At 68.7% G+C, this 56218-nt stretch carries 55 protein-coding genes (2 of these 55 running past the window's edge); 22 read left to right on the plus strand and 33 right to left on the minus strand.

All coding sequences use genetic code 11. The annotated features are described in order from the left end of the window. On the minus strand, positions 1-743 hold the 5' portion of the coding sequence (locus DMC61_RS18845; RefSeq protein WP_125690379.1) for an inositol monophosphatase family protein. The gene continues 46 nt to the left of window position 1, outside the view; the window shows 743 of its 789 coding nt (coding positions 1-743); its start codon is at positions 741-743; the stop codon falls past the left edge of the window. A gap of 18 nt (positions 744-761) precedes the next feature. Between DMC61_RS18845 and DMC61_RS18850 the strand changes: the two genes are divergently transcribed. Continuing rightward, on the plus strand, positions 762-1457 hold the full coding sequence (locus tag DMC61_RS18850; protein ID WP_125690380.1) for a creatininase family protein: 696 nt from the start codon (positions 762-764) through the stop codon (positions 1455-1457). On the opposite strand, the gene ribA is transcribed toward DMC61_RS18850, so the two are convergent. Genes ribA through DMC61_RS18875 form a run of 5 tightly spaced genes read right to left on the minus strand, consistent with a single transcriptional unit; the run spans position 1413 to position 6281 of the window. Then, positions 1413-3005 carry a GTP cyclohydrolase II gene (gene ribA, locus DMC61_RS18855; protein ID WP_125690381.1) on the minus strand — a complete coding sequence of 531 codons (1593 nt, stop codon included), beginning with the start codon at positions 3003-3005 and terminating at the stop codon, positions 1413-1415. The genes DMC61_RS18850 and ribA overlap by 45 nt on opposite strands. After that, positions 3002-3820, minus strand: a complete 819-nt coding sequence (locus DMC61_RS18860; RefSeq protein WP_125690382.1) for a class I SAM-dependent methyltransferase — start codon at positions 3818-3820, stop codon at positions 3002-3004. The genes ribA and DMC61_RS18860 overlap by 4 nt, the downstream gene beginning before the upstream one ends. Beyond that, on the minus strand, positions 3817-4884 hold the full coding sequence (locus tag DMC61_RS18865; RefSeq protein WP_125690383.1) for a glycosyltransferase family 4 protein: 1068 nt from the start codon (positions 4882-4884) through the stop codon (positions 3817-3819). Before DMC61_RS18865 ends, DMC61_RS18860 begins: the two co-directional genes overlap by 4 nt. Further along, positions 4881-5279 (minus strand): 6-carboxytetrahydropterin synthase, encoded by a 399-nt coding sequence (locus tag DMC61_RS18870; protein ID WP_125690384.1) that lies wholly within the window; start codon positions 5277-5279, stop codon positions 4881-4883. Before DMC61_RS18870 ends, DMC61_RS18865 begins: the two co-directional genes overlap by 4 nt. Before the next feature lie 21 nt (positions 5280-5300). Next, positions 5301-6281 carry a zinc-binding alcohol dehydrogenase gene (locus DMC61_RS18875; protein WP_125690385.1) on the minus strand — a complete coding sequence of 327 codons (981 nt, stop codon included), beginning with the start codon at positions 6279-6281 and terminating at the stop codon, positions 5301-5303. A 60-nt stretch (positions 6282-6341) separates the two neighbouring features. Between DMC61_RS18875 and DMC61_RS18880 the strand changes: the two genes are divergently transcribed. Continuing rightward, positions 6342-7037, plus strand: a complete 696-nt coding sequence (locus DMC61_RS18880) for a CDP-alcohol phosphatidyltransferase family protein (RefSeq protein WP_125690386.1) — start codon at positions 6342-6344, stop codon at positions 7035-7037. On the opposite strand, the gene DMC61_RS18885 is transcribed toward DMC61_RS18880, so the two are convergent. The 4 genes from DMC61_RS18885 to DMC61_RS18900 form a co-directional block, all read right to left on the minus strand. Then, on the minus strand, positions 7038-7400 hold the full coding sequence (locus tag DMC61_RS18885) for a tautomerase family protein (RefSeq protein WP_125690387.1): 363 nt from the start codon (positions 7398-7400) through the stop codon (positions 7038-7040). A gap of 1 nt (position 7401) precedes the next feature. Continuing rightward, positions 7402-7965: a TetR/AcrR family transcriptional regulator gene (locus DMC61_RS18890; RefSeq protein WP_125690388.1), complete on the minus strand. Its 564-nt coding sequence runs from the start codon at positions 7963-7965 to the stop codon at positions 7402-7404. Positions 7966-8187: 222 nt separating this feature from the next. Continuing rightward, on the minus strand, positions 8188-8754 hold the full coding sequence (locus DMC61_RS18895) for a hypothetical protein (RefSeq protein WP_125690389.1): 567 nt from the start codon (positions 8752-8754) through the stop codon (positions 8188-8190). Positions 8755-8853: 99 nt separating this feature from the next. Beyond that, the gene (locus DMC61_RS18900) at positions 8854-11430 is read right to left on the minus strand and encodes an EAL domain-containing protein (RefSeq protein ID WP_125690390.1); all 2577 of its coding nucleotides are present in this window, start codon (positions 11428-11430) and stop codon (positions 8854-8856) included. A 134-nt stretch (positions 11431-11564) separates the two neighbouring features. Between DMC61_RS18900 and DMC61_RS18905 the strand changes: the two genes are divergently transcribed. The 3 genes from DMC61_RS18905 (at position 11565) to DMC61_RS18915 (ending at position 14145) form a co-directional block, all read left to right on the plus strand. Next, on the plus strand, positions 11565-12716 hold the full coding sequence (locus DMC61_RS18905) for a beta-ketoacyl synthase N-terminal-like domain-containing protein (RefSeq protein ID WP_125690391.1): 1152 nt from the start codon (positions 11565-11567) through the stop codon (positions 12714-12716). A gap of 81 nt (positions 12717-12797) precedes the next feature. Next, a complete protein-coding gene (locus DMC61_RS18910) occupies positions 12798-13463 on the plus strand; it encodes a DUF998 domain-containing protein (protein ID WP_125690392.1) in 666 nt (221 codons plus the stop codon). Positions 13464-13518: 55 nt separating this feature from the next. Then, positions 13519-14145: an AAA family ATPase gene (locus tag DMC61_RS18915; protein WP_125690393.1), complete on the plus strand. Its 627-nt coding sequence runs from the start codon at positions 13519-13521 to the stop codon at positions 14143-14145. Between the two features lie 146 nt (positions 14146-14291). On the opposite strand, the gene DMC61_RS18920 is transcribed toward DMC61_RS18915, so the two are convergent. The 4 genes from DMC61_RS18920 to DMC61_RS18935 all read right to left on the minus strand — a co-directional run bounded on the left by DMC61_RS18920 (position 14292) and on the right by DMC61_RS18935 (position 19877). After that, complete coding sequence (locus DMC61_RS18920) at positions 14292-15446, minus strand: 4-hydroxybenzoate 3-monooxygenase (RefSeq protein ID WP_125690394.1); 1155 nt, start codon at positions 15444-15446, stop codon at positions 14292-14294. Positions 15447-15518: 72 nt separating this feature from the next. Continuing rightward, the gene (locus DMC61_RS18925; RefSeq protein WP_125690395.1) at positions 15519-16460 is read right to left on the minus strand and encodes a DNA polymerase domain-containing protein; all 942 of its coding nucleotides are present in this window, start codon (positions 16458-16460) and stop codon (positions 15519-15521) included. A 77-nt stretch (positions 16461-16537) separates the two neighbouring features. Next, positions 16538-17053 (minus strand): lytic polysaccharide monooxygenase auxiliary activity family 9 protein, encoded by a 516-nt coding sequence (locus DMC61_RS18930; protein WP_016331699.1) that lies wholly within the window; start codon positions 17051-17053, stop codon positions 16538-16540. 211 nt (positions 17054-17264) lie between these two features. Beyond that, positions 17265-19877, minus strand: a complete 2613-nt coding sequence (locus DMC61_RS18935; RefSeq protein WP_125690396.1) for a CHAT domain-containing protein — start codon at positions 19875-19877, stop codon at positions 17265-17267. A 632-nt stretch (positions 19878-20509) separates the two neighbouring features. Between DMC61_RS18935 and DMC61_RS18940 the strand changes: the two genes are divergently transcribed. Both DMC61_RS18940 and DMC61_RS18945 read left to right on the plus strand, forming a co-directional pair. After that, a complete protein-coding gene (locus tag DMC61_RS18940; protein ID WP_125690397.1) occupies positions 20510-21121 on the plus strand; it encodes a hypothetical protein in 612 nt (203 codons plus the stop codon). Then, the gene (locus DMC61_RS18945; RefSeq protein WP_125690398.1) at positions 21060-21467 is read left to right on the plus strand and encodes a hypothetical protein; all 408 of its coding nucleotides are present in this window, start codon (positions 21060-21062) and stop codon (positions 21465-21467) included. The genes DMC61_RS18940 and DMC61_RS18945 overlap by 62 nt, the downstream gene beginning before the upstream one ends. Positions 21468-21506: 39 nt before the next feature. Here the strand turns inward: DMC61_RS18945 and DMC61_RS18950 are convergent, their stop codons facing one another. Further along, complete coding sequence (locus DMC61_RS18950) at positions 21507-21965, minus strand: membrane protein (protein ID WP_037346056.1); 459 nt, start codon at positions 21963-21965, stop codon at positions 21507-21509. A gap of 156 nt (positions 21966-22121) precedes the next feature. On the opposite strand from DMC61_RS18950, the gene DMC61_RS18955 reads away from it, so the two are divergent. Both DMC61_RS18955 and DMC61_RS18960 read left to right on the plus strand, forming a co-directional pair. After that, positions 22122-23018 carry an ABC transporter ATP-binding protein gene (locus DMC61_RS18955; protein WP_125690399.1) on the plus strand — a complete coding sequence of 299 codons (897 nt, stop codon included), beginning with the start codon at positions 22122-22124 and terminating at the stop codon, positions 23016-23018. Beyond that, on the plus strand, positions 23008-23832 hold the full coding sequence (locus DMC61_RS18960; RefSeq protein WP_125690400.1) for an ABC transporter permease: 825 nt from the start codon (positions 23008-23010) through the stop codon (positions 23830-23832). Before DMC61_RS18955 ends, DMC61_RS18960 begins: the two co-directional genes overlap by 11 nt. A 58-nt stretch (positions 23833-23890) precedes the next feature. Here DMC61_RS18960 and DMC61_RS18965 read toward each other — a convergent pair whose 3' ends face one another. From DMC61_RS18965 to DMC61_RS18975, 3 genes are all read right to left on the minus strand, one after another. After that, on the minus strand, positions 23891-24748 hold the full coding sequence (locus DMC61_RS18965; RefSeq protein WP_125690401.1) for an aldo/keto reductase family oxidoreductase: 858 nt from the start codon (positions 24746-24748) through the stop codon (positions 23891-23893). Positions 24749-24834: 86 nt separating this feature from the next. Continuing rightward, positions 24835-25503, minus strand: coding sequence for a TetR family transcriptional regulator (locus DMC61_RS18970; RefSeq protein WP_370456418.1), 669 nt, complete (start codon positions 25501-25503; stop codon positions 24835-24837). A gap of 29 nt (positions 25504-25532) precedes the next feature. After that, complete coding sequence (locus DMC61_RS18975) at positions 25533-25946, minus strand: PGPGW domain-containing protein (protein WP_016331690.1); 414 nt, start codon at positions 25944-25946, stop codon at positions 25533-25535. Positions 25947-26075: 129 nt separating this feature from the next. Here DMC61_RS18975 and DMC61_RS18980 point away from each other — a divergent pair, with 129 nt between their 5' ends. Further along, on the plus strand, positions 26076-26417 hold the full coding sequence (locus DMC61_RS18980; protein ID WP_125690403.1) for a YciI family protein: 342 nt from the start codon (positions 26076-26078) through the stop codon (positions 26415-26417). A gap of 225 nt (positions 26418-26642) precedes the next feature. On the opposite strand, the gene DMC61_RS18985 is transcribed toward DMC61_RS18980, so the two are convergent. Together DMC61_RS18985 and DMC61_RS18990 are read right to left on the minus strand one after the other, a co-directional pair. Then, the gene (locus DMC61_RS18985; protein WP_063275706.1) at positions 26643-27224 is read right to left on the minus strand and encodes an FMN reductase; all 582 of its coding nucleotides are present in this window, start codon (positions 27222-27224) and stop codon (positions 26643-26645) included. Beyond that, on the minus strand, positions 27221-28294 hold the full coding sequence (locus tag DMC61_RS18990; RefSeq protein ID WP_016331687.1) for an LLM class flavin-dependent oxidoreductase: 1074 nt from the start codon (positions 28292-28294) through the stop codon (positions 27221-27223). Before DMC61_RS18990 ends, DMC61_RS18985 begins: the two co-directional genes overlap by 4 nt. 135 nt (positions 28295-28429) lie before the next feature. Between DMC61_RS18990 and DMC61_RS18995 the strand changes: the two genes are divergently transcribed. After that, complete coding sequence (locus DMC61_RS18995) at positions 28430-29851, plus strand: glycoside hydrolase family 76 protein (protein WP_199750026.1); 1422 nt, start codon at positions 28430-28432, stop codon at positions 29849-29851. On the opposite strand, the gene DMC61_RS19000 is transcribed toward DMC61_RS18995, so the two are convergent. Continuing rightward, positions 29835-30776, minus strand: a complete 942-nt coding sequence (locus DMC61_RS19000; protein WP_233594857.1) for a hypothetical protein — start codon at positions 30774-30776, stop codon at positions 29835-29837. The two genes, DMC61_RS18995 and DMC61_RS19000, sit on opposite strands and share 17 nt — an antisense overlap. A gap of 230 nt (positions 30777-31006) precedes the next feature. Between DMC61_RS19000 and DMC61_RS19005 the strand changes: the two genes are divergently transcribed. Then, the gene (locus tag DMC61_RS19005) at positions 31007-33058 is read left to right on the plus strand and encodes a type IIA DNA topoisomerase subunit B (protein WP_125690406.1); all 2052 of its coding nucleotides are present in this window, start codon (positions 31007-31009) and stop codon (positions 33056-33058) included. 29 nt (positions 33059-33087) lie between these two features. Next, positions 33088-35574: a DNA topoisomerase (ATP-hydrolyzing) subunit A gene (locus tag DMC61_RS19010; protein ID WP_125690407.1), complete on the plus strand. Its 2487-nt coding sequence runs from the start codon at positions 33088-33090 to the stop codon at positions 35572-35574. A gap of 212 nt (positions 35575-35786) precedes the next feature. Here the strand turns inward: DMC61_RS19010 and DMC61_RS19015 are convergent, their stop codons facing one another. The 5 genes from DMC61_RS19015 to DMC61_RS19035 are packed head-to-tail and all read right to left on the minus strand — an operon-like array spanning position 35787 to position 40354. Beyond that, positions 35787-36995, minus strand: coding sequence for an acyl-CoA dehydrogenase family protein (locus tag DMC61_RS19015; RefSeq protein ID WP_125690408.1), 1209 nt, complete (start codon positions 36993-36995; stop codon positions 35787-35789). Further along, positions 36992-37861: an SDR family oxidoreductase gene (locus DMC61_RS19020; RefSeq protein WP_125690409.1), complete on the minus strand. Its 870-nt coding sequence runs from the start codon at positions 37859-37861 to the stop codon at positions 36992-36994. The genes DMC61_RS19015 and DMC61_RS19020 overlap by 4 nt, the downstream gene beginning before the upstream one ends. A 10-nt stretch (positions 37862-37871) precedes the next feature. Continuing rightward, positions 37872-38714, minus strand: coding sequence for a MaoC/PaaZ C-terminal domain-containing protein (locus tag DMC61_RS19025; protein ID WP_125690410.1), 843 nt, complete (start codon positions 38712-38714; stop codon positions 37872-37874). Then, on the minus strand, positions 38711-39142 hold the full coding sequence (locus DMC61_RS19030) for an SRPBCC family protein (protein WP_016331679.1): 432 nt from the start codon (positions 39140-39142) through the stop codon (positions 38711-38713). The genes DMC61_RS19025 and DMC61_RS19030 overlap by 4 nt, the downstream gene beginning before the upstream one ends. An 18-nt stretch (positions 39143-39160) precedes the next feature. Next, the gene (locus tag DMC61_RS19035) at positions 39161-40354 is read right to left on the minus strand and encodes a lipid-transfer protein (RefSeq protein ID WP_199750027.1); all 1194 of its coding nucleotides are present in this window, start codon (positions 40352-40354) and stop codon (positions 39161-39163) included. Between the two features lie 181 nt (positions 40355-40535). Here DMC61_RS19035 and DMC61_RS19040 point away from each other — a divergent pair, with 181 nt between their 5' ends. Both DMC61_RS19040 and DMC61_RS19045 read left to right on the plus strand, forming a co-directional pair. After that, positions 40536-41483: a hypothetical protein gene (locus tag DMC61_RS19040; protein ID WP_233594858.1), complete on the plus strand. Its 948-nt coding sequence runs from the start codon at positions 40536-40538 to the stop codon at positions 41481-41483. 9 nt (positions 41484-41492) lie between these two features. Further along, a complete protein-coding gene (locus DMC61_RS19045; protein WP_125690412.1) occupies positions 41493-42200 on the plus strand; it encodes an RraA family protein in 708 nt (235 codons plus the stop codon). A 144-nt stretch (positions 42201-42344) separates the two neighbouring features. Here DMC61_RS19045 and DMC61_RS19050 read toward each other — a convergent pair whose 3' ends face one another. After that, positions 42345-43166, minus strand: a complete 822-nt coding sequence (locus DMC61_RS19050; RefSeq protein ID WP_125690413.1) for a ThuA domain-containing protein — start codon at positions 43164-43166, stop codon at positions 42345-42347. A gap of 125 nt (positions 43167-43291) precedes the next feature. Between DMC61_RS19050 and DMC61_RS19055 the strand changes: the two genes are divergently transcribed. Then, entirely contained in the window at positions 43292-44170 is an 879-nt protein-coding gene (locus tag DMC61_RS19055; protein ID WP_125690414.1) for a LysR family transcriptional regulator, read from the plus strand. A gap of 117 nt (positions 44171-44287) precedes the next feature. On the opposite strand, the gene DMC61_RS19060 is transcribed toward DMC61_RS19055, so the two are convergent. Together DMC61_RS19060 and DMC61_RS19065 are read right to left on the minus strand one after the other, a co-directional pair. Further along, positions 44288-45082, minus strand: coding sequence for a thioredoxin domain-containing protein (locus DMC61_RS19060; RefSeq protein WP_125690415.1), 795 nt, complete (start codon positions 45080-45082; stop codon positions 44288-44290). Between the two features lie 2 nt (positions 45083-45084). Then, positions 45085-45573 carry a MauE/DoxX family redox-associated membrane protein gene (locus DMC61_RS19065; RefSeq protein WP_016331672.1) on the minus strand — a complete coding sequence of 163 codons (489 nt, stop codon included), beginning with the start codon at positions 45571-45573 and terminating at the stop codon, positions 45085-45087. 91 nt (positions 45574-45664) lie between these two features. On the opposite strand from DMC61_RS19065, the gene DMC61_RS19070 reads away from it, so the two are divergent. Beyond that, the gene (locus DMC61_RS19070) at positions 45665-46492 is read left to right on the plus strand and encodes a glutamate ABC transporter substrate-binding protein (RefSeq protein WP_125690416.1); all 828 of its coding nucleotides are present in this window, start codon (positions 45665-45667) and stop codon (positions 46490-46492) included. Next, entirely contained in the window at positions 46489-48882 is a 2394-nt protein-coding gene (gene hrpB / locus DMC61_RS19075; RefSeq protein WP_125690417.1) for an ATP-dependent helicase HrpB, read from the plus strand. Before DMC61_RS19070 ends, hrpB begins: the two co-directional genes overlap by 4 nt. Here hrpB and DMC61_RS19080 read toward each other — a convergent pair. Next, positions 48867-49655: an ion transporter gene (locus DMC61_RS19080; protein ID WP_016331669.1), complete on the minus strand. Its 789-nt coding sequence runs from the start codon at positions 49653-49655 to the stop codon at positions 48867-48869. The genes hrpB and DMC61_RS19080 overlap by 16 nt on opposite strands. A gap of 135 nt (positions 49656-49790) precedes the next feature. On the opposite strand from DMC61_RS19080, the gene DMC61_RS19085 reads away from it, so the two are divergent. Genes DMC61_RS19085 through DMC61_RS19095 form a run of 3 tightly spaced genes read left to right on the plus strand, consistent with a single transcriptional unit; the run spans position 49791 to position 52482 of the window. After that, positions 49791-50708, plus strand: coding sequence for an ABC transporter ATP-binding protein (locus DMC61_RS19085; RefSeq protein ID WP_125690418.1), 918 nt, complete (start codon positions 49791-49793; stop codon positions 50706-50708). Further along, positions 50705-51739, plus strand: a complete 1035-nt coding sequence (locus DMC61_RS19090) for an acetylhydrolase (RefSeq protein ID WP_125690419.1) — start codon at positions 50705-50707, stop codon at positions 51737-51739. Before DMC61_RS19085 ends, DMC61_RS19090 begins: the two co-directional genes overlap by 4 nt. Beyond that, a complete protein-coding gene (locus DMC61_RS19095; protein ID WP_125690420.1) occupies positions 51736-52482 on the plus strand; it encodes an ABC transporter permease in 747 nt (248 codons plus the stop codon). The genes DMC61_RS19090 and DMC61_RS19095 overlap by 4 nt, the downstream gene beginning before the upstream one ends. Positions 52483-52671: 189 nt before the next feature. On the opposite strand, the gene DMC61_RS19100 is transcribed toward DMC61_RS19095, so the two are convergent. Next, the gene (locus DMC61_RS19100) at positions 52672-53217 is read right to left on the minus strand and encodes a TetR/AcrR family transcriptional regulator (protein ID WP_125690421.1); all 546 of its coding nucleotides are present in this window, start codon (positions 53215-53217) and stop codon (positions 52672-52674) included. Positions 53218-53260: 43 nt separating this feature from the next. Between DMC61_RS19100 and DMC61_RS19105 the strand changes: the two genes are divergently transcribed. After that, the gene (locus DMC61_RS19105) at positions 53261-54382 is read left to right on the plus strand and encodes an FAD-dependent monooxygenase (RefSeq protein ID WP_125690422.1); all 1122 of its coding nucleotides are present in this window, start codon (positions 53261-53263) and stop codon (positions 54380-54382) included. Here the strand turns inward: DMC61_RS19105 and DMC61_RS19110 are convergent. Both DMC61_RS19110 and DMC61_RS19115 read right to left on the minus strand, forming a co-directional pair. Further along, positions 54327-55001, minus strand: a complete 675-nt coding sequence (locus tag DMC61_RS19110) for a response regulator transcription factor (RefSeq protein ID WP_016331664.1) — start codon at positions 54999-55001, stop codon at positions 54327-54329. The genes DMC61_RS19105 and DMC61_RS19110 overlap by 56 nt on opposite strands. Beyond that, positions 54976-56218, minus strand: partial view of a histidine kinase gene (locus tag DMC61_RS19115; RefSeq protein ID WP_233594864.1) — the 3' portion only. Its footprint extends 380 nt past the window's final position; 1243 of the gene's 1623 nt are visible here — the last part of the coding sequence; its start codon lies off the right edge, out of view; its stop codon occupies positions 54976-54978. The genes DMC61_RS19110 and DMC61_RS19115 overlap by 26 nt, the downstream gene beginning before the upstream one ends.

The raw sequence follows: 56218 nt of genomic DNA on the forward strand, positions 1-56218 counted from the left end.
CCGGCCCCGACCGCGATGGTGGCCGCCGAACGCACCGTGTGGTCGCCGCCGTCGATGTCGACGACCACTCCCCCGGCCTCGCGTACCAGCAGGACCCCCGCCATCGTGTCCCACGGTTTGTTGGCGAGGATGACGCTCGCGTCGAGTTTGCCGTCCGCGACCCAGGCCAGGTCGATCGCCGCGGAGCCGAGGAAACGCACCCGCTGCACCCGGCCGCCGAGTTCGGCCAGCAACGCCATCCGGACGCGGTTCTTGACCTCCGCGCCCTCGCCGACCGCGAAATCGCCGATACTCACGATCGCGTCGGACAGCTCCGTCGCGTTCGACGCCGTAAGACGTTCTTCGCCTGCGTACGCGCCCTGGCCCTCCACAGCGGTGTAGGTGACGTCGAGGAACGGCAGCGAGATCGCCGCGACCGTGCTCTTCAGACCGTCGACGAGCCCGAGCGAGACGCCGCACAGCGGAATCCCCCGCGCGAAGTTCGCCGTACCGTCGACCGGGTCGAGCGCCCACCACAGGTCCGCGTTGCCCTCGTGCCCGCGCTCCTCGCCGAGGATGCCGATCTCCGGGGTCTCGCGCGCCAGAAACTCGCGGACGGCGTCCTCGACGGCGAGGTCGACGTCGGTCACCATGTCGCGATCGCCTTTGGCGGCAACGGAAAACGACGTCATCGAACGGATGATCCCGGTCGCCTTGGCGACGGCCTCGCGGGCCACGGACAACACTGCGGCGTGGTCGGTCATGTGGGTACCGTAGCCCGCGTGAACCTGTTCCCGACGGCCACGACGGCCGACGAAAGCGCCCGCGGCGCCGAGGTCGCGGTGCTGCCCGTCGGCAGTTTCGAACAGCACGGCGCGCACCTCCCGCTCGCCACCGACGCGGTGATCGCGACGACGATCGCCGACGCCCTGGCCTCGGCGTATCCGGTGCTGCGGCTCCCGCCGATCACCATCGGCTGCTCCCACGAACACACGGATTGGCCGGGCACGGTCAGCATCTCCGCCGCGACGCTGTACGCCGTGGTGAACGACATCGCCGCCTCGCTGCGCCGGTCCGGCGTGCCGAAGCTGGTGCTGGTGAACGCGCACGGCGGCAACTACGTCCTGTCCAACGTGGTCCAGGAATCGACGTCGCCTATGGCGCTCTTCCCCGGCGTCGAAGGCTGGCAGGCCGCACACGACGCGGCCGGGCTGGAAACGTCGCTGGACAGCGACATGCACGCCGGCGAGCTGGAGACCTCCATCCTGCTCCACGCGCATCCTTCGCTGGTCCGGCCCGGTTTCACCGAGGCGGACCACCTCGCCGACGACCGGCGGCACCTGCTGACGGTGGGTCTGCGCCCGTATGCGGAATCCGGTGTGGTCGGGCGGCCTTCGCTGGCGACGGCGGAGAAGGGGCGGCTGGTGCTGGCGTCACTGGTGGAGAGCTTCGGGGACACCTTGGCCGTGCTCGGCTGACTCGATCAGATCCAGATGCGGCAGGAAATGGTGCATCCGTTCCTGTTTGGTCCGCAGGTAGCGCAGGTTCTCGTCGTTCGGCGTGACCAGCAGCGGCACCCGCTCGCTGATCCGCACGCCGTACTGTTCCAGCTGATCGACCTTCGCCGGGTTGTTGGACAGCAGCCGCACCGACCGCACGCCGAGATCGTTCAGGATCTCCGCCGCGGCGCGGTAGTCGCGGGCGTCCACCGGCAGCCCGAGCGCGATGTTCGCCTCGACGGTGTCGAGCCCTTCGTCCTGCAGCCGCATCGCTTTCAGCTTCGCGAGCAGACCGATTCCGCGTCCTTCGTGCCCCTGGGCGTACACGAGGACTCCGGCGCCCTCGTCGACGATCGCCCGCAGCGCGGCGGCCAGCTGATCTCCGCACTCGCAATGCATCGAGCTGAACACGTCGCCGGTGAGGCATTCCGAATGGACCCGCGCCAACGTGCCCGAGGTCGCGACGTCGCCGTGCACCAGCGCCATCTGTTCGGTGCCATCGGCGTCCAGGTACCCGTACGCGCGGAAAACGCCGTACCGGGTGGGCAGTCTGGTCTCCACGACCCTCTCGACGGTCATCGGGCTTCTCCTGACTGTTCGGTGACTCTTGACAGAACGCGCGAGCAGGACGCCCGCACCGGGAAGGCTGGAGACGAGCGCGAGCACGCCGTAGACGACGGCCACGGTGACGCCCTGCGCCGAACCGAGACCCGCGGCGCCGAACAGCAGCGCGCAAACGCCTTCGCGCGGGCCCCACCCGCCGATGTTCAGCGGCAGCCCCATCGCCAGCAGGGCGAGGATCATCAGCGGCAGCAGGTCGCCGACCGGCGCGGTGACGCCCGCCGCGCGCGCGGCGACGACGAACAGGGCGAGATGCCCGGCGAGGGTGGCGACCGAGAGCAGGCCCACCCCTGGCCAGGTTTCCTTGGTCAGCAGGCCGAGCCGGACGTCGGCGAGGGAGACGGCGAACCCGCGGCGCCATTTCGATCCACTGTGGATCCATCGCCGCCCGGCCGTCATCCCGGTGACGACGGCGGCGAGCGCGAGCACGACCACCGCGATCCCGGCGACCGTCACCACGCGGTCGATCGGCGGCGGCACCACGGAAGGCACGCTGAGCACGACGACGACCGAAGCGCCGATCACCACGATCTGCCCGGCCGTGCGTTCCAGCACCACCGCGCGGACGCCGCGCGGGACGTCACCGGCTTCGCGCCCGTGCTGAACGGCGCGGTTGACGTCGCCGAGCACGCCCGCCGGCAGGACACCGTTGAGGAACAACGCGCGGTAGTACTCGCCGACGGCACTCCTCAGCGAAAGCTTGAGACTGAGCCGACGCGCGACCAGGCGCCAGCGCCAAGCGCTGAAAACCGTGGTGGCGAAACCGATCCCGAGCGCGGCGACGATCCCGCCCGCGTCGACCTCGCGCACTCCGGCCAGGAACGCGCCGGTGCCCAGCTGCCAGACCAGCGCACCGAGGATGGCGAGGGCGCCGAGGATCCGAAGCCAGGGCCAGAACCGTTTCACGCGGGCACCACCAGGAGATCTTCGTGCTGGATCACCGCGTTCAGCTCACCCGCGGCGCACTGCGCGAGCCGCCACTGCAGGTAGGAGTCGCCGTCCGCCGCGAGTTCCGGCCGCTGTTCGCAAGCGGCGCCGACCCAGCCGGTGAGCCATTCCGCGGTCAGCGCGGCCTGATCCGCCCCGAGCCGCCACGGGCTCGGCGCACGCCGCACGGTGGCGCCGAGGCGTTCGAAAACCCCGAAAGCGACGTCCACCGCGTCCGGTCCGAGCAGCCACCGGCCGCCGGTCACCCGGCGCTGATGCGCGTTGAAGGCGTCGGAGATCTCGATGTCGAACTTGTCCTCGGGCGAAAGCACCACCCGGCCCGAAACGCTCAGCGTGAACAGGACCGCGCAGCGCGCCTCGACGCACGCCTCCGCCAGCCGGGACATCTCCTCGGCGGTGAGCAGGTCGAGCAGCGCCGACGCCGCCACGAGCGAGGTCCCGGCGAGGTCGTCGGCGCGTAACCCGGTGATGTCACGCTGCTCGGTGACGACGGTGACCTCGCTTCCGTCCAAAGCGTGATCCGGACGGCTGGTGCGCGCCAGCGCGTGGGTGAGCAGGTCCGGGTCGCGGTCGTGCAGGATCCAGCGCTGGCGGCCGGGCAGCCGCCTGGCCAGCCAGCGGCCGAGCGAACCGGTGCCGCAGCCGAGATCCCGGATGACGACCTCGTCCTGGTCCTTCAGGAAGGACCGCACCGGCTCGATCAGCTCGGTCGCGCGAGCGGCGGCGTCGGCGTCTTCACGCAGCTGGAGCCAGCTGGGGGCGTACTTGGTCATGCCGCCGTCCGTTCGCTCAGCAGTACGGCGGCGACGCCGCGGGCCGTCTCGTCCCAGCCGGTCAGCGTCTCGCGGCGCAGGCGTGCGGAGGCGCGAAGGCGGTCACGCAGGTCAGGTTCGGTGAGCCAGCGGCGGAGGGCCGCGGCCAGCGCGTTGACGTCCTCACCGGGGACGAGCATCCCGGGAACACTGCCGTCGGGCGCCTGCCCGAGTGTGTCCGGCAGGGCGTCGACGGCGGTCGTGAGCACGGGGATGCCGCGCACGAGTGCCTCGGTGACGACCATGCCGTAGGTCTCCGCGCGCGAAGGCAGCACAAGAAGGTCTGCCGCCGCGTACGTCGCTTCGAGCGCTTCGCCGGACCGGGGGCCGGTGAGGGTGAACCGGTCGCCGAGTGTGTGCCGTCGCAGGCGTTCGACGTAGCGGGTCTCGCGCCGGATGGCGCCGACGCACTCACAGCTCCACGGGAGGTCCTTCAGCGACTTCAACGCGTCCGCGAGCAAGCCCTGGCCCTTGCGCGGCGTCACGTTCGCGACGCAGACCAGATGCGTCCCGTCCAGGCTCCCCGAAGCGACTTCGGCCTTGTCGACCCCGGGCGGCACCACGTGCACGCGGTGCGGGGCGAGGCCGTGATGCTCGATCAGCCGTCGCGCCGCCCAGTCGCTGGTCGCGACCACGGCGTCGACCGCGCCGAGCGTCTCCCGCTCCAGCCGGTCCAGTTCGGCGGCGAGCGAAGGCGAAAGTCCCGTCTCGTCGGCCAGCGGCAAATGCACCAGAACCGCGATCGACAGGCGGCGCGCCGCGGGGGCGATCACCTCGGGCACCCCGCAGGCCACCAGCCCGTCGAGCAGGACCGCGGCGCCGTCGGGCAGTTCGGCCAGCTTGCGCGCCAGCACCTTGCGCGCTTCGGTGTCGGGCCGCGGCCAGTTCCCGCGCACGGGGATTTCGTGGACCTCCACCGCCTCGGCGGCGAGGCCGTCGCACAGGCGCCGGTCGTAGACGTTGCCGCCGCTGGGCGCGCTCACGTCGTCGATGTCGTTGGGCAGGACGACGTGGAGGCCACTCACAGCGCACGCTCGTAGCTCGCCCACGCGACGTGGGATTCGTGCAGCGAGACGGTGAGTCCTTCGAGGCCGCGCGCGCCCTCACCGAGCGCTCCCGAATGGACGCGGTCGGCGAGCCGGTCCGCGATGACCTTCGCGAGGAATTCGGTCGAGGTGTTGATCCCGGCGAACTCGGGCACGTCGTCGAGGTTGCGGTAGTTCAGGTCGGCGAGCACCGCTTTGAGCTCTTCGGTGGCCTTGCCGATGTCGACGACGATGTTGTCGGCGTCCAGTTCGGACCGGCGGAACGTCGCGTCCACCACGAAGGTCGCGCCGTGCAGTCGCTGTGCTGGGCCGAAGACCTCGCCGCGGAAGCTGTGGGCCACCATGACGTGGTCGCGGACGGTGATACTGAACAACGGACCTCCCGGGTCGCACCCTTAACGCGTGTCCTCCATCTGATAGGTGACACGGAGGCAGAGCGTTCCTGGTTCATTCGCGGCCAGACGCGGCAAGACGTCCGGTAGTTCACGGAACTGACATTCCCCGCTGACCAGCACTTCGAATCCCGGATCGGCGAGAAGACGCAGCGCGAGCGCCAAGCGGTCGGCGTAGGTCCGGTTCAGCCGTCGGGACGGCGAGACCATGCCGACCTGGCTGCTGCGGATCGCGAGCCGTCGTGAGTGGAAGTTCTCGCCGAGCGGGACGCTGATGCTCCGGTCGCCGTACCAGCTCAGCTCGATGACCTCGCCTTCCGGCGCGAGCAGCTCCAGCGACCGGGCGAGGCCCGCTTCGCTCGCGCTGGCGTGCACGACGAGGTCGCAGTCGCCGAGGGCGTCCTCGGGTGTCGAGAAGTCGACACCGAGCGCTTCGGCGACCTTCGCGCGCTCCGGGTCGACGTCGATCAGCTGCACCCTGGCCCCGGGGAAACCGGCCAGCAGTTTCGCGACGCTGCTGCCGACCATCCCGGCGCGCTGCTGGGCGATCCGGTCGCCGATTTTCGGCGACGCGTCCCAGACGGCGTTGACCGCTGTCTCGACCGTCCCCGCGAGGATCGCGCGCTCCGGCGGGACCTCGCGCGGCACCGGCGTGACGGCGGACGCCGGGACGACGAAGCGCGTCTGATGTGGATAAAGGCAGAAGACGACCCGCCCGGCGAGGTCCTCCGGACCGCGTTCGACCACGCCGACATTGAGGTACCCGTACTTCACGGGACCGGGGAAATCGCCTTCCTGGAACGGCGCGCGCATGGCCGCACGTTGACTCGGTGGGACCTCGCCGCGGAAGACGAGCGTCTCGGTGCCGCGGCTCACGCCCGTGTACAGGGTGCGGACCAGCACTTCGTCGTCGCCGACCGGAGGGAGCGTGACGGGCCGGAGCTCACCGTCGCCAAAACCACTGAACCAGAAGGCGCGTTCCATCGTGTCCTCTCATGTCGGACCCTGGAAGCGGGGTCACCGCCACCATAACGAGGAGGCCTCGTGATCAACCCCGGAGTTTTCCTGGGGGTCCTCGTCCAGCTGGCGCTGCTGGGGACGCTGGACGCCGTCACCGGGCTGGGCCCGCTGGGCTGGCTCGCCGGAGCGGCCTACGGCCTCGCCGTGGGCGGATTCCTGACCTACGGCCTGAACCGGAGCACCGCGCGCTCCCTGGGCCCCGCCGACGCCGTCACGCTCGCCCGCTCGGGGCTGGTCGGCTGCGTCACCGCGCTCGTCGTCGACACCGCGGGCCGCGAGATCGTCGCGATGGTCGTCATCGCGTCGGTCGCGCTCGCCCTGGACGCCGTCGACGGCCAGGTCGCCCGCCGCACCGGGACGGCGTCGCCGCTGGGCGCGCGGTTCGACATGGAGGTCGACGCGTATCTGATCCTGATCCTGAGCGTGGTCGTCGCGCAGTCGCTGGGGCCGTGGGTGCTCACGATCGGCGCGATGCGTTACGTCTTCGTCGCCGCGAGCAGGCTGTGGCCGTGGCTGAACACGCCGCTTCCGCCGAGCATGGCGCGCAAGACGGTCGCGGCGGTCCAGGGCATCGTGCTGGTCGTGGCGGCCTCGACGATCCTGCCGCTCTGGGCCGGTTTCGTGGTCACGCTGGGCGCGCTGGCACTGCTGACCTGGTCGTTCGGGCGCGACACGTGGTGGCTGCTGGAGCAGCACGCCTTCACCGCGGCGCCCGCGTGATCACGCGTACTGCGCTTCGCCGTTGCCGATCGACCAGTCGATGGGATTGTTCTCGGTGATCGTGACGAGCACGTTCCGCGGCTCGGTCCCCGCGTACTCCTCGGCGAGCTCCGCGATCCGCCGGTAGAGCGACTTCTTCTGCTCGTCGGTGCGGCCCTGCCGCATGGTGATCGTGACGAACACGACCCCCTCGTCGCGGTGGATCCCCAGGTAGTCGTCGTATTTCAGGATGTTCTGGCCGTTGAGGACCTGGAAGCGGTCGTCGGCCGGGATGCCGAGCGTCTCGACCAGCGCGTCGTGGACGGCGTTGCCGAGGGCTTCGAGCTTCTCGGTCCCGATGGTGTCGATACGGACGAAGGGCATTTCAGGTCTCCTTGGTGGTGAGCAGGCCGAGGGCGCCTTCGACGGCTTTCGCGAACACGTCCGGGGAACCGGCGGCGCGGGCGAGGATGTACCCGCCCTGCAGCGCCGCGACGAGCGCGGTCGCCGTGGCGAGCGGGTCCAGCGCCTGGTCGAGCTCGCCGGCCGCGCGGCCCTCGTCGAGCAGCTCGGCGAGACGGCCGGTGAGCCAGCCGAAGTACTCCTCGACCGGCTTGCGCAGCTCCGGGTCGGCCATCACGTCGGGATCCTGGGCGAGCCTGCCGACCGGACAGCCCTTGAGCACATCGCGCTCGCGGCGCAGGTAGACGGTGATGCGCTCGACGACCGAACCGGGCCCGGAGAACTCGGCCTCCGCTTTGACGCGCAGATCGCCGGTGATCCGGCCGCCGGCGGCGAGCGCGAGTTCGGACTTGCCCTGGAAGTGGTGGTACATGCTGCCCTGGCCGGCGCCGGAACGTTCCTGGATCGCCTTCGGGCTGGTGCCGACGTACCCGCGCTCCCACAGAAGCTCGCGAGTGCTCTCGATGAGCTTTTCCCTCTTGTCCACGTGCTGACCGTACATACTAGTAGGTACAGAGACAAGCGAGGCGCTTGGGAGCAAGGGACCTTTGCTACCACTTTGACGCTTCCCCGCAGGTCAGCGCCCACTTTTCCGCATTTAGAGGACTAAACGCTCCCCAAGTCCGTGAAGGCCTCCTTGAGGGACCCAGGGTCCCTCAAGGAGGCCTTCACGGACCGCGAATTTAGAGGACTAAACGCACCCAAAGGATCAAGAACGCGAGTCTTGCCCGAACCGCTCCCACTCCCGGTCCCAGGCCGCCCACCGCGCCCGGTTCAGCAGGTGCCGGGCGAGCAGATACCCCGCCACCAGCAGCGTCACCGCGCTCAGCCACACACCGACGCCGACCCCGATCCCCGTACTGGCCGCGTCCGACGGCATCACCGGCGGCTCGACCACGGCACCGGACTCGTCGAGCCACACGGTCACCGCGTCCCCCGCCGAAGCGCCGAGATCGACACTCACGGCAGCCTCCTGAAACCGACCATCCGGCAACGCCCACCGCGCCGCCACCGAAGCCGTCTCCATCGAGGGCGTCCCATCGACACCGATCCGCGCCGGCGGAGCGTCTTCGAGAAGGAACGCGGTCGTCGAGTGACGCGAAGCCGTCTCAAGAGCCGAGCGCGCCATCATGGTCGCGTAGGCCTCCGAGCCCGCCGCCGCGGCCAGCGGCACACCGAGCAGCGCGATCAGGACGCAGGCGACCAAAATCGCCGCCTCGATCCGATCCCAGCTCCGGCCGAGGTGGATCCGGCGCCACAGGTGCACGAGCGACACGACGGACCTCCTTCACCGGTAAGCCTGCGCCGGGAAGAGCCGTCACGACAGGAGGCTTTGGTCCCGCATCCCAGACCACGTACGCGGCGAGCGTCCGGTTCACCGCACTACGTGTTCGTACGCAGACTTCAGGTCTTCGACCCGGCCCGGCGGAGCCACCAGAGGCCCCTTCGCCCAGTCGCAGCCGAGTTCGTGCAGCACCTCCAGTTGCCGCGCGGTCTCGACCCCTTCCGCGACGACGACGAGGTCGACGGCGTGCGCCATCGCCATGATCCCGGCGACGATCGGTTCGGCGTCGCTCGACCGCCCGAGATCGGCGACGAACGACCGGTCGATCTCGATCACGTTCAGATCGAGCCCGCACAGCTGGGCGAGCGAGGAATATCCGGCGCCGAACCGTTCCGCGGTCACCCGCACCCCGGTCTTCCGCAGCGCGTCGACGGCGTCGGCCGCGTCCTTCAGCGCCGTCTCGTCGACGTCGAGGCTCAGGTCCTGCGGCCCGAGGCCGGCGTCCTCAAGTGTGGTCTGAACCACTTGCAGCAACGTGGGATCGCCCAGTTGGCGGACCGAAAGGCTCACATTCACATTACAGTGCACACCATGATCGGCACGCCATCGAGAGATCTCGCAGGCGGCCTTGGCGAGAACCTCCGCCCCGATGACCGTCAAAAGATCGCCGTCGTCGGCGAGCTCGGCCAATTCCGCCGGATCGATCGGCCCGCGAACGGGATGGTTCCAACAGGACTTCGCCTTCACCGCGACCGTCCGCCCGGTCCGCAAATCGACGACGGGCTGATAAACGGTCTCGACCAGGCCTTCCGCCACGGCGTTCCGCAGATCCTGTTCCAGCGCGAAACGGTCTCGTACTCGTTTCCGCATGATCGGCGCATAGAAAGCGTATCGGCCGGGGCCGAAAGTTTTCGCCTGATACATCGCCAAATCGGCGTCTTCCAGCAATTCGTCGGCCGTGCGCCGATCGCCCGGTTCGGCGATCACTATTCCAATGCTCGTATTGATATGCAGTTCCCGGCCGTGCACGGTGAGCGATTCGGCGAGCCGCCGCTGGAGATGATCGGCCAGCGCCCGCACCTCGGCGGCTTCGGTATAACCGGTGGTGATGACCAGGAACTCGTCCCCGCCGAGCCGTCCGACCAGGTCCGAAGGCCCGGCGGCGGCCCGCAGCCGGTCGCCGATGATGCGCAGCACCTGGTCGCCGACGGTATGACCGAGCGAATCGTTGATGATCTTGAACTTGTCGAGGTCGATGAACATCACCGTGGTCGTGGCCGCCGGGTCGGCGATCGTCCGGCGCAGGTGGTTCAGCGCGAGCGTTCGGTTCGCGAGCCTGGTCAGCGGGTCGTGGGTGGCCTCATAGGCCAGCCGCTCGCTGATCGCGCGCCGGTCGGTGATGTCGGCGAAGGACGTCAGCACCGAGGGCACGCTCTGGCCCGGCGCCATCAGCGGACCGGAGGTCAGCGAAAGCCACCGATGCGCGCCGTCGCGCCGCCGCACCTGCACGACCCGTCCGGTCTCGACCTTTCCGGACCGGCGCACCCGCGCGGACGGCAGATCGTCGACGGGCACCGGGCCACCGTGCTCGTCGTGCAGCCGCAGCGTCCGGCTCTCCAGGCCGACCAGGGAACCCGGCGGCACCCCGGCGATCCGGTGCGCGGCGGAGTTCGCCAGCTCGATCCGCCCGCCGGGGCCCACCAGCAGCACTCCCTCGTCGAGCGTCTCGACGACGGTGGCGAATTCGGCCTCGGCCCGGCGCTGCGCGGTCTCGTCGGCGCACAGCAGCACGTACCCGTCGAACATCTCGGCCGCGGAGACGCGCACCGCCAGCGCCGTGCCGTCGGCGCTGTAGTGCGTCGCCTGCACGACACCGCCGGCCGCGACGACCTCCCGCGGGCTCATCGGCGCGCCGACCACCTCGGCCACCGGAACCCCGATGACCTGGTCGAGGTCGTGCCCGTAGACGGCCTCCGCCGCCGGGTTCCAGCTCGTCACCAGCCCGTCGGGCGAGGTCGCGATGATCGCGTCGCTCGCGTGGCCGACCAGCGCCGCCTGGAACCGCAGCCCGGCCTCGGCCGCCTTCTGCGTGGTCAGGTCGCGCATGATCACCTGGTACGCGGGTTTGCCCTCCCACGTGGTGAGCACCGCCTGGGATTCGACGTCGACGCTGCGGCCTTGCAGGGTCCGCAGGGTCATCTCGGTCGGTTCGCTGAACGAGCCGGGCGAGGCCAGCGAACCGATCCGCGCCAGCAGCGCGTCCTGCGAGCCCTCGTCGACCAGGTCCGTGATGTGCATCCCGATGATCTCGGTCGACACCTTCGCGCCGACGAAGCGCATGGTGGCCGAGTTCACGAAGACGACTTTGCCCCGTTGATGGACACAGATCCCGTAAGGGCTCGCCTCCACCATCGTGAGATATTGCGTTCCCAAAGTGCCGCTGTCGGAATTTTGCTCCAAAAGGCGGTACCCCTGGCCGAGAAAAGCGAGCGCGGGTTCGCCGCGCCGATCCCTCTCGGCGGACAACTCGGTCAGCAGACGGACGAGCGACGCGTGCCGCCCGGGTTTTCCCACCGTGCGGGTCGCGGTGCCGTTCGCTGGCGAGGAATCCTGATCCGAGGGCCGGTGGGTGTCGGGAGTCCCACCGTCGAGATCGTCAGGATCCATCTGATCCAAACCCCCTACTCGACTGATGTAGCTTCCGATTAGATCACTAAATCGACGTAGCCGTCCTCCCCGGACAGCTGATCGGTGCGGCTATTCCACCCCAGCGTTGACTGAATGTAGTTGAAGGGAAACACGTGCGGAGCAAAACAGACATCTGCGGCATCGGCGCCGTAACCGCCTACGGCTGGGGGCGCGAAGCACTGTGGGAGGGCCTGGCGAGCGGCGTCCCCTGCGCCCAATTCACCGACGGCTTCGGGGAAACCCCCGATCTGCCCGGCTGGGTCGCGCACGTCCCCGAGGGCGGCAAGGCGAGGGACGGCAGTCTGCACGCGCGCGCCCTGCTCGCCGCGGCACGGGAGGCGATCGAAGACGCCGGCTCGCGGGGCTGGACACCGGGCCGCCGGGTCGGGGTCATCTCCGGCGGCGTCCGTGAGGACCTGCGCACCTGGGACCGGCTCACCGAACTCGGCGAACAGCTCATGTACCGGCGCGAGTTCATCGGCATGATGCCCTCGACCCCGATCGCCACGCTGATGTCGGAGTTCGGTTTCCACGGCCCCTCGATGGCCACGTCCGCGATGTGCGCCACCGGGAGCGCCGCCGTGCTCACCGCGAAGATGTGGCTGGACGCGGACATGGCCGACGACGTCGTCGTGGTCACCACCGATCTCTCCGCGACCAGGCCGATGGTGCGCAACTTCGTGCACTGCGGAGTGGCGATCACCGACGTGCCTCCGCTCGAAGCCTGCCGCCCTTTCCAAGAGGGCACAAAGGGTTTCACCTTCTCCGAGGCCGCGGTCGCGGTGGTGCTGACCCAGCGGAAGACCGATTCGTACGCGACGCTGCGAGGCGGCGCGATGACGCATGAAGCGCACAACGCGATGGCGCTCGACCCCGATTCGACGAGCGCGATCGAGGCGGTGACCAGCGCGCTGGAGAACGCGGCCGCCGCACCGTCGGACGTCCGCTACCTCAACGCGCACGGGACGGGCACGAAACTCTGCCACCGCACGGAATCCCAGATCCTCGAAGCGGTCTTCCCGCGCGAGACCGGGATCTACTCGATCAAACCGCTGACCGGGCACAGCCAGTCGGGCAGCGCGCTGACCGAGATCGCGGCCATCTGCCTCGCGGCCGAGCGGGATCTGGTGCCGGCGCCGAAACCGGTGGCGGACGGGCATCCGCAGCTGATGGACGGACCCTCCCGGCCGGAAGGCGGGCTCACCGTCAAGACGTCGATCGGGATGGGCGGTTACGTCGCGGCTGTCGTGTTGGAGAACGCCTAGCGAGCAATTCGATAACACACGGTCTCTCCGTCGTCACGAGCTGTCATCATATGGCGACAAGCACTGAGCACGGAGGCGACCATGAGCGCGCGAACGGCATCCGACAACCTCGTCCACAACTACCTGTTCTTGCGGCGCGCCATCGGTTTCCTCGGGATCGGACTGCCTTTCGTGCTGGTCTTCGGGAAGATGGTCGTCGACGGTGGCGGCCTGCTCAACTCGATCAGCGGTTACTACTACTCGGGGATGCGTGACGTCTGGGTCGGCGTCATGTGCGCCATCGGCGTCTTCCTGTTGTCCTACCGGGGTTACGGCCGGGTCGACGACATCGCCGGGAACATCGCGGCGGTGGCCGCGGTCGGGGTGGCGCTCTTCCCCACGACTCCGGCGAACGGCGACCGCACGGACGAGATCGTCGGGCTGCTGCACCTCGGCTTCGCCGCGGTCTTCTTCCTCACCTTGGCGTTCTTCTGCATCGTGCTGTTCACCAAGTCGGACAAGGAGATCCCCGGCCCACGCAAACCCGAACGGAACCGGCTGTACGTCGCGTCGGGCGTGATCATGCTGGTGTGCCTGGCGTTGATCGTGCTCTGCGGCCTGGTGTTCGACGAGCTGACGAGGGACTTCTACCCGGCGCTGTGGCTGGAGTCGGTGGCGATCCTCGCGTTCGGTGTCGCGTGGCTCACCAAGGGCGGGACGCTGCTGCCGGACAAGACCGTGCTGCCCGGAACGCGCGTGACCGCTTGACCTGTGCCGATCCGGGTAAAGGAACCTTTGTCATCGGCCGGGTCGTTGAGGCCGTATGACCGATCGCATCGCACTCCGGCTCGGCCGTCGCGACCTGCTGGTGGTGGCGGGAATTCCCGGGGCGGGCAAGACCACCCTGCTGTCCCGAGCGGCGACCGGCGCGCTACCGGTGCTCGATTCCGACCAGGTCCGCGCACGGCTGCGCGAACGGTTGCCGCCCGCGCTGCCGTACCGGATCTACCGGCCGCTGGTCCACGGCTGGCATCGCGCGCGGGTCGTGCGGACCGCGCTGGCGCACGGTGGCCCGCTCGTCGTGCACGAACCGTCGACCCGGGCCACCACCCGCGGCCTGCTGGCCCTGCTCGGCCTGCTGAGCCGCCGCCCGGTGCGGTTGCTGTGGCTCGACGTGGCGCCGGAGGACGCCCGCGCGGGCCAAGTCGCGCGCGGGCGGGTCATCCGGCGGCATTCGTTCGCCCGCCACGTCAAAAGGGCCGAGAAGGTACGCCGTGCCCTGCGTGAGGGCTGGGTCCCGGCGGGCTGGCACAGCGCGCGGATGGTGACCCGCGAGGTCACCGGTGCGCTGCGCTTCGTCACCGAGGAGGAGCCGGGGAGACACCGCTCAGGCGACGTCCGGCTCCTCCGCGTCGAGCTTCCCGCGACAAACACAGTCCGCGCGGGCTAGCGGTTCCGGCTCGGGTTCGTCCGCGGGACCGGGTCGGCTCGGGTGCGGGTTCGACGGCGTCCAGCGGATGCGTACCGGCATCGTCGTTCGTCCTTTCACTCCGCGATCCCCTCTTTCCCGGAATACGGACGCGACGGGTTTCCGGTTCAGATACCCACGTAGTTTTCGGCGAAGAAGTCTTGGTGCGCACGGGAAACCCGCAGGCTCTCCAGCCGTGCGTCCCGCAGCGCCCGCTGGAAGACGGCCTCGTCGTCGTAGCCCGCCGGGCCGTGCAGCAGATTGATCATCCAGAGCGAGAACTCCTGCGCACGCCAGATCCGCGGCAAGCAGTCGGCGGAGTAGCGATCGAGCGCCGTCGTGTCACCATCGAGGTGGGCCGCGATCAACGCGTGCGCGAGGATCTCGGCCTCCATCAACGCGAGATTCGCGCCCTTCGCGGCGGCGGGACTGATGAGGCTCGCCGCGTCGCCCGCGAGGAACAGGTTCCCTCGCTGGATCGTGTCCATCACGCGCGAGGCCATGTCCACGATCCGGCGCTCGATGATGGCGCCTCGTTTGAGCTCGCCGTAGCGATCGGAGCGCATCCGCACGTGCAGTTCGTCCCAGATGCGGTCGTCTCCCCAGTCCTCCGGGTCCTCACCACGCGGGACTTCGAGGTAATAACGCGTCACCGTCGGCGTCCTCGCCATATGCCCGGCGAATCCGCGTTCGTGGATCGCGTAACCGATCGCGGACATGCTCGGCGGCGCCTCGGCGAGGATCGCGAGCCACGAGATGTCGTGATCCCGCCGGAAGACCCGCGCGGGGACGGATCTCAGCGAGATCCCGCGCCTGCCGTCGCAGCCGGCGATGTACTTGGCACGCAACAGAAGATCATCGGCGATGACCGTCGCGTCCATCCCCGACACCGACGAGACCTCGGTGCCGAACCTGATCTCCCCGCCGCGGGCGAGGAATTCCGCGATCAGATCGGTGACCAGGAACTGTTGCGGGTAAACGGTGTGCACCTCACCGTTCCCGAGTTCACCGTACTTGAGCTCGAATTCGGCCTGATCATTGCGGAAGGCGCAGGTGTCGTGCCTCGCGCCCTTCTCGATCAGCCCGGCGGCGAGCCAGTTCTCGGTGAGCACGCGGACACTGTTCGCGGCGAGAAACCCCGCCCTCGCCCGGTTTTCGACATGTTCACGGCTTTGCCGTTCGAGGATCAGGCAGTCGATCCCGGCGGCCCGCAACAGGTTCCCCAGCACGAGCCCCGCCGGACCGGCCCCCACGATCACCACGTCGGCATCGATCTTTCCCACGAAAGCCCCCAGTACCTTCGCCCGCCCCCAGCGCGGTCCAAGGTACACAAAACGGCGTGCCGCCGTGGGTGTTCAGTCCTTCCGGTCGCGCGCCCGCGCCCGGCGTTTCCCTTCGTGCATCGCCACCACCCGGGCGATCGGGATCGTGTGCCCCTCCTCGACGAGGTCGGTGGGCAAGGTCTGCGGTTCCGGCATCGACTCCGCCCAGGGATCCTTGCCGCCCAGCAGATCGGGCGCCGTGTGCACGGTGAAATCGGCGGGCACCACGTTTTCGAGGTCGTCCCAGGACACCGGGAACGACACCGTCAGCCCCGGCCGCAGCCGCGGACTGTACGCCGCCGCGACCGTGTTGCCGCCCGCCCGCGTCGAATCGAGGTACACCTTGCCTTCGCGGTCTTCCACGATGTACGCGGTCGTCGCGACCGACGGATCGAGCCGCTCCGCACGGGCCGCGAGCGCGCGGGTCGCGGCGAAGACATCTTCGAAACCTTGGCCCGGCACCAGCGGGACGAAGATGTGCACTCCCTTGGAACCACTGGTCTTCACCGTTCCGACGAGCCCGGATTCGGCGAGTGCCTGGCGCACCAGCACGGCGGCCTTCACGACATGCGCGAAATCGTCACCGGCGGGCGGATCCAGATCGAGCACGAGATGAGTGGGCCCCGCGTCGACGTCCGCGGTCATCAGCGTCGGGTGGTATTCGACGGCGCGCTGGTTCGCGAACCACAGCAGCGTGCGGCGGTCGTCGCAGAGCGCGTACGACACCTGCCGTTTCGAGGTCTCCGCCCACATCCCGTACCGCTTCACCCAGTCGGGCGTGTACTTGGGCAGGTTCTTCTGCATGAACGGGTCTTGGCCGCGCAGGATGCGGATCACCGACAGCGGCCTGTTCGCCAGCACGGGAACGAGGCGGTCCGCGACCGCGTCCAGGTAATCCACCAGGTCGCGTTTGGTCGCGCCCTCGAACAAGGGCTGGTCGAGATTGGTCAGCTTGACGCCGTCCCGTTCGCACATGGGACGAGCCTGACACAAAAGCCTCGTGAGCGGTAATGACGGTTCTGGCCGTCATTACCGCTCACGAGCCCTGCTACCTAGCTGATGTTGGCGTCGATGCAGGCGTAGAACGCGTTCGCCGTGTCGTAGACGTTCCAGCGGGCGAGGATCTTGTGGCGCCCGCTCTGCTGCAGGTTCACGCTGTGGGTGACCGTGGCGCCCGGCTGCGCGCCGCCGTCGTTGAAGCTGGCGACCTTGGCACCGTCGACGAAGTACTCCCAGGTGCTGGTGCGGTGGCGAGCCGTCAGCGTCCACCGGAACGTGGTGGTACGGCCGAGGGAATGCACCTTCCAGCCCTTGCTGTCATCGTTGAGGTCCGCGAAACGGCCGACACCGCCGTTGCAGCTCATGAGACCCTTGGGGCCTTCGACACTTTGCGGCTCCCATTTGATGGAGCCACAGGAAACGGTGTTCTGAGCGCATTGTGCCTGCCTGCTCGCAGGCGAGGAAACGTAACCGTGCGCGCTGGCGGTGCCCGCCGGGATCGCGACCAGGGCCGCCGGCACCATGGCCGCACCGGCCGCCAGGGTCAAAAGCCGTCGTTTGAAGCTCATGCCTACCCCTTTCCCATCTCTACACCCACCGCGGACTCGAGATTCCTGGGTCACAGCGAGCGAAATACCAATGAAGGTTGGGACCCATCCGCCGAAGCGCCGAGCGGGCGAATGTGGTCTAGACCATAATTGGTTCAGACGACTCGGTCAAGAGTAACCAACCGGCCACTTGGAGTCGTGAAGATCGAACAGGGGTTGTCAAGCCGGACTATCAGCCCGCACCCAAACAGACGAACGGTCGCCGGAACGGATCAACGGCGATGGTGTCCGCCAAGGCGGTCGCCGGTCCGGCGCCTCCCGCGAGGCCGCGGTGGTAATCGTCCATCGCGGCCGCCGCGGCCTCGTCACCGACTCGGCTCAACGGCGCGATCACCGTCCGCGAACCGCTCGCGAGCAACGCGCTGGCGAAACCGAGGACCTCGTCGCCGGGCCGGATCCGGTTCAGCGCCAGCTCGCACGCCGCGAAGACGACCTGCGACGGCGGCTGCGCCAGGCCGGCCATCTCGTGCGCGAAGAGCGCGCCGTCGGCCAATTCCAGCCGGGAGAACAAGGCGTTCTCGGGCTCGTGCGCGCCGTGCGCGGCGATGTGCGCGAGCTTCGCCCCGTCCAGCGCCCGCAGAACCGACGACACGGTCGCCTCGGCGCCGGCCAGCGTATGCGCGGTCCGGTAGTGCATCGCGAGCTTGTCCAGCTCACCACGGGTCCCGACGAGGCCGGGGCCACGGACGAGCACGACCTTCCGCGCGCGGGACACCGCCGCCCGCGCCGCCCCCAGCCAGGCCGTCGCCGACGGGGCGACGACGATCGGCCGGGACCGCAGCGCCGGCAGCACTCCCCACGGGACGGCGAACAACGGACCGGTCGGCACGACGATCAGGCCGCGGTCCCCCAGCAGCGCTTCGAGCGGCCGGATCAGTTGGGCGTCCAGCCGTTCGGCCTGTTTCCGCGCCGAACCGAGTACCGACTGGACCAAGGGCGCCGGCAGCTGATCCGGCGCGAGGGCGTCGAGGTCGACGTTCAGCATCCGCGCGGATTCCGCCGCCCGCGCGGCCGAACCGAGCCGCACCAGCTCGCATCGCCCGTCGACGACGACCATCGCCACCAGGTCGTCCCCCGACGACGCGAAACTCACCAGCGCGCGTTCGTCCAGCTCCTGGGCGACCTCCGCGAGCCGCGCGACCGGCCGCGGCCTGCCCCAGCGGCCCGTATGCCAGCCGAGCCGATGCGCCTCGCGCAACCGCTCGGCGTGCTTCGTCCGCAAGGCCGCCGTCGGATGCCCCTCGTGCTGTGCCTGGTGGATCGCCTGATTGAGCCCTCGAACCTCGCCGACCCGCTCGGCGAGCTCCGGATCGGTCGCGACAACTGGTTCGTACCGGTAACTTTGCGCCCTGGTCCGCTCCGTCCAGCCGAACAACCGGGCCGCGTCGGCCCGCTCCAGCACGATCTTGACGGCCAGATCCGCCAATTCCCTGCCGTGCAACGCCGTACCGGACACCAGCTCGATGCCGCCCATCCGGTCGCGGACGCGGTCGAGTTCGGTGAGCCCGGCCCGGATCTCCGCCAGCGCCTTGGTCTTGTCCCCCTCGGCCACCGCGAGTTCCGCGCGGCAAAGCCGGCGCAGCATCCGATAATCGACGGAGGTCAGCCGTCCCGGCTGCGGAATCCGCGCGAGCAGCTCGGCGGCACGTTTGCGTTTCCCCTTCCGCAGCTCGACCCGGACGGCCAGCATCCGCGCCAGCGCGGCCTGGTCGGCGAGCCGCGGCATCGGCATCCCGTTCGCCGCCCGCAGTGCGCGCGAGGTCAGGGTTGGCGGGATTTCGTTGGTGCGCAAGGCTTCTTGGACGTCGGCGCGAAGGCCGACGATGGTCGCGTTGGCGACACACGTCTGGCAGCCCCAGCGCAGCGTACGACGCCGGGCCGAAGCGGCATAGGTGCGCGCGAGCTCCAGATCATCGGTCATCAACGCCGCGGACGCGCGGAACAACTCCACCCCGCCCAGATCCCTGGTGATACTCCGCTGTTCCAGCATCACCGGCAGAATCTCGTCGAGATGGGCTCCCGCCTCTTCGGCCAGGCCCGCGGTCAACAGCGCTTCGGCCCGCTCCCACCTCAGCAGGGGCGGGATGTCCAGATCCAGCGAGCGGTAGATCCGCTCGCTTTCCTCGTAGAGCCGCAGCGCGGCGGGCACGTTGCCGACCCGGAGTTCGAGCGTGCCCAGCGGGCGGCGGACGTCCGCGGCCTGTGCCCGCAGGCCGTTCCGTTCCGCGAGTTCCACGGCGCTGACGAGATCCCGCCTCGCCCGCCGGACATCCCCGAGCCTGGTGTACGCGAGTCCCCGCGTGGTCAACGTGCCCAGATAAGGGTCCAGCGAGGCCGAGGGATCCTTCGCCATGGCGAGCGCGGCCTCCTTGTGCGCCAGTGACGAATCGAAATACCCCGTGCTTTCCTCGTTGCGTCCCACCGCCATGAGCAGGAGTCCGTAATTGTGATCGAGCTGCCCGCGTAATTCCGCGTAAAGGCGGGGGTCGTCCACCGCTTTCAGTAACAGTCGTACGTCGTCCAGACCGGCGAGACCGGAAGCCACGCCCCCGCTGGTTTCCGACCCCACGGTCGCGATACTGGAAGCCAGCCGGATCCGGGTGGCGAGCCAGTCGTGCCTCATCCCCTCGGCGACCGGATGGATGGAATCGAGCAACGCCATACCGCGGCGGAGCAGGAGGATTCCTTCGCGTTGACGGGCCGAACACGCCGCATCGATACCGGCGCGCTGGAGTTCGCGCGCTTTGCGAATGACCTCGATTTGATCGAGCTGTGTTACCGCCACTGATCTATGACAGCACACTCCGTAGCCGAGAGTCGCCCGCCACCGGTTCGAAACCGGGTGACGGGCGCACCTCTACGGCCAGGAGCATTGCTCAGGGAGTGGGCGGCGGCGTCTGAGCACATCCGCCGGGGCAGTCGCGAACCCGTTCGTTCTGGTGCTCACAATCGGGCCCGTGCCGGTGTTCTCCCTGGTCAGGCGCGGGCTGGACCGGGTCGACCGGCTCCTCCTCGCCGATGGGGTCCTTGACGTCCGTAGGCGTCGACATTTGACGATCTCCTCCCCTGGTGATCATTTTTGTCAGATCAGGCAGCCCCATTCACGACTGCCCCCCTCTGTTCGCAGGCCCTCTTCCTGCGAACGGGGCAATAGTGCCACAACGGAGCAGTGATCGGGAGCTTTTACCTACACTGAGTCATCGGCGGCACCCAATAGAGGGACGCCTGGTTAGCAAACCTCACGATCTCCGCTCATTGCGCACACCGGCGCACGCGAAGCGGGGAAAGAAAGATCAATTCACTGCGCCATCCGGCCTAAGATCCAAAACTTCTTGCGACACAAGGGTTTCCGGCCCGAAAAGCGGGGAACTCGCCGCCTGTCGGGGGATGACCGGCGAATATCCGGAGGAGATAACGATGCCCACGTGGTTGGTCATCATCATCGTCATCGCCGCGATCCTGGTGGTGGGAGCGGCCGCCTGGTTCGTCATCGAAGGACAACGCAGGCGGCGATTGCGCGAGACGTTCGGGCCCGAATACGACCGGGCCGTGAAGGAACACGAAAGCCCGCGGGAAGCCGAACGTGAGCTTTCGTCGCGGGTGAAGCGACACTCGGATCTCGACATCCGGCCGTTGCCGGAGACCACAAAGGACCGGTACGCGCAGGAATGGGCGCTGATCCAGGAACAGTTCGTCGACCGCCCGTCCGGCGCCGTCGTCGAGGCGGACCGGGTACTGGTCTCGTTGATGGCCGAGCGCGGCTACCCGACCGAAGGGTACGACCAGCAGCTCGCGGATCTGTCCGTCCGGCACGCGAACGCGTTGCGGCACTACCGCGCCGGGCACGACACGCTGGTGCGCCACCGGGAATCCGAAATGTCCACAGAGGACATGCGGGAAGCGATGAAGCACTACCGCGAAGTGTTCGAAGAACTGTTGACCGACGCCGGCGAAGGAGCGGAAAGCCATGGAAAGCAGGCCCCTGGAAACCGAGGGAACGGAACGGCTCGACGAGGATCGGACCACTGACGGCGACACCGGCCGTCCCCTGGGCACCGAGGACCTGGTGGCCACCGATCCCCAGCGCACCAACGAAAACGAAGACGAAGCGCAGACGTTGTTCGAAAACGCCGACGTCGACCGGTTCCGCGACAGCTGGCAAGGTATCCAGACGGCCTTTGTGGACGATCCGCGACGAGCGGTCAAGGAAGCCGACGAACTCGTCGCGGTGGTGATCCAGAACCTGGCCACGACCTTCGCGGACCACAAGAAGGAACTGGAATCCGCGTGGAGCCAAGGTGAACCGGCCACCGAAGACCTCCGGATCGCGCTTCGCCGCTACCGGTCGTTCTTCAACCAACTGCTGAGCGCCTGACGGAAGCCTCGTGAGTGGTGATCCACTCACGAGGCTTTTTCAGGCACCGGTGGTCGATCCGGGCCGCACGATCATCAGCACCGTCACCACGGCCCACAGCAGATTGAACATCCCGGTGTACATCGCCACCCGCCCGGCGGTGACCGGCGCCGACGGCGGCTCCGCGTCCAGCGCGGCGAGGATCGCGTTCTGCCCTGGCAGCACCAGCAACGCCAGCACACCGGCGGCCGCGGCAGTGAGCACGATCGACACGATCACCCACGCGTCGCCGAAGACCCGCATGCTGCCCGCCGTCGCCAGCCCGAAGAACGGCACCGCGATACCGAAGATCGCGTAGACACGGCAGATCCGGTTGAGCGCGCGCAACACGGACAGGCCGGAGCCCGGTTCGGCGAAGGCCTTTCGCGCCGCCGCTGGGAACATGCTCGCCGCGACGGTGACCGGGCCGACCGCGATGACGGCGGCGAGCACGTGGAGAATCAGGAGGATTTTCGACACGCCGCCGAGCCTATGATCGTCACCGCGGTGTCCGGTACCGGTGTTTTCGACAGATGTCGCAGGATTCCGGCCATCCGGCTACGTCCGATGACGTACGCGTGGTGCCGCTCGTGAACGGATGTGGCGAGGGCCTCCCCCGGGACACCATTCGTCACCATGAACCTTCCCGTGGACACAGACGAACTCACGAAACGGTACGGCGAGCAAGTCGCCGTGGACCGAATGAAATTGACCGTGCTGCCCGGCGAGATCTACGGTTTCCTCGGCCCGAACGGCGCCGGCAAGACGACGACGTTGCGAATGCTGCTGGGCCTCGTCCGGCCGACTTCCGGCAGTGTCCGGCTGTTCGGCAGGCCGCCCGGCGACCTCGACGGGGTCGGCGCGCTGATCGAATCGCCGGGCTTCTACCCGTACCTGTCCGGTTCGGACAATCTCAAGGTGCTGGCCCGCTACAGCGGAACGGATCCGCTGCGCGTCGGCGAAGTGCTCGCGATGGTCGACCTCGCCGATCGCGGAAAGGACCGGTATTCCACCTACTCCCTCGGCATGAAGCAGCGGCTCGGGGTCGCGGCGGCACTGCTGAAGGACCCGCGGCTGCTGATCCTCGACGAGCCGACCAATGGGCTCGACCCCGCCGGGATGGCCGACATGCGGGTGCTGATCCGGCGGCTCGGCGCGGAGGGCTGCACCGTGCTGCTGTCGAGCCATCTGCTGGGCGAGGTGCAGCAGATCTGCGACCGCGTCGGCGTCGTCTCGCACGGGCGGCTGGTCGCGGAGAACACGGTGGCCGAACTCCGCGGCGGCACGGTGCTGCACATCGAGTCCGACGAGATCGCGCGTGCCGCCGGCCTGGTGCGGCGCTGGATCGGCGCGGAGAACGTCCGCGAGAGCGGCACCGGTCTCGATCTGACCGTGGAGCCGGACCGCGCGTCTTGGCTGAACCGCGAACTCGTCACGGAAGGGATCGCGGTGCGGGAACTGCACGTCCGCGAACGGGATCTGGAACAGGTCTTCTTCGAGCTCACCGGAGAGGTGGCAGGTCATGTGGGGTAGCTGCACCGCCGAACTGGCGAAACTCGTCCGGCGTCCGGCGAACTGGTTCATGCTGGGGATCGCCGTCACGCTCGGCCTGACCTTCACCTATCTGCTGCCGCTCGCGGGCGCGGCGGGCTCGTCGAGCGGGGCCCCCGGTACGGATCGCGGGCTGACCGCGACCCTGCCGTCCAACCTGGTCGGCAACGCGATCGGCGGGCTGCCGGTGTTCCTCGGGGCGATCCTGCTCGTGCTCGGGGTGCTGGCCGTCGGCACCGAATACGGCTGGAGCACGTGGAAAACCGTTCTGACGCAAGGACCGTCGCGACTGACCGTCTACAGTGGAAAGTTGTTCGCACTGGCCGTCGCTTCGCTGACCGTCGTGCTGACGAGCTTCGCGACCGGCGCGATCACCAGCGCGCTCATCGCCTCTTCGGAGGGCGCGCCGATGAACTGGCCGTCGTTCGGCGCGGTGCTGACCGGGATCGGCGCCGGCTGGCTCATCGCGATGACGTGGGCGGCACTCGGCGCGGCACTCGCCATCGCGATGCGCGGGGTCGCGCTGCCGATCGGGCTCGGCCTGGTGTGGCTGCTGGTGGTGCAGAACCTGCTGTTCGGGGTCGCGGCCCCGCTGGTGGACTGGGTCGGCACGCTCCAGCTGGCGCTGCCGGGAGCCAACGCCGGTTCGCTGGCGGCGTCGCTGGGCGCCTCGGGCGCGACGCCGGGTGTCGGTGAACTCGTCGGTGCCTCGCAGGCGACGCTGGTGGTGGCCGGCTACCTGGTGGTCTTCGCCGGTGCCGGCGGCTGGCTGCTGCGGCGCCGGGATGTCCTCTGAAGCGCGTGAAGGCCCCCTTCCCTCGGCTGAGCCGAGGGAAGGGGGCCTTCACGGACGGCTAGGCGAGGGCGTCGAGGTCCGCCAGGACGTCGGCGGGCAGTTCGAGTTCCGCGGCGGCGACGTTCTCCCGCAGGTGCGCGGGCGACGACGTGCCCGGGATCAGCAGGATGTTCGGCGACCGCTGGAGCAGCCACGCGAGCGCGACCTGCATGGGCGTCGCGCCGACCCGGCGGGCGCAGTCGTCGAGCGCGCCCGATTGCAGCGGCGTGAACCCGCCGAGCGGGAAGTACGGCACGAACGGGATGTTGATGGCCGCGAGGGCGTCGAGGAGCCCGTCGTTGGCGCGGTTCGCGACGTTGTACTCGTTCTGCACGCAGACGACCGGTGCGATGGCGCGCGCTTCCTTGACCTGCTCCGCCGAGACGTGGCTCAGGCCGAGGTGCCGGATCAGGCCCTGCTGCTGGAGCTCGGCGAGCACCTCGAACGGCTCCGTGATCGAGACCGGGATCGGGAAGACGCCGTGCTCGCCCGCGAGCCGCAGGTTGACCACGTCGAGGACGTCGAGGCCGAGGTTGCGCAGGTTGTCGTGGACCGCGGAGGTCAGCTCCTCGCGCGAGAGCGCCGACGGCCAGCCCTTGTCCGGAGACCGCTTCGCGCCGACCTTCGTGACGATGTGCAGCTCGTCCGGGTACGGGTGCAGGGCCTCGCGGATCAGCTCGTTGGTCGTGTGCGGACCGTAGAAGTCGCTCGTGTCGATATGGGTGACGCCCAGCTCGACCGCCTCGCGGAGGACGGCGATCGCGGCGTCGCGGTCGCTCGGCGGACCCCAGATGCCGGGGCCGGACAGCCGCATGGCGCCGTAGCCCATCCGGCTCACGATGAGATCGCCGAGGGTGAGGGTGCCGCCTGGGCTCATGGTCGCTCCTTGTGCAAGTGGGTTCCACTCACCTTATGCAGGTTCTCCTCGGCCGGCGCGTGCGGGAAGGGAGCAAGGGACCTTTACTACCACTCGGGGCGCTGACCTGCGCGAACAGCCAGGCCGACCAGCTGGTTCGCCAGCCCTTCGGTCAGTCCGTGGACGAACATCGCCTGGCCGTCGGGCGCTCCGCGTTCGCCCAGGACCGTCGCCACGGCCTCGCCGGGGTTCGCGTAGGGCCACAGTCCCGCGACGAGAATGAAGACCGCCTTCGCGAAGTACCCGGCCGCTTCGGCGTCCAGCGACACTCGGGCGCGGACGATCCCGGCGAGCCGTTCGGTCCGTTCACCGGCCCGCGTCTTGAACGCCCGCGCGGTCTCCACGGAGATGTTGCGTTCCAGTACCGCGGCCATCGTGCTGATCAGCTCGCACAGCAGGCGCTGCCGCGAGATCGACGTCGCGATGACGGTCGCGACTCGCTCGTAGCCGGGGCCGTCGAGGCCGCTCAGCTCGCCTTCGAGCTCGTCGAGCCACGAGACCCAGGCCGAGTCCAGGATCTCCAGGAAGATCGCCTCCCGGCTGTCGAAGTACCGCAGCACGTTCGACTTCGCCAAGCCCACCCGATCGCTCAGTTCCCGCAAACTGATCCGGGAGACGGGCCGCTCGGCCAGGAGTTCGCGCGCCACCCCGAGGATCGCCGCGCGCCGGGCCTCGACCTGTTCCGGCCGCCGTGCGCGCTGGAAGTCGGGTGCCACGCGGCGCACGGTACCAGACCACCCGGCTATTATTCGGCGTTCGCGGCCCTCCGCGCCTGCACCCGCTTGTAGCTCCAGATCAGCAACGCGAACAGGATGAGCCCGGAAAGGATCAGGCTGGACCCGGTGCTCCAGCCGCCGAGGGGCAACCCCGGCACGAGTCCCCAGACGACCCCCGCGGCCAGCAGTCCGAGCCCCGCGAGCACCGAACCCGCGATGCGCAGCGGAGACGAAACGCTGTCCTCGGCCGCCTTCATCGCCCTGTCGCGGATCGGATCGACGTACTTCTCCACGGCGGGGAACTCCGAGGCCAGCACGAGCAGACCCGCGAGCACCAGCAGCAACCCGGGCCCTGGCAGCACGAGCAGCGCGATACCGACCAGCAGGAGAATGAGGCCCGCGATCAGGATCAACACCTGCTTCACGGGTTTTCCGATGCCCACCGTCGTCTCCTCGCCGTCGTCCGTTCCCTTCGATTATGCCGGTCGGGACGGGAAAGCGCTGGTCCTGATGGTCTGTTTCGGCGGAGACCGTTCGTCGGGGTGATGAACTGTCCAACCTGAGGAGGACCGATGCGCTACATGTTGCTGATCTGCGGGACGCCGTTCCCCGGTGCGGACGACTGCGAAGACCCGCTGGACGAGCGGACCCAGGAATGGGTCGACGAGATGACCGCGCGCGGGGTGCGGTTGTCCGGCAGCAGGCTCCGGTCGGCGGCCACCGCGACCACCGTGCGCCACCGCGACGGCGAACTGCTCGTCTCGGACGGGCCGTTCGCCGAGACGAAGGAACAGATCCTCGGCTACGACCTGATCGAGTGCGCCGATCTCGACGAGGCGATCGAGGTCGTGTCGAAGCATCCGGTCTCGAAGTTCGCGACCGTCGAGATCCGGCCGATCTGGCCGACCCCTTGAACGCGCCTCGTGTCGTGGCCGGTGAGTGTGAGTGTCACCGCGAGTAAGGGGTGTGTGGATATAGGGACGTTGAATGTCCCTATATCCACACACCCCCTCGTAACCGGACCGATCACGGAGGGACTGTGTGGATTTCTGGTCATCCAACGTCCCAAAATCCACACAGTCGGCTCCCTGAACGTGCCTCGCCACTCACGAGAGCTCACGAGAGCAAAGGTCCCTTGCTCACCCACCGGCCAGCAACTGCTCGAACGGCACGAACCCACTCTCCGGAGCCCCAGCCGGCGAATCCGAAGACAAACGGGAAGCGAGTTCCCGCCCAGCCCGAGACGCCCGCTTGTCGAGGTCACCCGGAGAAGCCCAGTCCGACGAAGCCGCGTACACCGCCGTCGCGACCGGCTCGGCGCGAAGGTAGGCGAAGAGCGGACGCAGCGCGAAGTCGAGCACCAGCGAATGCCGTTCGGTCCCGCCGGTGGCACCGATCAGCACCGGCTTCCCGTCGAGCGCCTTCTGGTCCAGCACGTCGAAGAACGACTTGAACAGTCCGCTGTACGACGCGGTGAACACGGGCGTCACGGCGATCAGGGCGTCCGCGGTGGTCACCGTGTCGATGGCCGCGCGCAGGGCCGGGGAAGGGAACCCGGTCAGCATGTTCTTCGTGACGTCGACGGCCAGATCGCGGAGTTCGATCACCTCGATCTTCACCTCCGGCAGCGCGACGGAAACCGCCGCAGCGAGCTTGTCGGCGAGCAACCGCGTCGAGGACGGCTGGCTGAGACCGGCGGTGACGACAGCGATCGTGGTCATGCCAGGACCTCCAAACGAGAAGCGTGAGTAGGGGCTTCGGGCACGTGCGCCGGCCGAAGCGAGTCGAGTTCCTTGCGCAGCACCGGGATCACGTGCTCGCCCAGCAGGTCGAGCTGTTCCAGCACGGTCTTCAGCGGCAAGCCGGCGTGGTCCATCAGGAACAGCTGACGCTGGTAGTCGCCGAAGTGCTCACGGAAGGTCAGCGTCTTGTCGATCACCTCTTGCGGGCTGCCGACGGTCAGCGGCGTCTGCTCGGTGAACTCCTCCAGCGACGGCCCGTGCCCGTACACCGGCGCGTTGTCGAAGTACGGCCGGAACTCCCGCACCGCGTCCTGCGACTTCGGCCGCAGGAACACCTGGCCGCCCAGACCGACGATGGCCTGGTCCGCCTTGCCGTGCCCGTAGTGCTCGTACCGCTCGCGGTACAGGTTGATCAGCGCCTGGAAGTGCTCCTTCGGCCAGAAGATGTGGTTCGCGAAGAACCCGTCGCCGTAGTAGGCGGCCTGTTCCGCGATCTCCGGGCTGCGGATCGAGCCGTGCCAGACGAACGGCGGGACACCGTCGAGCGGGCGCGGCGTCGAGGTGAACTCCTGCAGCGGCGTCCGGAACTTGCCGGACCAGCTGACCACGTCCTCGCGCCACAACCGGTGCAGCAGGTGGTAGTTCTCGATGGCGAGCGGGATCCCCTGCCGGATGTCCTGCCCGAACCACGGGTACACCGGGCCGGTGTTGCCGCGCCCCATCATCAGGTCGACGCGGCCGTCGGCGAGGTGCTGCAGCATCGCGAAGTCCTCGGCGATCTTCACCGGGTCGTTCGTGGTGATCAGCGTGGTCGAGGTGGAAAGGATGATCTTCGACGTCTGCGCGGCGATGTAGCCGAGCATCGTCGTCGGCGACGAAGGCACGAAGGGCGGGTTGTGGTGCTCGCCGGTCGCGAAGACGTCGAGGCCGACTTCCTCGGCCTTGAGCGCGATCCGCACCATCGCCTTGATCCGCTCGTACTCGCTGGGCGCCTCCCCGGTGGTCGGGTCGGTCGTCACATCGCCCACCGTGAAGATTCCGAACTGCATGACCTGCTCCCTAGGCCGGGGTTACGTTGCTTGAGCGTTCAACTTCACGCACGCGAGAAGTATTCCAGACCATCGACGCGGGCTGAAAGGGTGACTTGATCGGCCCGGAAAGTGGCCGCCCCCACACTCGACTCCATGTGGCTCACCTCCCTGCTTGTGACAACGTTGACATTCACTCTCACGCCGGCCACCACTCCCGAACCCACCGTCGCGGCGACGATCTGCGCCAAGTACTGCGACAGCCGCGACCCCGCCTTGGCCGTCGGCGAAAGAAGACCCGGCACGGCCTCCGTTTGGGGCCGCGCCATCACGCTGCACCTCTCCGACGGCGACAACATGGGCTGGGGCAGCATCGGCGACGGCGACCCCGGCGACGAAGTCTGGCTCGACCGCTCCTTCGACGGCGGCCGCACGTGGGCGGGCGACAGCCGGATCGGCGACACGAAGATCCCGGCCGGCCAACGCGGCTGGCGCACCCTGATGTTCAACGTCGACGACCCCGCCACCCACCGCTTCGGCGCCCTGCGCGCCTGCGGGAAGGCGGGCAACCGGCCGGAAATCGCCTGCACGCCTTGGTTCCGCACCACGGTCGCCGCCAAGGACCGCACGGAAGCCGCGGCCACCGCGCTCATGCAGTTCTACGACAACGGCACCGGGCTCTGGCAGACCACGGGCTGGTGGAACTCGGCGAACGCGCTCACCGCGATCCTCGACTACAGCACGCGAACCGGCTCGCAGAACTACCGCTACGCCATCGGCAACACCTTCGACCGCAACCGCGGCGACAACTTCACGAACGAATACATCGACGACACCGGCTGGTGGGCGCTCGCCTGGATCCGGGCCTACGACCTCACGAAGGACCGCCGCTATCTCGACACCGCCGTCATCGCGGCGGACTACATGTACTCCTACCGCGACGGGACCTGCGGCGGCGGGCTCTGGTGGTCGACGGCGAAGACGTACAAGAACGCCGTCACCAACGAGCTGTACGTCAAGGTGGCCGCCTCACTGCACAACCGGCTCCCCGGCGACACCCGCCAGCTGGCGCGGGCACGCGAGGTCTGGGACTGGTTCCGCGCGAGCGGCATGATCAACGGGAGTTCCCTGATCAACGACGGCCTGAACGCCTCCTGCGCCAACAACGGCCAGGCCGTCTGGAGCTACAACCAGGGAATCGTCCTCGGCGCGCTGGTCGAACTGCAGCGCGCGACCGGTGACGCCGCCCTGCTCGCCACGGCCCGGCGGCTCGCGGACGCCTCCACCACCACGTCGCTCCTGCACGCGAACGGGATCCTGCGCGACCCGTGCGAATCCGGTGACTGCGGCGCCGACGGGCCGTCGTTCAAGGGCGCGTACGCCAGGGGGCTCGGCGAGCTGGACCGGGCGCTGGCGGGCAGGCCGTACCGCGCTTACCTGACGCGCCAAGCGAACGCGACGATCGCGAACAACCGCACGTCGCTCGACCAGCACGGCCTGCGCTGGGCGGGACCGGTCGACAAGATCGACGCCGCCCGTCAGCACAGCGCGCTGGAGGCCCTCACCGCAACTCTCTGAGAACCGGATCCGGGACGTGCAGCCAGGCGCGGACCTCGGTCTCCTTCTCGTGCACGAGCACCTGCCGGTAGCTCATCGTGTCGAGACCGGGGCCGCCCTGGTCCTGGACGTCCTCGTGGAACCGGTCCGACACGAGCACCACCACGGGCGACTCGTCCGGCGCTTCGGCGAGCGCGTCCCGCAGCACGCGCGAGTCCAGCAGCCGGGCGAGCAGCACCTTCGGCCGCCCCGTCACGCCGTACTCGTCGAGCGCGATCTCGCCGGCGTGGATCGCCACCCGCACCCGGATCCGCAGGCCGGGTTCGGTGACGACGTTGTAGCGGGCCAGTTCCGCGGTCAGCCGGGAAAGCAGCGGATACACCAGGCGGAACTTCGGGAAATGCGGCGGGACCACGACGATCATGCCGTCCCCGGTGTCGCGCTTCAGGCACGCGTCCCAGGCGATCCCGCTGGCCTCGAAGGCCGTGGCGAGAAGGCCGAAGAGCATCCGCCGGACCTGGACGAAGATCTCGCTGCTGCGGCCGACCTGGCCGAAACCGGAGATGTCGATCGAGAACAGCCCGCAGTGCATGCCGGATTCGACCCACGCCGTCGGCGGCGGATAGAGGATCTTCGTCCGCAACCTGGCGAGGTGGACACAGGTCACAGTGACGAACAGGATCGTGCCGAAGAGCCAGGCGAACGAGAGCGTCGCCTCCGACTCGCCCTCCGACGCCGCCCGCTCCAGCAGGAACGTCATCGCGACGGCGATGCCGCCGTAGCCGAGCACGAACAGCCAGAGAATCCCCCGTCGCAGCCGGATCGCGGCGTGCGCGACCGGGAGCAGCGCGAGCATGCCGAAGGACCCGACGACCACCACGAAATACCAGAGACTCACGACGCGTTGTGCGGTCGAGACGCGTGTGCGACCGGTTCCGACGGCCACCTTGTTCCCCCCGTCACCCTGTGACACCGGAAACGATAACGCCTCATCCGAGGCCGGTGGAAGTCGCTTTCCGCAGCCGTGACCCGCCCATCGGGACAGGGTGATGCGCCACACCGGAGGCTCGGGAGAACGAAGCTGTCGGAGGGGGCGGATATCCTCCAGTACGGTGTCGCGTTGAACACCACCTCCACGAGCTAGTTCGCGAGCCACGACTCCAGGAGAAGTACCCAGTGACTGCTGAGACCCTGTACGGGGCCGACGACCTGACGCATCTCGAGGGTCTGGAAGCGGTCCGCAAGCGCCCCGGGATGTACATCGGCTCCACCGACAGCCGCGGTATCAACCACCTGTTCTCCGAGGTCGTGGACAACTCGACCGACGAGGGCGTGGCGGGTCACGCCACGAAGATCGTGGTCACCCTGCACGCCGACGGCAGCGTCCAGGTCGACGACGACGGCCGCGGCATCCCCACCGGCACGCACGCCAAATCCGGTTTGTCCGGTGTCGAGCTGGTGCTCACCAGGCTCCACGCGGGCGGCAAGTTCGGCGGCTCGGGCTACAAGACCTCCGGTGGTCTGCACGGCGTCGGCGCTTCGGCGGTGAACGCGCTGTCGCACCGCTTCGACGTCACGGTGAAGCAGAGCGGCAAGGTCCACCAGATGTCGTTCGCGCACGGCGTCCCCGGCGTGTTCGACGGGCCCGGCCCGAAGGCCAAGTTCACCCGTAAGTCCGGGCTGAACGTCACCGGCAAGATGAAGCGCGGCGAGCGCTCCGGCACGTCGATCCGGTACTGGTACGACTCGCGTTACTTCGAGCGCGGCGCCGCGCTCGACGTCGAAGGTGTCCGCGCGAAGATGCGCAACACCGCGTTCCTGGTCCCCGGCGTCACGTACGTGTTGCGCACCGCCGTGGACGACACGATCAGCGAAGAGACCTTCCACTTTCCCAACGGCCTCGCCGACATGGTCGACTTCCTCGCCCCGGACAGCGAAAAACCCGTCTGCGGCACGCTGATCATCAACGGCGAGGGTACGTACAAGGAGAACGCCGCCGACGCCAGCGGTGTCATGCAGTCCAATGTGGTGCGTCACGCGGAGGTCGAGGTCGCGCTGCGCTGGGGCACCGGCTACGAGCGCACGGTGGAGTGCTTCACCAACACCATCCGCAACGTGCACGGCGGCACCCACCGCCGCGGTTTCGACCGCGCGGTGCTGAGAGCCTTGCAGGACGCCATTTCCAAAACCCGCGGGCTGCTCAAGCCCAAGGAGGACATGCCGACCGTCGAGGACGTGCTCGAAGGCATGACGGCGGTCGTCCACGTCCGGCTGCCCGAGCCGCAGTTCACGTCGCAGACCAAGGACGAGCTGTCCACCGCCGGCATCACCCGCGTCATCCAGGGCATCGTCGACAAGCACATCCGCGCCTGGACCGAAGAGCGCAAGACCAAGTCCGAGGCGAAGATCGTGCTGCAGAAGGTGGTCGACGCGGCACGCGTCCGGCTCACCCAGAAGCAGCAGAAGGACGCCGCCCGGCGCAAGACCGCGCTCGAAGGCGCGGCCATGCCGCCGAAGCTGGTCGACTGCCGCACCACCGGCGTCTCCCGCAGTGAGCTGTTCCTCGTCGAGGGTGACAGCGCCCTCGGTTCGGCGCGGATGGCGCGCGTCTCGGAGTACCAGGCGCTGCTTCCCTTGCGCGGCAAGATCCTCAACGTCCAGAAGGCGTCGCTCGGCGACACCTTGAAGAACGCCGAGATCGCCTCCATCGTGCAGGTGCTCGGCGCGGGCAGCGGGCGCACGTTCGACCTGTCGACCATGCGCTACGGCCGGGTGATCCTGATGGCCGACGCGGACGTCGACGGTTCGCATATCCGCACGCTGCTGATCACGCTGTTCGCCAAGTACATGCGGCCGGCGATCGAGGACGGCAGGCTCTACGCCGCGATGCCGCCGCTGCACAAACTGGTCACCAAGGGCCGCAACCCGGAAACCCACTTCACCTTCACCCAGAAGGAGATGGAGACCAAGTACGCGGAGCTGGAGCGGGCGGGCAAGCAGATCGTCACGCCGGTGCCGCGGTTCAAGGGTCTCGGCGAGATGGACGCCGACGAGCTGTGGGAGACCACGATGAACCCGGCCACCCGCTCGGTCCGCCGGATCACCCTCGACGACGTCGAAGCCGCGGAGAACGCGCTCGAACTGTTGATGGGCGAGAAGGTCGAGCCACGCCGCAACTGGCTGGTCGAATCCTCCGACCGGGTCGACCGCGAAGCCATCGACGCCTGATTTCGCTGCTATTCAAGGAGCTTTGAGCAATGGCACGCCGTAAGGGCACCACCACCAAGGTCGATCCCTCCGCGTTCGACAAGCCCGGCGCGAACGTCTTCGACAATTCGCTGAAGACGGAGATCGAGGATTCGTACCTGGAGTACGCCTACTCGGTCATCCACTCGCGGGCGCTCCCGGACGCGCGGGACGGCCTGAAGCCGGTGCACCGCCGGATCATGCACTCGATGAACGAGAACGGCTACCGGCCTTCGCACGCATATGTGAAGTCGGCGCGGGTCACCGGCGACGTGATGGGCAAGTACCACCCGCACGGTGAGACGGCGATCTACGACGCCATGGTCCGGCTCGCGCAGGACTTCTCGCTCAACGTCCCGCTGATCGACGGGCACGGCAACTTCGGCTCCCCCGACGACGGCCCGGCCGCGTCGCGGTACACCGAGGCGCGGCTGTCCCCGGAAGCGATGCTGCTGGTCGGTGAGCTCGGCGAGGACACCGTCGACTTCCGGCCGAACTACGACGGCTCGCTCGAAGAGCCGTCCGTGCTGCCCGCGGCCTTCCCGAACCTGCTGGTGAACGGCACGTCCGGGATCGCGGTCGGGATGGCGACCAACATGATCCCGCACAACCTGTCCGAGGTCATCGGCGCGGCGCGGTGGCTGATCAACCACCCGAACGCCACCCTCGACAAACTGATGGAGTACGTCCCGGGCCCCGACCTGCCGACCGGTGGTTCGCTGCTGGGGCTGGACGAGGTCCGCCGCGCGTACGAGACCGGCCGCGGTGTGGTGCGGATGCGCGCCAGCGCCGAGACCGGGCCGCTGGAGGGCAGCCGCGGCCGTCAGGCGATCACCATCACCGAGCTCCCGTACGGCGTCGGCCCGGAGAAGGTGATCGAGAAGATCACCGACGAGGTCAACAAGTCCAAGCGGCTCACCGGGATCGCCGACGTCAAGGACCTCACCGACCGCGAGAACGGCACGCGGCTGGTCATCGAATGCAAGGTCGGCGTGAACCCGCAGGCGCTCCTGGCGGATCTGTACCGGCTCACGCCGCTGGAGCAGTCGTTCGGCATCAACAACCTGGTGCTGGTGGACGGGCAGCCGCAGACGCTGGGGCTCAAGGCGCTGCTGGAAGTCTTCCTCAGCCACCGCTACGAGGTCGTCACCCGCCGCACGCGGTACCGGCGCCGCAAACGCGAAGAGCGTCTGCACCTGGTCGACGGTCTGCTGATCGCCCTGCTCGACATCGACAAGGTGATCAAGCTCATCCGCGACAGCGAGAACGCCGCGGCCGCGAAGGACGGCCTGATGAAGCGGTTCAAGCTCTCGGAGATCCAGGCGACCTACATTTTGGACACCCCGCTGCGGCGGCTCACCAAGTACGACCGGATCGAACTCGAAGCCGAGCAGGACAAGCTGCGCGGGGAGATCGCCGAGCTGTCGAAGATCCTCGACGACGAGTCGGTGCTGAAGAAGGTCGTCTCGGCCGAGCTGGCCAAGGTCGCCAAGGACCACCCCACCGAACGCCGCACCGCGCTGATCGACGGTGACCTCAAGGAGGTCCTCGCCGCGTCGAAGCCGTCGGGTCCGCTGGAGGTCGCCGACGATCCGTGCCAGGTGATCCTGTCGGCCACCGCGCTGGTCGCCCGGACCGCGGCGGAATCGGAGGAGGCGTCGGAAGTGCGGCGCCGCAACGGCCGCGTCAAACACGACTCGGTGGCCGCGGTGGTCCATTCGACCGCGCGCGGGCAGGTGCTGCTGGTGACCAACCGCGGCCGCGCGTTCAAGACCGACGTGCTGCCGCTGCCGGTGCTGCCCGAGCAGGCGGGCACCGTGTCGCTTCGCGGCGGAATGGCCGCGAAGGAACTGGTGCCGCTGGAGAAGGGCGAGCGCGTCATCGGCCTGGCCCCGCTCGGCGAACAGGCGGCCGGCTCCCCCGGCCTCGCGCTCGGCACGAAGCACGGCGTCGTGAAGGTGTGCGCGCCGGAGTGGCCGGTCCGCTCCGACGAATTCGACGTGATCAGCCTGAAGGACGGCGATGAGGTCGTCGGTGCTACCTGGCTCACCGACGGCAACGAGACGCTGGCGTTCCTGTCGTCCGAAGCGTCGCTGCTGCGCTACGCCGCTTCGCTGGTGCGGCCGCAGGGTCTCAAGGGCGGCGGCATGGCTGGGATCGTCGTGCGCGGCGATGCGGAAGTGGTCTTCTTCGGCGCGATCCGCACCGACGACGCCGAACACGGCGAGCCGATGGTCGTCACCGCGACCGGCGCGAGCGTGAAGGTGACCCCGTTCAGCGAGTACCCGGCCAAGGGCCGCGCGACCGGCGGTGTCCGGGCACAGCGATTCCTCAAGGGCGAAACGAGGCTGATCGTCGGCTGGATCGGCCCGCGTCCCGCCGGTGCCGCCCGCAACGGCGACCCGGTGGAACTCCCCGAGGTCGACCTCCGGCGCGACGGCTCCGGCCACGCCCACCCCGGCCCCGAAGTCGTCGGTCACCTCATCGAACGCGACTGACCCCGCACTCACGTGATTGGGCGCGTGACTCGCGTGATGGGAGCCGTAACTCGTGAGCTACGCCTCCAATCACGCGAGTTCCCGCCCCAATCACGCGAGTCACGCCTTCAGTCACACGTGTCGTCCGCCTGATCACGTGTGTCGTCCGTCTGATCACACGTGTCGTCCGCCTGGCCCCGGATCCCGAGTGGTAGCAAAGGTCCCTTGCTCCCTCAGCGGCCCAGCAGCCCCTTCGCGATGTGCGTCACCTGGATCTCGTTGCTCCCCGCGTAGATCATCAGCGACTTCGCGTCCCGCGCCAGCTGCTCCACCCGGTACTCCGCCATGTACCCGTTGCCTCCGAACAGCTGCACGGCCTCCATCGCGACCTCGGTGGCCGCCTCCGACGAGTACAGCTTCATCGCCGAAGCCTCGGCCAACGTCGGCATCTTGCCCGCGCGCAGGGTCTCGATCAGCTGGAAGACCATGTTCTGCACGTTGATCCGCGCGACCTCCATCTTCGCCAGCTTGAGCTGGATCAGCTGGAACCGCCCGATCTCCTGGCCCCACAGCTTCCGGTTCTTCGCGTAGTCCACGCACAAGCGGTGGCATTCGTTGATGATCCCGAGCGCCAGCGCCGCGACCCCGATCCGCTCGACGGCGAACCCGGACTTCACCTCGGCCTTGCTGTCACCGTCGCGGCCGTTCTCGGACTCGCCGAGCAGCCGGTCCCGCCCGAGCCGGACGTCACTGAAGAACAGCTCGCCGGTCGGCGACGACATCATGCCCATCTTCTTGAACGGCTTGCCCTGCGTGAGCCCGGGCATCCCCTTGTCGAGCACGAACGTCAGCACCTTGCGGTCCCGCACGTCCGAGCCGTCGTCGAGCTTCGCGTACACGATGATCGTGTCGGCATAAGGCCCGTTGGTGATGAACGTCTTCTGTCCATTGAGGACGTACTCGTCACCGTCGCGCCGCACCGACGTCTTCATGCCGCCGAAAGCGTCCGAGCCGGAGTCGGGTTCGGTGATCGCCCACGCCCCGACCTTCTCGAACGTCGCCAGCCCGGGCAGCCAGCGCTCCTTCTGCGCTTGCGTGCCCTTGGTGAGGATCGTCTGCGCGGTCAGCCCGATGCTCACGCCGAGCGAAGCGACGATGCCGAGGCTGACCCCGGCCAGTTCGCTCACCGCGATGAGCGCCATCGCCTCCTGCCCACCGAACGCCAAGCCGCCGCCACCCGAGCCGCGTTCCTTCGACAGCAGTTTCGACACCGATTCCCGCGCGAGCGCGTCGATGCCGAAGGACGCGAACATCTTCCGGATGATGTCGTACGGCGGCAGCGTGCCGCTTTCCAGCGCGTCGAGGTGCGGCCGGATCTCCTTGTCGACGAACTCCCGGATCGCGTCCCTGATCAGCAGTTCGGTCTCGGACCACTCGATCACGGGAGCCTCGCGGCGATGTCGTCGATCTCCCAGGCCGCCTCGGTTTCGATCACCTTGACGTCGTGCCAGCCCGCGAGTTCGGAGATCGCGCCGCCCTGCACCGCGAACACCTTGCCGGTGAGCGGGCACTTCTCGGTCGCCAGGTAGGCCACCAGCGGCGAGATGTTCGCCGGGGAGAACGCGTCGAACTCCCCCTCTTCGACCTCCTGCGCGAAGATCGCGCCCATGCCCGGCGTCGCCAGGGTGAGCCGCGTGCGCGCGATCGGCGCGATCGCGTTGACCCGCACGCCGTAGCGCTCCAGCTCCTCGGCGGCGACCAGCGTCAGTGCGGCGATGCCCGCCTTCGCCGCACCGTAGTTCGCCTGTCCCGCGTTCGGCAGCGTGGTCCCGGACGCCGAGGCGGTGTTGATCACCGATCCCGCCACCGGCTCACCGGCCTTGCTCGCGCTCTTCCAGTACGCGGCCGCGTGCCGCAGCACCGCCGCGTGCCCCTTCAAATGCACGGCGATCACGGAATCCCACTGGGACTCCTCGAGACCGGCGATGAACGCGTCGCGCAGGATGCCCGCGTTGTTCACGACGACGTCGAGCCTGCCGAACTCGTCCACCGCCTGCGCCACCAGTTCGGCGGCGCCCGCCCAGTCGGCGACATTGGCCGTGTTCGCGACCGCTTTCCCGCCTGCCTCGCGGATCTCGTCGACGACCTCCTGCGCGGGCCCGGCGTCGCTGCCGCTGCCGTCGTTCGCCCCGCCGAGGTCGTTGACCACGACGCTCGCGCCCTCCCGCGCGAACAGCAGCGCGTGTTCGCGGCCGATCCCGCGTCCGGCGCCGGTGATGACGGCGACGCGTCCGTCGAGTGCTCCCATGGCTTTGCTCCTACTCCGCGAATTCCGCGAGACCGTCTTTGATCACGACGGTTTCGCCGACGGTGGTTTCGAACGCGTAGCTCCCGGCGCCCGCGCGCCAGATATGCGTCGTCAGGTCCTGGCCGGGCAGCACCGGCTTGGCGAACCGGACGGCGAACCGCTTCAGTCTGTCCACATCGGACCCGGCGACCTCGGTCAGCAGCGCCCACGAAGTGAACGCCATGGTGCACAGGCCGTGCGCGATGATCCCCGGCAGTCCCGAATCCTTCGCGACCTCTTCGTCGAGATGGATCGGCATGGGGTCGCCGGCGGCGGGCGCGTACCGATACGTCTGGTCGTCGTCGACGTGCTGGTTCACCTTCGCCACCGGCGCCTGCGCACGGAGGCCTTCGTCGAACTTGTGGTCCGGCCCGAGTTCGCCGCGGGTCTCGCCGGTGTCGAACCCGCGCACGAACAGCGTCACGTACTGCTCGTTGACCAGGTCGCCGTCGTCGGTCCGGCATTCGAGGTGGATGGTGCCGCGGGTGCCGTTCGGCAAGCCCTCGTAGCCGGTCATCCGCGCCCGCGACACGAGCTTGTCGCCGGGACGGATCGGCCGGTGGAACCGGAATTCCTGCTCCCCGTGCACGATCCGGCCGAACAAGCCGACCGGGACGACCTCGAGCGCGGGCTCCATCAGCGACTCGAACACCGGCACGATCGCGAACACGGGGCTCGCGACGTCACCGGCGAGATGCGCCGGGATCGGGTCGTTCGTGGCCTTCGCGTACTCGATCAGCCGCTCGCGGGTGACCTCGAACCGCGACTCGTCGGTCCACTTGCCGAGTCCGCCGGGGTCGAACCGCTCGGTCACGAGACCAGCGCCTTGAAGTTCTCGAGCGAGGCGTCGAGGTTCTTCTTGCCGTCCTTCTCGACGGCCTTGCCGAGCGCGCCGACGATCATCTGGCCGGCGAACTCCGCGTCGATGCTGGCGAGCGACCCGTCTCCGGACGCCTCCACCGACAGCTCGAACTTGACCTTCACCCCGGCCATCCCGGTGCCGGAGATCGCGAGCTTCGACGGCGCCTCGAACTCGTCGACCGTCCAGGTGATGGTGTTCGGCATCCCGAGCATCGTGACGACCTCGGAAGCCTGCGCCCCCTTGGAGAATTCGGCCGGGACCTCGCCCTTCCACTTGGTGTGGATGGTCAGCCACTTCTCGAAGTTGTTGGGGTTGGAGAACTCCGCCCACACCTTGTCGGGAGCGGCGGGGAGTTCGACGGAGGCACTGATCTTGCCCATTGGTTCTTCCTTTCGGGATCAGCGCTCAGCGCGCTGGTAGGCGGTGACGACGGCGGCGCCGCCGAGTCCGATGTTGTGCTGCAGCGCGGCCTGGACGCCGTCGACCTGGCGTTTGTCGGCGGTCCCGCGCAGTTGCCAGGTCAGTTCGGCGCACTGCGCGAGGCCGGTGGCGCCGAGCGGGTGTCCCTTGGAGATCAGTCCGCCGGACGGGTTGACGACCCACTTCCCGCCGTAGGTGGTGTCACCGGAGTCGACGAGCTTCCCTGCCTCCCCTTCGGCGCAGAGCCCGAGCGCTTCGTAGAGGAGGAGTTCGTTGGCGGAGAAGCAATCGTGCAGCTCGATGACCTGGAAGTCCTCCGCGCCGAGCCCCGCCTGGTCGTACACCTGGCGGGCGGCCTGGACGTTCATGTCGTAGCCGATGATGTTCTTCGCGGTGCCGTCGAAGGTGCTGGCGAAGTCGGTGGTCATCGCCTGCCCGACGATCTCCACGGCCTGCCCGGCCAGCCCGTGCGAGTCCACAAAGGACTCACTGGCGAGGATCGCGGCGCCGGAACCGTCCGAGGTCGGCGAGCACTGGAGCTTCGTGAGCGGGTCGTAGATCATCCGCGAGTCGAGGACGTCCTGCAGGGAATAGCTTTCCTGGAACTGCGCGTACGGGTTGTTCACCGAATGCCGGTGGTTCTTCTCGCCGATCTTGGCGAAGTGCTCGGCGGTGGTGCCGTAGGTCTTCATGTGCTCGCGGCCCGCCGCGCCGAACATCCATGGCGCGGGCGGGAAAAGTACCTCGGAGATCTCCGCGAGCGCCTGGATGTGCCTGCCCATCGGCTGCTCGCGGTCGTCGTAGGTCGAGCCGAGTGATCCAGGCTGCATCTTCTCGAAGCCGAGCGCGAGCGCGCAGTCCGCCCGCCCGCCCCGGATCGCCTCCGCGGCCAGGTAGAGCGCGGTCGACCCGGTCGAGCAGTTGTTGTTGACGTTGACGACCGGGATCCCGGTCATGCCGAGTTCGTAGACCGCGCGCTGCCCGGAGGTCGACTCGCCGTAGACGTAGCCGACGTAGGCCTGCCGCACCTCGTCGAAGGAGATCCCGGCGTCGGCGAGCGCCTTGGTCCCGGACTCCTTGGCCATCTGCGGGTAGTCCCAGCCCTCGCGGCGTCCGGGTTTCTCGAACTTCGTCATGCCCACGCCGACGACGTACACCTTGTTGGCCACCACGACGCTCCTTGTCGTTGCCGGGTCGCTGCTGCCACTGAAGATACAGACAGGTCTGTATTTATCAACCCCTTACATACAGGTCTGAACGGATGTTACTTCCGGCACGGTGCGTGTCAGGTGACGCAGACGGGCGAGCCACACCCCCGTTAAACAGGGAGAACACGACTCACAGGGGGTAACGATGAAACGGACGAGCATGGTCTTGGCGACCACCGTCGCCGCCGGTCTGTTGTCGGTGGGCACCGCGTCGGCGAGCGGCTGGACGATGAGCTACCTACGGCCGCCAGGTGGAGACGCCATCCGGGTGGTGGCCACCGACGGCGCCGGGAGCTACGCGGGACACTCCAACCGGGGACTGCTCACCTGGTCGGGCTGGATGGTGCGGAACCACGGTTTCCCGGCGGGCTACGACACGGTCGAAGCCGTGGACGAGAACACGTCGAAGGCCATCCTCGCGAACGGGTACGCGAGTTCGACGGCGACCAAACGCTCGTTCGTCTTCCAGAACGGCGCGTTCCAGCTCCTCGAGAAGGTTCCCGGGTACGCCCAGACGGTCGTCACCGGGATGAACAACCGCGGCGACATCGTCGGCCGCGTGTACAACGATCCTCGATACGGCTCGTGGGCCGCGTTCTGGCCGGCCGGCGACCGCGCGCACCCGGTGCTCCTGGACTCCCCGCCGCTGCTCAGCCCGGTGGACATCGATCACGACGGCACGATCCTGATGCAGGAACAGTTCGGCGGCGTCTGGCTCTGGAAGGACGGCGTGGCACGGCGACTCGTCCTTCCCGAGGGCGTCCGCGAAGCACGCGCCATCGCGATCCGGGACGGCAAGGTGCTGGCCGACCTCCAAGGGGGCCAACGGCTTTGGACGGCCCATGACACGTCCATCCCGGTGCCGGAGACCATGACGGTGACCGCGCTGAACGGGTCGGGACTCCTCACGGGCTGTTTGCGAACCATGGGGACCGACACGATTCCCGCGGCGTGGACGCCGGGCGGCCCGGTCGAGACGCTTCCCGCGCCGTCCAGCGGTTGCGGCGCGATCGTGAGCGACAACGGGGAAATCATGGGGACCCTGCAGGACGACGACTACTACGACAAGCTCGTGGTGTGGCGCCGTGGCTAAAGTCGGGGTATGGATCCCGAAGAGCTTCGGCAGCGGTTCTCCCTGCTGACCACCGCACACCTGACCGACGGCTGCGTCCGCGCCGGCGTTCAGGTCCGGTGCGCGCCCGCGGGCACGCACACGGTCGTGCCCGGCGCCCGCGTGGCCGGGCGGGTCACCCCCGCCCGGCACGTCGGCAGCGTCGACGTCTTCCTGGAGGCGTACGAAATCGCGAACCCCGGCGACGTCCTGGTCGTCGACAACGGCGGCAGGCTCGACGAGAGCTGCGTCGGGGACCTCGCGGTCCTCGAAGCGCAGGCGGCCGGGCTGAGCGGCGTGGTGATCTGGGGGCTGCACCGGGACACCGCCGACATCAAAAAGATCGGGCTGCCGGTGTTCAGCCTCGGCTCGATCCCGACCGGTCCGCTTTCGGTCTCCACCCGCCCGGACGGCGCGCTCGAGTCGGCCGTCGTCGGGGAGTGGACAGTGACGCGGGAAGACCTCGTGTTCGGTGACGAGGACGGCGTCCTGTTCGTCCCGGCCGACCGGGCGGACGAGGTCCTGGACCGAGCCGAAGGCATCCGCGACACCGAGCGCCGCCAGGCCGACCGGATCCGCGCCGGAGAGTCGCTTCGCGAGCAGGTCCGCTTCGCCGACTTCCTCGCGGAGCGGGCGAAGTCGCCTTCGCTGACGTTTCGGCAGCACCTACGGGCGGTCGGGGGCGCCATCGAGGAGTAGCAAGGGACCTTTGCTACCACCTGACCCCGGGCACACCGCACCCGTCGTCCGTGAAGGCCTCCTTCACTACCTTCAGGGTAGGCAAGGAGGCCTTCACGGCACCGCGAGAGAGCAAGGGACCTTTGCTACCACTCGCGGCCCGGCTCATCCTCGCGCGGCTTGCCTCCCGCCGAGCCACAGCAGTCCGTCGATGACGAAGCGGTTCTGCACCTCACTGGCGAAACTCGACGAAAGCGGCTGGTTCGTCTCGTAGTTCATCTTGTTGTGCCCGAAGTTCGCGTAGAGCATCTTGTACTTCACGTTGGTCCAGAGGATCGGGTAGTACCCGCTGTACCAGGACTGGTTCGGGTCGGTCCCGAGCGGGAAGCTCACCGGGTCCACCGACGCGAGGATCCGGATGTCCGGGTTCCCGCGCAGGTCGCGGTTCCAGGCGTACCACTCGCTCACCGACGAGGTGAACGTCGCGGGCAGCCGTGTGGTCGAGGGATGCGGCCGGTTCTCCACCTTCAGCGTCGCCGTCGTCGGACCCCAGGTGTTGGACTTGAACGCGCCCGTGCCGAGGAACCTGTTGTGGTACCAGTCCCATGTGGACGGATTGGTGTTGAAGGCGGCCACGTGGAAGCCGAAGAACGCGCCGCCCGCGTTCATGTAGCTCTCGAAGCCCGAGCGCTGCGCGGAGGTTTGCGGCAGGTCGTCCAGGAACAGCACGACCTGGTACTGCGAGGGCTGCAACGAGCTCAGCCGGTTCCAGTCGTTGGTCGCGGTGTAGCTGAAGTCGTTCTGCGAAGCGGTTTTCGGGAACCACTGATTGGCTTCCTTGACGAAGCTGATGTGCGCCGCGTCGTAGGTGCCGTTGTAGAACGCGAGCACCTTGAACGCGGGTGCCGCCTGTGCCGTCACCGGCGCCAACGCCAGCGCGAGACACGAAACGAACAGCAGAGCGAGCCGGACCGCGAATTTCGTCATACCCCACCACCCATGCCGGAAGCGTTTAAGTTCACATCTTGAATTAACACATGACGAAGCGCCAGACCTGCGAAAAAAACGGTTCCCGCTGACCGGCACCGACGCCTATCGATAACCTGGGGATTATGGAACTGCGGGATATCGAGATCTTCCTGGCGCTGGCCGAAGAACTGCATTTCGGCCGCACCGCGGAACGCCTGCACGTCTCGCAGGCGAGGGTGAGCCAGACGATCAAGCAAGTGGAGCGCCGGATCGGCGTACCGCTGTTCGCCCGCACGAGCAGGCGGGTCCGGCTCACGCCGATCGGCGAGCGACTGCGGGACGACCTCGGCCCCGCCTACCGCGCGCTGCACGAAGGCATCGACCGCGCGATCGCGGCGGGCCGCGGGATCGGCGGCGTGCTGCGGCTGGGCTTCGAAGCACCGGGCGTCGCCGACCTGGCCGAAGACCTGCTGGACCGTTTCCGGCAGCGCTACCCGGACACCGAACTGCTCATTCGCGAGGCCGACTTCGCCGACCCGTTCGCGATGCTGCGATCGGGTGAGATCGACGTGCTGGTGACGCTGCTTCCGGTCGACGAACCCGATCTCACGACCGGACCGGCCGTGTACACCGAACCGATGGTGCTCGCGGTGTCGTCGAAACACCCTTTCGCGCGACGCAAGTCAGTCACCCTCGACGACCTCGCCCGCGACACCGTCCTTCGCGCGGCGCATCCGCCGGAGCCGTATTGGATCGAGGAACCGCGACAGTGGCTGACGCCCGCCGGGCATCCCGTAAGCCGGGGGACGCCCTTCGCGACCTTTCAAGAGCTACTCGCCGCGATCGCCACCGGCGCCGGCATCTGTCCGCTCGCCGCGCACGCGCGGGAGTACTTCAGCCACCCGCGGATCCGCTTCGTGTCCTTCGCCGACTCACCCGACGTCGAGTGGGGCCTCGTCTGGCCACGCTCCGCGGAGACAGCCCGCGTACAGGCCTTCGCCTCCATCACTTCGCACCCCTGACCTGCGGAAAGGGAGCAAGGGACCTTTGCTACCACCCGGCCGCCCCACCGACCCCGAACAGCGTGAAGGCCCCCTTCCCTCGGCTGAGCCGAGGGAAGGGGGCCTTCACGGGACGAGCTAGCCGGTGACCTTCTGCAGCCAGCCCTCCTCCAGCTTCACGACCTGCCCGTTCGCAGTGACGGTCGGCGTGCCGAAACCGGGGCCGTTGCCGAAGTCCTGCTGCAGCGACGGGTCCGTCGAGATCTTCTTGTACGCGTCCTGGATCTCCTGGTCGTACGCGCCGCTGTTGACCTTGAGCGCGAAGGCCGGGTCCGTGATGCCGACGTCCTGGCCCAGCTTGATCAGCTGCGCCTTGTCGAACCCGCGGCCGCCTTCCTCCGGCTGGTCCTTGAACAGCGCGTCGTGGAAGGCGAGGAACTTGCCCGCGTCGGCCGCCGCGAGGGAGGCGTTGGCGGAGTCCAGCGAGTAGCCCGGCGGGTCGGAACGCTGGTTCAGCATCGGCAGCATGTGGTACCGGACCTGCAGGGTCCCGTTGTTCACCTGCTCTTCGATCTGCCCCTTGAACGACTCTTCGAACTGCTTGCAGACCGGGCAGAGGAAGTCGGCGTAGATGTCGATGGTCTTCTTCGCCTCGGGCTTGCCGACGACCACGACGGCCCCGTCGCGCTTCTCGACGACGCCGGGCGCCGAAGCGGTCGGCTGTGCCCCGATCACCTTGCCCTCGGTGCTGTCCTTGCTGGACGTCGTCCAGATGACGCCGCCGATCACCAACGCGGCGAGGACGACCACCGCGACGGTGATCGCGACGACCTTCTTCTTGTCGCCGCCCGCGACGCCCCTGGCCTGTGCCACCGAGCGCGCCGCCGTCTGCTGCTGCTTGCGTTTCCGAGCGTTGCGCTCAGCTCCACCCACGATTATTCGTTCCCTTCAGCGATACCCACATAGTCGTCGTCGGCGGGGGCCCCGGAGTTCCCGAGCCAGCCGTCCACCGACAGCCAGGTCCGCGGCCGCACGATCAGCCACACACCCAAGAGCGCGAATCCGAGGTCCCTGGCGATCTCCTGCGGATACTGCGTCTGATCCGCGGCGATCTGACCGCCACCGCCGAAGCAGCCGCAGTCGATGCTCAGCCCGCGCGCCCAGGATTGGGCGATGGCGGCGATGAGCACCGCGAGCAGCAGCACCGACAGCACCGACACCCACCGGGTCACGAACCCGGCGAGCAGGAACAGGCCGAGCGCCAGTTCGACGAGCGGCATGCCGATCGCGACCGGGCGGACGAGCCCGTCCGGCAGGACGTCGAAAGCCTGGACCGCGATGTAGGTCTGCCCCGGATCGCTGATCTTCAGCGCTCCGGAAATCAACCAGACGGCGGCCAGTCCGAGCCGGGCGAGTGTGCCCACGGCGTCGAGTACGACTTGGGGCGGTCTACGCACGGGCCTAGGCTAACCGCCGACCCTGAGAACAACGTGAGGCGGCGGACGGAGGCACCCGATGAGGGGACGCGCCCTGCTGGTGACCTGCTTGATGCTGGTCACAGCGGCGGCCTGCGGCGAAGAGGCCGGTCCGTCGGATTCTCTCGTCGCGCGCGCCGTCGCGTCCAACAAGCTCACCATCGGCATCCGCTTCGACCAGCCGGGACTTTCCAAAAGAACGATGGACGGCCGTTACGTCGGTTTCGACGTCGACGTGGCGAAGTACGTCGCGAGCGAACTGGGTGTCGACGAGGATCACATCACCTGGCACGACAGCAGGCCGTCGTCCCGCGAGACGGACATCACCTCGGGGATCACGGATCTGATGGTGGCGACCTACTCCATCACCGAGAAACGCAAACAGGTCGTCGCGTTCGCCGGCCCCTATTTCGACACCGGCCAGGATCTCCTCGTCCGCCTCCGGTCGACCGACATCACCGGGCCGGAGAACCTCAACGGCCGCAAGCTGTGCGCCGTGGGCGGCACCACCTCCGCCGAGCAGGTGCGCGACAAGTTCGCCCAGGCCGTGCAGCTCGTCGAGTACCCGCGCTACCAGGACTGCGTCACCGCGCTGCTCGCCGGGCAGGTGGACGCGGTGACCACCGACGACGTCATCCTCGCCGGTTACGTGGCGCAGAACCCGGAGCTGCTGAGGGTCGTCGGGAAGCCGTTCTCGAAGGAGAAGTACGGCGTCGGACTGCGCAAGGAGGACACCGAGGGCAGGGCGGCGGTGGCCAAGGCGATCCAGAAGATGATCTCGTCCGGCGAATGGCTCGAATCGCTGAACCGCAACATCGGCCCGTCCGGCTACCGGATCCCGCCTCCGCCGCAGGTCACCGAGAAGTGACCCTTCCCGATCTGCCGGTTCGCGCCGTCCTGCCCGAACTCGAAGCCGCACTCGACGCCCACGGCACCGCTGTCCTCGTCGCGCCCCCTGGCACCGGCAAGACCACTTTGGTGCCGCTCGCCCTGGACAACGGCGAAGGCCGGGTGATCGTCGCCGAACCGAGGCGGCTCGCCGCCCGGGCCGCGGCCGCGAGGATGGCGTCCCTGCTCGGCGAACGCGTCGGGGAGACGGTCGGCTACTCGGTCCGCGGCGATCGGAAGGTGTCATCTTCGACGCGGATCGAAGTGGTCACCTCGGGCTTGCTGGTGCGGCGGGTACAGGGCGATCCCGAGCTGGCCGGGGTGTCGGCCGTCCTGCTCGACGAATGCCACGAACGCCATCTCGACGCGGATCTGCTGCTCGCGCTGCTGCTGGACGTGCGCGCCGGGTTGCGGGACGACCTGCGGCTGCTCGCGACGTCCGCCACGGTGGCCTCCGGACGGCTCGCGGCCCTGCTCGGCGACGCGCCGGTGATCACCGCGCACGCGAGGACCTATCCGGTCGACGTCTCGTACTCCCCGCCCGCGCGCGGTGAGCGGATCGAGGCGACCGTGGCCAGGGTGATCCACAAAGCACTGTCCGAAGGGGACGGTGATGTCCTCGCCTTCCTGCCCGGCGCCGGTGAGATCGCCAGGGTGAGCGGACTTCTCCACGGCCTCGACGCCGACGTGCTGCCCTTGCACGGACGGCTTTCGGCGGCGAGCCAGGACGACGCGCTACGCCCGCGCGACCGGCGCAGGGTGGTGCTCTCGACCTCGGTCGCCGAGTCCAGCCTGACCGTGCCGGGGGTGCGCGCGGTGGTGGACTGCGGGCTTTCCCGCGTTCCCCGGGTCGATCACCGGCGCGGCCTGCCGGGGCTGGCGACGGTCCGCGTTTCGGCCGCGGTCGCGGAACAGCGAGCCGGCCGCGCCGGACGTGAGGCGCCGGGCCGCGCGTACCGGTGCTGGGCCGCGCACGAGCAGGGGTCGCTACCCGCCTATCCCGAACCCGAGATCCGGACGGCGGAATTGGCGCGGTTCGCCCTCGAACTCGCCTGCTGGTCCACTCCGGACGGTTCCGGCCTCACCTGGTGGGACCCTCCCGGCGAAGGCGCGCTGGCCGCCGGACGCGCGTTGCTGACCACCCTCGGGGCGACCACGGAGGACGGCACGGTCACCGAGCGCGGGCGGAAGATGGCCGGGCTGGGCCTGCATCCGCGGCTGGCGAGGGCGTTGCTGGACGGCGCGGCGCGGACCAACGCGCGTTCGGCCGCCGAAGTCGTCGCGCTGCTGGACAATGGCGGAACGTTGACCGACCTCGAAGCCGAGTTGCGCCGAGCACGCGGCGATGAGCGCTGGAAGCGTGACGTGCGACGGCTTTCCAAGCTGGTGCCGGACGGCGGCAACGCCTCCGATCCGGCGCTGGTGGTGGCGCTCGCGCATCCCGAGCGGCTCGCGCGGCGTCGTGCCGCGGGGACGCCGGTGTATCTGATGGCCGGGGGAACGGCGGCCGAACTCCCGCGCGGCAGCGGGCTGGCCGACGTCGAATGGCTGGCGGTGGCCGAAGCGACCCGGGATCCCGGCCGCGCGCAAGGCATCATCCGCCTGGCCGCGCCCGCCGACGAAGACCTCGCCGTCCGCGCGGCGCCGAATCTGGTGTCCTCTGTGGACGAAGTGCGCTGGTTGTCCGGTGACGTCGTCGCGCGATCGGTGCGACGGCTCGGCGCGATCGTGCTCGCGGAGAAGCCGCTGCGCTCGCCCGCGCCGGACGCGATCCGCGCCGCGCTGCTGGACGGATTGCGTACCGAAGGGCTCGGCCTGCTGCGCTGGTCGGAGGACGGGAAGCGACTGCGCAAACGTCTGTCCTTCCTGCACCGGGTGCTGGGTGCACCTTGGCCCTCCGTCGCCGATACCGACCTACTGTCCATTTTGGACATCTGGCTCGACCTCGGCACGGCACGCCGCCGATCGGATCTGGCCTCGCTGGACGCGGGTGCCGCGCTGCGCGGTCTGCTGCCCTGGCCCGAGGCGTCGCGTTTGGACGAACTGGCGCCGGACCGGCTGGAGGTACCGTCGGGTTCGCGGATCCGGGTCGACTACTCGGGCGAGCAGCCGGTGCTGGCGGTCAAACTGCAGGAGACCTTCGGCTGGCTCGCGACACCGCAGCTGGCGGGTGTCCCCGTCGTGCTCCACCTGCTCTCCCCCGCCGGACGGCCCGCCGCGGTCACCGCCGATCTGGAATCGTTCTGGCGCAACGGTTACGCGGCCGTACGGGCCGATCTTCGCGGGCGCTACCCGAAACATCCGTGGCCGGAGGACCCGCTGACCGCCGCGCCCACCCGGCGCACGTCACGAGGTCAGTCCATCAACTGATGCTGAGGTCTGGTCGGCAACTGCGCCGCCAACTCCTCGTCGTCCTCACGTTCGTTGAGCCCCAGTTGCACGGCGCTGCGGATCTGCTCCCGGTTCTCCCGCACCACATGCGCGAAGAACTCGTCGATCCGCGGATCGGTCAGCACTTCGAGGATCACGCGCATCGCGGTGTCGATCACCGAACGCACCACCTCGTCGTGGAACGGCAGCTTCGAAAGCCGCCCGGCCTGCGGATCGTTCTTGAGTTTCTCCGCGATGATCCCGCGCAGCAGCGTCTGGTTCTCGCCGAGTGAGCGCGCGAGGTTCTGCGGATAGTTCCCGGTTTCCAGTACCTTCACGACCTCGTCGAGCACCGCGATCGTGATCGGCTTCTTGATCGCCAGCACGATCGGCCGCGAAAGCCTTTCGACCAGCCGCTGCGTGAACCGCTCCCCGAACGCGCGGTCCGCCGTCCGGGCGAGCCGGACCAGGACCACGATGATCCGCAACAGCCGGAAACCGCGCAGTGCCGGATGCGCGATGGGGATCATGCCGAGGATTTCGTACCAATTGCGCAGCGGGAACCGCTTCTCCCAGCCGTTGCGCCGCCACCGCCAGAGGAATTCCAGCGCGAAGATGCCGCACACCGTCGTGTCGATGACGAAGACGCGGTGCGCCGTCTCCTCCGAATGCGGGAAGAACGTCACGTAGGCGAGCAGCCCGACGGAGAACACGGCGAGGACGAGCATCACCAGGTCGAGCGGATTCACGCGCCGTTGTTCGCGGGTGGTCATGGCGCCGATTCTGCCTTTCCGCGGCGACTCGTGCCGAGCGGCACCTGCCGAAAGTAAGGGGTGGCCGATGACTTCGGGGCAATGACCGCGGGTGTCCCCGCATCGGAGGATTCGGGGACACGAAGGAGGACGCGGATGATCACGCTTCGAGGACTCACGAAGCGCTATGGCGAGAAGACGGTGGTCGACGGGCTGACCTTCGCCGTCGAGCCGGGCAAGGTGACCGGCTTCCTCGGTCCCAACGGCGCGGGCAAGTCGACGACCATGCGGATGACGCTCGGCCTCGACGCGCCGAGCGCGGGCGAAGTCCGCATCGACGGCAAGAGGTACGAGGACCTGCGCTTCCCGCTGCGCGAGGTCGGCGCGCTGCTGGAGGCCAAGGCACTGCATCCCGGCCGGAGCGCGGGCAAGCACCTGCTGGCGATGGCGCGCAGCAACGGGATCCCGGCGAGCCGGGTGGACGAAGTGCTCGCGACGGTGGGCCTCACCGACGTCGCGGGGAAACGCGCCGGGACGTTCTCCCTCGGCATGGGGCAGCGGCTCGGGATCGCCGGCGCCCTGCTGGGTGACCCTGGCGTGCTGATGTTCGACGAGCCGGTGAACGGGCTCGACCCCGACGGCGTCCGCTGGGTGCGGCACCTGATGCGTTCGCTCGCCGAGGAGGGCCGCACGGTGTTCGTGTCGAGCCATCTGATGAGCGAGATGCAACTGACCGCCGACCGGCTGGTCGTCATCGGCAAGGGAAGGCTCCTCGCCGACGCGCCGGTCGACGAGTTCATCGCGGGCAATTCGCGGACGTCGGTCGTGGTGCGGGTGCCCGCTCCCGCCGACCTGCGTGTCCTCGACCAGCGCCTTCGCGCACTCGGCGCGGCCACGGAAACCGACCAGGGCGAACTGCTGGTGCACGACCTGCCCGTTCATCTCGTCGGCGACGCGGTGCACGAACTCGGGATCCGCGTGCACGGGCTGACCGAGCGGACCGCCTCGCTCGAACAGGCGTACATGGAATTGACCGCCTCGTCGGTCGAATACGGAACGGGAGTCGCGGCATGAAGTCACTCATGGTCCTGGTGGCGGTGATCGCCGGCCTGCTGGGGGTGCCGGCGGTCGCGTCGGCGGCACCGGCGCTGTCGCTGCCCGCACCGGCCGGCCCGTTCCCGATCGGACTGCGGACGCTGCATCTCACCGATCAGCGGAGAGCCGATCCCTGGGTGCCCGAAAAGCGCCGGGAACTGATGGTCAACGTCTGGTATCCGGCCGTGCCGATCGGGCGCGCGCCGCGGTACATGACCGAGGCGGAGTCGGCGGCCGCGGTCGCCGGGCGGAAACTCGACCTGCCGCCGGACGCGTTGAGCAAGGTGCGGGTCCACTCGCGGGAGAACGCGCCCTCATTGCCGGGACGGCGTCCGCTGGTGGTGCTTTCACCGGGTGCGGGCAACAACCGGATCACCCTGACCTCGGTGGCCGAACACCTTGCCGCGCAAGGCTTCGTGGTCGCCGGGATCGACCACGCCTACGAAGCCTGGGCGACGGAGTTCCCCGACGGGCTGCGCCAGTGTGTCGCTTGTGGACTCCCCGGCGAGCCGTGGCCCGCCGCGATCGCGAACCGCGCCGTGGACACCACGTTCGTTGTCGACACGCTGCTGAAGGACCGGCGCTGGTCGATCGACGCGACGAAGATCGGGATGGCCGGTCACTCCGCCGGGGGTTCGGCGACCGCCGCCGCGATGGTCGCCGACCGGCGGATCAAGGCGGGCGTGAACGTGGACGGCCCGTTCTACGGCGGCGTCTCGCTCGACCGGCCGTTCCTGCTGCTGGCCAGCCCGACCGGCGAGAAGTACTTCCGCGCGTCCTGGGACGAGACGTGGCCGCGGCTCACCGGCCCGAAGAAGCAGGACCTGGTCGAGAACAGCGGCCATTCGTCGGTGACCGACGCGGCGATCCTGATCGACCAGCTGGGGCTGCGACCGCAGCTCCCGCCGACCGAGATCGAAAACCAGTACGGCTCGATCGACTCGCGGAAGGCGCTGGAGTTCTTCCGTACCGAGTTGACCGGTTTCTTCAAGCAGTGGAGCGCACGATGAACGCGATCTCTTCGGAATGGACCAAGTTCTGGTCGGTCCGGTCGACCTGGTGGTGCCTGATCGGCGGCGTCTTCCTGATGCTCGCCTACTCGGCGGCTCTCGGTTTCGCGCTCCAGGACGGCAGCGACCGTCCGATGGCCCCGCACGCCGTGGTGACCGGAGCGGCGTTCTATCTCACGCAGTTCGCCGTGGTCGCGCTGGCGACGCTGTTCGTCACGAGCGAATACGCGAGCGGCAGTATCCGTTCGACCCTGCAGTGGGTCCCAGTGCGGAACCGGGTCCTCGCGGCGAAGTCGGCCGTCCTGCTGCCGGTGCTGTTCGGCTACGGCGTGCTGAACACGCTCGCCGGCGTGGCGGTCTCGGCGCCGCTGATCCCCGCGCCCGACTCATCGGTGGGCGAAGTACTCGCGACCGCGGCGGGCATGGGGGCCTACTTCGCGCTACTGGGCCTGCTCTGTCTCGGTCTGGGGACGGCGCTGCGTTCGACGGCGGGAACGATCGTGTCGGTGTTCGTGCTGCTGGTGATGATCCCGATGTTCGCCGGTTCGCTCGGCTGGGAAGACCTCGTGAACTACTTCCCCGGCTTCGCGGGTGTCAACGCGATGGTCACGCCCGGGGAGCGGAACCCGATCTTCGGCGGCATCGCGCCCTACGCGCCTTGGGTCGGCGTCGCGCTCTGTGCGGCTTGGGCCGCGGCTGGGCTTGTCGCCGGTTCCACCGTGCTGCGGCGGCGCGACGCCTGACGGGGAGCAAGGGACCTTTGCTACCACCCGGGCCGGCGGCACGTCGCGAAAGCCACTTTCAGGACGTCAGATGTCCCGAAAGTGGCTTTCGCGACTTCGCGCTCCGGGACCGGCGCCCCCGAGTGGCAGCAAAGGTCCCCTGCTCTCTTTCCGCAGGTCAGCGCCCCAAGCGGTAGCAAAGGTCCCTTGCTACCCCGCCACCCCGAGCCCCGCCAAAACCTCCCGCGCCCCCCGCGTCAGCTCCTCCAACCCAGGCGGCCGCAGCGAACCGGTCCCCGCCAGCGCGTCGAACACCGTCCCCTCCAGCCACGCGACCAGCACCCGCGCGTGCCGCTCAGGATCCGCCGATCCGCATGCCGCGAGCACCTCCGCGCACCGCCGCCGGATCACCAGCCCGCCCCGGTCGTAGGCCTCCCGCAGCTCCGGCCGCCGCGTCGCCTCCAGCGCGAACTCGTACCGCGCGAGCATCCGCGTCCGCCCCTTCGTGATCGCCGCGTGCGCGAACCCCGCGACGTACTCCGCCAGCTGCCCTGGCGGCGGGTCGAGGGTGACCTCGTCGAGTTCGACCATCCGCGAGATCGCCAGTTCCAGCAGCGCCGCCCGCGTCCGCGCGTAGTACGAGGTCGAACCCGGCGGCAGTCCGGCGAACCGGTCGACCGCGCGATGCGTCAGCCCCCGCATCCCCTCGGCCGCGATGACCTCGATGGCCGCGTCCCCGATCGTCGCCTTTCGCACTCTACAAGTGTAGTAGTACTCTACAAATGTAGAGGAGGTCGACATGCGCAAAGCGATCGTGATCGGCGGGGGAATCGGCGGACTGAGCGCCGCCATCGGGCTGAACGGCATCGGCTGGGAGGTCACCGTCCTCGAACGGGCACCGGAACTCACCGCGGTCGGCGCGGGCATCTCCCTGTGGCCGAACGCCCTGCGTTCGCTCGAGACGCTGGGCGTCCACCTCGGCAAGCTGCGGGAACAATCGTCCGGCGGGCTTCACGACCGCGAAGGCCGCCGCATCACCCGATGGGATGCCGAGGCGTTCCGCCGTCACCACGGCCGCCCGCTCGCCGCCATCCACCGCGCGGATCTCATCGGCGCCCTCCACGACGCCCTTCCCGACGGTTGCGTCCGCACTGGCACCGAGGTCACGAGCCTCGAAGATCTCGACGCCGACGTCATCGTCGCCGCGGACGGGATCCACAGCACGGCACGGAAACAGCTATGGCCGCGCCATCCCGAACCGGTCTACAGCGGCAGCACGGCCTTCCGCGCGGTGACCACCGTCGACCGGACGATCGAGCTCAGCACGAGCTGGGACGACGGCGCCGAGATCGGCGTCATCCCGTTGCACGACGACAGCGTCTACTGGTGGGCGAGCTACGTCGCCGAACCGGGCATCCGCCACGAAGACCCGAAGTCGTATCTGCGAGACCGCTTCGGCGGCTGGCACGACCCCATCCCCGAACTCATCGAGGCGACCGCGCCCGAGACGCTGCTCCACCACGATCTCGACTTGCTCGGCACTCCCCTGCCCGCCTACGTGAAGGGCCGCGTCGCGCTGCTCGGAGACGCGGCCCACGCGATGCCGCCGTTCCTCGGCCAGGGCGGCTGCCAGGCGATCGAAGACGCCGTCGTCCTCGCCGCCGCGCTCAGCACCACCGAAGACGTCGACGCGGCACTGAAGAGTTACGACGAGCAGCGCCGCCCCCGCAGCCAAAGCGTCGTGAAAGCCTCGGTCCAGGCGGGAAAGGTCGGGCCGCAGCTGCGCAATCCGCTCGCCGTGGCCGTCCGCAACGGCGTGTTCCGGCTGCTCCCCGGCGCGCTCACCGCCCGCATCGGCGCCGGCGTCAGCGGCTGGACTCCTCCCGTCCCCCGCCGACCAGCCCCGCCTCGTACGCGGTGATCGCCGCCTGCACCCGGTTCCGCGCGCCGAGCCGGTTGAGGATCGTGCTCACGTAGGCCTTCACCGTGCCCTCGACGACGAACAGTTTCGCGGCGATGTCCGCATTGGACAGTCCGGAACCCAGCAGCGCCAGTACTTCCTGCTCACGCGGGGTCAGTTTCCCGATCAGCGCCTTCGCCTCTTCGGCGCGGGACACCTGATTGCCGGAGAAGCGGGCGATGACCCGCTGCGCGACCTTCGGCGAAAGGAACGCCGCTCCGCCCGCGACCGCGTGGATGCCGCCGAGCAGTTCGCGGGGATCGCCGGACTTCAGCAGGAAACCGCTCGCGCCCAGGCCGAGCGCGCGCTCGATGTAGGCGTCCTCGCCGAACGTCGTCAGCATGATCACGCCGACGTCAGGCAGCAGCCGCCGGATCTCCTCGGCCGCCTTGAGCCCGTCCATCACCGGCATCCGGATGTCGAGGAGCACGACGTCCGGCCTGGTCGCGCGGGTCTGCTCGACGGCGGCACGCCCGTCCTCGGCCTCCGCGACCACCTCGATCCCGGCGTCCGCGGCCAGGATGGCCGACACCCCGGCGCGGATCATCGCCTCGTCATCGGCCAGCACCACCCGGATCATCCGGGTCCCCCCTTTGCTCGTCTTCCGTGATCACATCCTTCGCCACGATTCTCCCGTCGGCGAAGCACAGCCTGTAGGCCTCGTAGTTCAAGTTGAACACGCTGCGCTCGGTGCCGTAGTACTCGCATGCCGCCCCCGCGGGCACCGGCGGCTCCACCGCACGCGGTCGCGCGATCCGTTGCCCCGCCGGCAGCAGGGAGGCGATCTCCGCGCGCGTCTGGCCGATCCGGATGCGGTCGTAGTCGCCGACGGCGAGTTCCGAGCGGTACCACTGGACGAGGAACACGGTCCCGCTGATCCCGACCACCACGCCGAAAAGCCCGATCGGCACGACGATCGCCTGGATCAGGCTGCGCCGGACGTCCCGGCGGGCCCGTTCCAGTTCCCTCGCCGACGTCGACTGTCCCACCTCGGCGTCCATCGCCGCCTGGCTCTCGGGCGATTCCTCCGACGGCGCCGCGTCGTGCGGCAAGGTCGCGCTGACCTCGAATCCGCCGTCACGGGGACCTGCCCGCAGCGTCCCGCCGACCAGCCGGACCCGTTCGCGCAGGCCGATCAGCCCGCGTTTGCCCGACGTCCGGCCCGGGAGCGGGCCCGCGGGCGGCGCGGCGTTGGTGACCACGACGTCCGTCCGCCCCTCGGATCGCACGACCCGGACCGTGACCGCGGCACCCGGCGCGTGTTTCACCACGTTCGTGACCGATTCCTGGACCACGCGATACGCGGCACGATCGACCATCGGCGGCTCACCGTCGGCCGGTTGGTCCACAGAGGACTCGATCAGCACGCCCGAAGCCCTCGTCCGGTCGAGCAGTTCGTCGATGCTCTCGTGCACCGGCTCGGTCGGCGCGTCGTCCTCGCGCAGGACACCGATGATCTCGCGCAGCCGCTCGGTCGCCGTCGCGGCGCTCCGCCGCAGCTCGCCCGCGGCCTGCCGTTGCGGTTCGTCGAGTCCGCCAGCGACCTCCAGCGCCGCCGCGCGCACCGCGATCAGGCTCAGCTCGTGGCCCAGCGAATCGTGCATGTCGCTGGCGATCCGGGTGCGCTCGCGCAGCCGCGCGCGGTCGGCGACGAGCCGCTGACGGCTCTCCATCTCCTCGGCGCGCCGCCAGCCGTCGCGCGCCATGTCCTCGCGCTGGCGGACGTACCTGCCCAGCAGCCAGGGCGTCACCCCCGCGAAGACCAGGACACCGAGCAACGCGCCCCAGGCCGCGAAG

The sequence above is a fragment of the Amycolatopsis sp. WAC 04169 genome, assembly GCF_003947535.1.
Lineage (GTDB): Bacteria > Actinomycetota > Actinomycetes > Mycobacteriales > Pseudonocardiaceae > Amycolatopsis > Amycolatopsis keratiniphila.

Excerpts from the sequence above, each read along its gene's own strand:
- DMC61_RS18860 (WP_125690382.1), bottom strand. The coding sequence starts at position 3,820 with ATGACCAAGTACGCCCCCAGCTGGCTCCAGCTGCGTGAAGACGCCGAC.
- DMC61_RS18875 (WP_125690385.1), bottom strand. The coding sequence starts at position 6,281 with ATGGAACGCGCCTTCTGGTTCAGTGGTTTTGGCGACGGTGAGCTCCGG.
- DMC61_RS18885 (WP_125690387.1), bottom strand. The coding sequence starts at position 7,400 with ATGCCCTTCGTCCGTATCGACACCATCGGGACCGAGAAGCTCGAAGCC.
- DMC61_RS18900 (WP_125690390.1), bottom strand. The coding sequence starts at position 11,430 with ATGGATCCTGACGATCTCGACGGTGGGACTCCCGACACCCACCGGCCC.
- DMC61_RS18910 (WP_125690392.1), top strand. The coding sequence starts at position 12,798 with ATGAGCGCGCGAACGGCATCCGACAACCTCGTCCACAACTACCTGTTC.
- DMC61_RS18915 (WP_125690393.1), top strand. The coding sequence starts at position 13,519 with ATGACCGATCGCATCGCACTCCGGCTCGGCCGTCGCGACCTGCTGGTG.
- DMC61_RS18925 (WP_125690395.1), bottom strand. The coding sequence starts at position 16,460 with ATGTGCGAACGGGACGGCGTCAAGCTGACCAATCTCGACCAGCCCTTG.
- DMC61_RS18930 (WP_016331699.1), bottom strand. The coding sequence starts at position 17,053 with ATGAGCTTCAAACGACGGCTTTTGACCCTGGCGGCCGGTGCGGCCATG.
- DMC61_RS18940 (WP_125690397.1), top strand. The coding sequence starts at position 20,510 with ATGCCCACGTGGTTGGTCATCATCATCGTCATCGCCGCGATCCTGGTG.
- DMC61_RS18945 (WP_125690398.1), top strand. The coding sequence starts at position 21,060 with ATGGAAAGCAGGCCCCTGGAAACCGAGGGAACGGAACGGCTCGACGAG.
- DMC61_RS18955 (WP_125690399.1), top strand. The coding sequence starts at position 22,122 with ATGAACCTTCCCGTGGACACAGACGAACTCACGAAACGGTACGGCGAG.
- DMC61_RS18960 (WP_125690400.1), top strand. The coding sequence starts at position 23,008 with ATGTGGGGTAGCTGCACCGCCGAACTGGCGAAACTCGTCCGGCGTCCG.
- DMC61_RS18965 (WP_125690401.1), bottom strand. The coding sequence starts at position 24,748 with ATGAGCCCAGGCGGCACCCTCACCCTCGGCGATCTCATCGTGAGCCGG.
- DMC61_RS18980 (WP_125690403.1), top strand. The coding sequence starts at position 26,076 with ATGCGCTACATGTTGCTGATCTGCGGGACGCCGTTCCCCGGTGCGGAC.
- DMC61_RS18985 (WP_063275706.1), bottom strand. The coding sequence starts at position 27,224 with ATGACCACGATCGCTGTCGTCACCGCCGGTCTCAGCCAGCCGTCCTCG.
- DMC61_RS18990 (WP_016331687.1), bottom strand. The coding sequence starts at position 28,294 with ATGCAGTTCGGAATCTTCACGGTGGGCGATGTGACGACCGACCCGACC.
- DMC61_RS18995 (WP_199750026.1), top strand. The coding sequence starts at position 28,430 with ATGTGGCTCACCTCCCTGCTTGTGACAACGTTGACATTCACTCTCACG.
- DMC61_RS19010 (WP_125690407.1), top strand. The coding sequence starts at position 33,088 with ATGGCACGCCGTAAGGGCACCACCACCAAGGTCGATCCCTCCGCGTTC.
- DMC61_RS19020 (WP_125690409.1), bottom strand. The coding sequence starts at position 37,861 with ATGGGAGCACTCGACGGACGCGTCGCCGTCATCACCGGCGCCGGACGC.
- DMC61_RS19030 (WP_016331679.1), bottom strand. The coding sequence starts at position 39,142 with ATGGGCAAGATCAGTGCCTCCGTCGAACTCCCCGCCGCTCCCGACAAG.
- DMC61_RS19040 (WP_233594858.1), top strand. The coding sequence starts at position 40,536 with ATGAAACGGACGAGCATGGTCTTGGCGACCACCGTCGCCGCCGGTCTG.
- DMC61_RS19045 (WP_125690412.1), top strand. The coding sequence starts at position 41,493 with ATGGATCCCGAAGAGCTTCGGCAGCGGTTCTCCCTGCTGACCACCGCA.
- DMC61_RS19050 (WP_125690413.1), bottom strand. The coding sequence starts at position 43,166 with ATGACGAAATTCGCGGTCCGGCTCGCTCTGCTGTTCGTTTCGTGTCTC.
- DMC61_RS19055 (WP_125690414.1), top strand. The coding sequence starts at position 43,292 with ATGGAACTGCGGGATATCGAGATCTTCCTGGCGCTGGCCGAAGAACTG.
- DMC61_RS19070 (WP_125690416.1), top strand. The coding sequence starts at position 45,665 with ATGAGGGGACGCGCCCTGCTGGTGACCTGCTTGATGCTGGTCACAGCG.
- DMC61_RS19080 (WP_016331669.1), bottom strand. The coding sequence starts at position 49,655 with ATGACCACCCGCGAACAACGGCGCGTGAATCCGCTCGACCTGGTGATG.
- DMC61_RS19085 (WP_125690418.1), top strand. The coding sequence starts at position 49,791 with ATGATCACGCTTCGAGGACTCACGAAGCGCTATGGCGAGAAGACGGTG.
- DMC61_RS19090 (WP_125690419.1), top strand. The coding sequence starts at position 50,705 with ATGAAGTCACTCATGGTCCTGGTGGCGGTGATCGCCGGCCTGCTGGGG.
- DMC61_RS19095 (WP_125690420.1), top strand. The coding sequence starts at position 51,736 with ATGAACGCGATCTCTTCGGAATGGACCAAGTTCTGGTCGGTCCGGTCG.
- DMC61_RS19105 (WP_125690422.1), top strand. The coding sequence starts at position 53,261 with ATGCGCAAAGCGATCGTGATCGGCGGGGGAATCGGCGGACTGAGCGCC.
- DMC61_RS19110 (WP_016331664.1), bottom strand. The coding sequence starts at position 55,001 with ATGATCCGGGTGGTGCTGGCCGATGACGAGGCGATGATCCGCGCCGGG.